Annotated in this window: 44 protein-coding genes (1 of these 44 running past the window's edge); 20 read left to right on the forward strand and 24 right to left on the reverse strand. The window is 30.3% G+C overall.

All coding sequences use genetic code 11. The features are described 5' to 3' along the window. Positions 1-438: 438 nt before the first annotated feature. The gene (locus Q0T35_RS06985) at positions 439-834 is read right to left on the reverse strand and encodes a hypothetical protein (RefSeq protein ID WP_293918691.1); all 396 of its coding nucleotides are present in this window, start codon (positions 832-834) and stop codon (positions 439-441) included. An 816-nt stretch (positions 835-1,650) separates the two neighbouring features. Here Q0T35_RS06985 and Q0T35_RS06990 point away from each other — a divergent pair. The 3 genes from Q0T35_RS06990 to rny all read left to right on the forward strand — a co-directional run bounded on the left by Q0T35_RS06990 (position 1,651) and on the right by rny (position 4,081). After that, positions 1,651-1,944 (forward strand): hypothetical protein, encoded by a 294-nt coding sequence (locus tag Q0T35_RS06990; RefSeq protein WP_293918693.1) that lies wholly within the window; start codon positions 1,651-1,653, stop codon positions 1,942-1,944. A gap of 6 nt (positions 1,945-1,950) precedes the next feature. Further along, positions 1,951-2,220: a cell division protein ZapA gene (locus Q0T35_RS06995; protein ID WP_293918695.1), complete on the forward strand. Its 270-nt coding sequence runs from the start codon at positions 1,951-1,953 to the stop codon at positions 2,218-2,220. A 289-nt stretch (positions 2,221-2,509) separates the two neighbouring features. Beyond that, a complete protein-coding gene (rny, locus tag Q0T35_RS07000) occupies positions 2,510-4,081 on the forward strand; it encodes a ribonuclease Y (RefSeq protein ID WP_293918697.1) in 1,572 nt (523 codons plus the stop codon). A gap of 95 nt (positions 4,082-4,176) precedes the next feature. Here rny and pdxA read toward each other — a convergent pair whose 3' ends face one another. After that, positions 4,177-5,274 (reverse strand): 4-hydroxythreonine-4-phosphate dehydrogenase PdxA, encoded by a 1,098-nt coding sequence (gene pdxA / locus Q0T35_RS07005; protein ID WP_295841497.1) that lies wholly within the window; start codon positions 5,272-5,274, stop codon positions 4,177-4,179. A gap of 226 nt (positions 5,275-5,500) precedes the next feature. Between pdxA and Q0T35_RS07010 the strand changes: the two genes are divergently transcribed. Then, positions 5,501-6,085: a riboflavin synthase gene (locus Q0T35_RS07010; RefSeq protein WP_293918700.1), complete on the forward strand. Its 585-nt coding sequence runs from the start codon at positions 5,501-5,503 to the stop codon at positions 6,083-6,085. 66 nt (positions 6,086-6,151) lie between these two features. Here the strand turns inward: Q0T35_RS07010 and Q0T35_RS07015 are convergent, their stop codons facing one another. The 4 genes from Q0T35_RS07015 to Q0T35_RS07030 form a co-directional block, all read right to left on the reverse strand. Then, a complete protein-coding gene (locus Q0T35_RS07015) occupies positions 6,152-8,017 on the reverse strand; it encodes a TolC family protein (RefSeq protein ID WP_295841498.1) in 1,866 nt (621 codons plus the stop codon). 444 nt (positions 8,018-8,461) lie between these two features. Then, complete coding sequence (gene clpB, locus Q0T35_RS07020; RefSeq protein ID WP_293918703.1) at positions 8,462-11,089, reverse strand: ATP-dependent chaperone ClpB; 2,628 nt, start codon at positions 11,087-11,089, stop codon at positions 8,462-8,464. A gap of 334 nt (positions 11,090-11,423) precedes the next feature. Continuing rightward, the gene (locus Q0T35_RS07025; RefSeq protein WP_295841499.1) at positions 11,424-12,113 is read right to left on the reverse strand and encodes a LexA family transcriptional regulator; all 690 of its coding nucleotides are present in this window, start codon (positions 12,111-12,113) and stop codon (positions 11,424-11,426) included. 174 nt (positions 12,114-12,287) lie between these two features. After that, positions 12,288-12,980: a helix-turn-helix domain-containing protein gene (locus Q0T35_RS07030; RefSeq protein ID WP_295841500.1), complete on the reverse strand. Its 693-nt coding sequence runs from the start codon at positions 12,978-12,980 to the stop codon at positions 12,288-12,290. 109 nt (positions 12,981-13,089) lie between these two features. Here Q0T35_RS07030 and Q0T35_RS07035 point away from each other — a divergent pair, with 109 nt between their 5' ends. From Q0T35_RS07035 to Q0T35_RS07050, 4 genes are all read left to right on the forward strand, one after another. Further along, positions 13,090-13,284, forward strand: a complete 195-nt coding sequence (locus Q0T35_RS07035) for a hypothetical protein (RefSeq protein WP_295841501.1) — start codon at positions 13,090-13,092, stop codon at positions 13,282-13,284. 770 nt (positions 13,285-14,054) lie between these two features. Then, the gene (locus Q0T35_RS07040) at positions 14,055-14,930 is read left to right on the forward strand and encodes a hypothetical protein (RefSeq protein ID WP_295841502.1); all 876 of its coding nucleotides are present in this window, start codon (positions 14,055-14,057) and stop codon (positions 14,928-14,930) included. Positions 14,931-14,972: 42 nt separating this feature from the next. After that, on the forward strand, positions 14,973-15,767 hold the full coding sequence (locus Q0T35_RS07045) for a hypothetical protein (protein ID WP_295841503.1): 795 nt from the start codon (positions 14,973-14,975) through the stop codon (positions 15,765-15,767). Between the two features lie 39 nt (positions 15,768-15,806). Next, positions 15,807-16,835, forward strand: coding sequence for a hypothetical protein (locus tag Q0T35_RS07050; RefSeq protein ID WP_295841504.1), 1,029 nt, complete (start codon positions 15,807-15,809; stop codon positions 16,833-16,835). A gap of 75 nt (positions 16,836-16,910) precedes the next feature. Here the strand turns inward: Q0T35_RS07050 and Q0T35_RS07055 are convergent, their stop codons facing one another. The 4 genes from Q0T35_RS07055 to Q0T35_RS07070 form a co-directional block, all read right to left on the reverse strand. Continuing rightward, positions 16,911-18,713, reverse strand: a complete 1,803-nt coding sequence (locus Q0T35_RS07055; RefSeq protein ID WP_295841505.1) for a hypothetical protein — start codon at positions 18,711-18,713, stop codon at positions 16,911-16,913. Positions 18,714-19,322: 609 nt separating this feature from the next. Continuing rightward, positions 19,323-21,728, reverse strand: coding sequence for an endopeptidase La (gene lon, locus Q0T35_RS07060; protein WP_295812110.1), 2,406 nt, complete (start codon positions 21,726-21,728; stop codon positions 19,323-19,325). Between the two features lie 199 nt (positions 21,729-21,927). After that, positions 21,928-22,281 carry a T9SS type A sorting domain-containing protein gene (locus Q0T35_RS07065; RefSeq protein WP_293917801.1) on the reverse strand — a complete coding sequence of 118 codons (354 nt, stop codon included), beginning with the start codon at positions 22,279-22,281 and terminating at the stop codon, positions 21,928-21,930. Between the two features lie 218 nt (positions 22,282-22,499). Continuing rightward, on the reverse strand, positions 22,500-23,171 hold the full coding sequence (locus Q0T35_RS07070) for a hypothetical protein (RefSeq protein ID WP_293917803.1): 672 nt from the start codon (positions 23,169-23,171) through the stop codon (positions 22,500-22,502). 46 nt (positions 23,172-23,217) lie between these two features. On the opposite strand from Q0T35_RS07070, the gene Q0T35_RS07075 reads away from it, so the two are divergent. Beyond that, positions 23,218-23,661 (forward strand): 6-carboxytetrahydropterin synthase, encoded by a 444-nt coding sequence (locus tag Q0T35_RS07075; protein ID WP_295841506.1) that lies wholly within the window; start codon positions 23,218-23,220, stop codon positions 23,659-23,661. After that, positions 23,640-24,440, forward strand: coding sequence for a UDP-2,3-diacylglucosamine diphosphatase (locus tag Q0T35_RS07080; protein WP_293917807.1), 801 nt, complete (start codon positions 23,640-23,642; stop codon positions 24,438-24,440). The genes Q0T35_RS07075 and Q0T35_RS07080 overlap by 22 nt, the downstream gene beginning before the upstream one ends. A 10-nt stretch (positions 24,441-24,450) precedes the next feature. Here Q0T35_RS07080 and Q0T35_RS07085 read toward each other — a convergent pair whose 3' ends face one another. From Q0T35_RS07085 to lepA, 4 genes are all read right to left on the reverse strand, one after another. Then, positions 24,451-24,966, reverse strand: coding sequence for an acyl-CoA thioesterase (locus Q0T35_RS07085; RefSeq protein ID WP_295841508.1), 516 nt, complete (start codon positions 24,964-24,966; stop codon positions 24,451-24,453). Between the two features lie 16 nt (positions 24,967-24,982). Continuing rightward, a complete protein-coding gene (locus Q0T35_RS07090) occupies positions 24,983-25,378 on the reverse strand; it encodes a hypothetical protein (protein WP_293917811.1) in 396 nt (131 codons plus the stop codon). A gap of 852 nt (positions 25,379-26,230) precedes the next feature. After that, complete coding sequence (locus tag Q0T35_RS07095; RefSeq protein WP_293917813.1) at positions 26,231-26,860, reverse strand: Crp/Fnr family transcriptional regulator; 630 nt, start codon at positions 26,858-26,860, stop codon at positions 26,231-26,233. Positions 26,861-27,554: 694 nt separating this feature from the next. Next, positions 27,555-29,348 (reverse strand): translation elongation factor 4, encoded by a 1,794-nt coding sequence (gene lepA, locus Q0T35_RS07100; RefSeq protein ID WP_293917815.1) that lies wholly within the window; start codon positions 29,346-29,348, stop codon positions 27,555-27,557. Between the two features lie 185 nt (positions 29,349-29,533). Between lepA and Q0T35_RS07105 the strand changes: the two genes are divergently transcribed. Next, the gene (locus Q0T35_RS07105; protein ID WP_295841511.1) at positions 29,534-30,808 is read left to right on the forward strand and encodes a putative sulfate exporter family transporter; all 1,275 of its coding nucleotides are present in this window, start codon (positions 29,534-29,536) and stop codon (positions 30,806-30,808) included. Between the two features lie 126 nt (positions 30,809-30,934). Here the strand turns inward: Q0T35_RS07105 and Q0T35_RS07110 are convergent, their stop codons facing one another. The 5 genes from Q0T35_RS07110 to Q0T35_RS07130 form a co-directional block, all read right to left on the reverse strand. Further along, positions 30,935-31,579 carry a carbonic anhydrase gene (locus tag Q0T35_RS07110; protein WP_295841513.1) on the reverse strand — a complete coding sequence of 215 codons (645 nt, stop codon included), beginning with the start codon at positions 31,577-31,579 and terminating at the stop codon, positions 30,935-30,937. Positions 31,580-31,633: 54 nt separating this feature from the next. Next, positions 31,634-32,047 carry a DoxX family protein gene (locus Q0T35_RS07115; RefSeq protein ID WP_293917821.1) on the reverse strand — a complete coding sequence of 138 codons (414 nt, stop codon included), beginning with the start codon at positions 32,045-32,047 and terminating at the stop codon, positions 31,634-31,636. A 380-nt stretch (positions 32,048-32,427) separates the two neighbouring features. After that, entirely contained in the window at positions 32,428-35,604 is a 3,177-nt protein-coding gene (gene carB / locus Q0T35_RS07120) for a carbamoyl-phosphate synthase large subunit (RefSeq protein ID WP_295841515.1), read from the reverse strand. Positions 35,605-35,733: 129 nt separating this feature from the next. Continuing rightward, positions 35,734-36,807 carry a carbamoyl phosphate synthase small subunit gene (locus tag Q0T35_RS07125; RefSeq protein WP_295841517.1) on the reverse strand — a complete coding sequence of 358 codons (1,074 nt, stop codon included), beginning with the start codon at positions 36,805-36,807 and terminating at the stop codon, positions 35,734-35,736. Between the two features lie 33 nt (positions 36,808-36,840). Further along, positions 36,841-37,716: an aspartate carbamoyltransferase catalytic subunit gene (locus tag Q0T35_RS07130; protein WP_293917824.1), complete on the reverse strand. Its 876-nt coding sequence runs from the start codon at positions 37,714-37,716 to the stop codon at positions 36,841-36,843. Positions 37,717-38,639: 923 nt separating this feature from the next. On the opposite strand from Q0T35_RS07130, the gene Q0T35_RS07135 reads away from it, so the two are divergent. The 3 genes from Q0T35_RS07135 (at position 38,640) to Q0T35_RS07145 (ending at position 47,502) form a co-directional block, all read left to right on the forward strand. Beyond that, the gene (locus Q0T35_RS07135) at positions 38,640-44,462 is read left to right on the forward strand and encodes a hypothetical protein (RefSeq protein WP_295841520.1); all 5,823 of its coding nucleotides are present in this window, start codon (positions 38,640-38,642) and stop codon (positions 44,460-44,462) included. 22 nt (positions 44,463-44,484) lie between these two features. After that, positions 44,485-44,982 carry a hypothetical protein gene (locus Q0T35_RS07140; RefSeq protein WP_293916728.1) on the forward strand — a complete coding sequence of 166 codons (498 nt, stop codon included), beginning with the start codon at positions 44,485-44,487 and terminating at the stop codon, positions 44,980-44,982. A 459-nt stretch (positions 44,983-45,441) separates the two neighbouring features. Further along, complete coding sequence (locus tag Q0T35_RS07145) at positions 45,442-47,502, forward strand: sulfatase-like hydrolase/transferase (RefSeq protein WP_295841523.1); 2,061 nt, start codon at positions 45,442-45,444, stop codon at positions 47,500-47,502. Positions 47,503-47,512: 10 nt separating this feature from the next. On the opposite strand, the gene Q0T35_RS07150 is transcribed toward Q0T35_RS07145, so the two are convergent. After that, on the reverse strand, positions 47,513-48,208 hold the full coding sequence (locus Q0T35_RS07150) for a 3'-5' exonuclease (protein ID WP_295841524.1): 696 nt from the start codon (positions 48,206-48,208) through the stop codon (positions 47,513-47,515). 79 nt (positions 48,209-48,287) lie between these two features. On the opposite strand from Q0T35_RS07150, the gene Q0T35_RS07155 reads away from it, so the two are divergent. From Q0T35_RS07155 to pyk, 6 genes are all read left to right on the forward strand, one after another. Then, positions 48,288-49,076: an HAD-IIB family hydrolase gene (locus tag Q0T35_RS07155; protein WP_295841528.1), complete on the forward strand. Its 789-nt coding sequence runs from the start codon at positions 48,288-48,290 to the stop codon at positions 49,074-49,076. 223 nt (positions 49,077-49,299) lie between these two features. After that, the gene (locus Q0T35_RS07160; RefSeq protein WP_055424989.1) at positions 49,300-49,539 is read left to right on the forward strand and encodes an acyl carrier protein; all 240 of its coding nucleotides are present in this window, start codon (positions 49,300-49,302) and stop codon (positions 49,537-49,539) included. Between the two features lie 21 nt (positions 49,540-49,560). Further along, on the forward strand, positions 49,561-50,811 hold the full coding sequence (gene fabF, locus Q0T35_RS07165) for a beta-ketoacyl-ACP synthase II (protein WP_295841530.1): 1,251 nt from the start codon (positions 49,561-49,563) through the stop codon (positions 50,809-50,811). Between the two features lie 21 nt (positions 50,812-50,832). Continuing rightward, on the forward strand, positions 50,833-51,585 hold the full coding sequence (gene rnc, locus Q0T35_RS07170) for a ribonuclease III (RefSeq protein WP_293916743.1): 753 nt from the start codon (positions 50,833-50,835) through the stop codon (positions 51,583-51,585). A 5-nt stretch (positions 51,586-51,590) separates the two neighbouring features. Continuing rightward, a complete protein-coding gene (locus Q0T35_RS11160; protein WP_366519836.1) occupies positions 51,591-52,067 on the forward strand; it encodes an IPExxxVDY family protein in 477 nt (158 codons plus the stop codon). Next, on the forward strand, positions 52,067-53,494 hold the full coding sequence (gene pyk, locus Q0T35_RS07175; RefSeq protein WP_293916745.1) for a pyruvate kinase: 1,428 nt from the start codon (positions 52,067-52,069) through the stop codon (positions 53,492-53,494). The genes Q0T35_RS11160 and pyk overlap by 1 nt, the downstream gene beginning before the upstream one ends. Before the next feature lie 69 nt (positions 53,495-53,563). Here the strand turns inward: pyk and Q0T35_RS07180 are convergent, their stop codons facing one another. The 4 genes in view from Q0T35_RS07180 to Q0T35_RS07195 are tightly spaced (at most 28 nt apart) and all read right to left on the reverse strand, a layout consistent with a single transcriptional unit that may run on beyond the window. Further along, positions 53,564-55,132, reverse strand: coding sequence for a hypothetical protein (locus Q0T35_RS07180; protein WP_295841532.1), 1,569 nt, complete (start codon positions 55,130-55,132; stop codon positions 53,564-53,566). 28 nt (positions 55,133-55,160) lie between these two features. Continuing rightward, complete coding sequence (locus Q0T35_RS07185; RefSeq protein ID WP_295841533.1) at positions 55,161-56,348, reverse strand: nucleotide disphospho-sugar-binding domain-containing protein; 1,188 nt, start codon at positions 56,346-56,348, stop codon at positions 55,161-55,163. Positions 56,349-56,352: 4 nt separating this feature from the next. Beyond that, a complete protein-coding gene (locus Q0T35_RS07190; protein ID WP_295841537.1) occupies positions 56,353-57,540 on the reverse strand; it encodes a nucleotide disphospho-sugar-binding domain-containing protein in 1,188 nt (395 codons plus the stop codon). A 20-nt stretch (positions 57,541-57,560) separates the two neighbouring features. Continuing rightward, on the reverse strand, positions 57,561-57,671 hold the end of the coding sequence (locus Q0T35_RS07195) for an alpha/beta hydrolase (protein ID WP_295841540.1). The gene runs 651 nt beyond the window's last position; 111 of the gene's 762 nt are visible here — the last part of the coding sequence; its start codon lies beyond the right edge, outside the window; its stop codon occupies positions 57,561-57,563.

Genomic DNA, 57,671 nt, shown 5'->3' on the forward strand with positions numbered 1-57,671 from the left:
AGCTCTGTAAAATCATAGTTGAAAGCAGAACTATTGATGTAAACCGGGCTTGGTTGGTTTTTAATTTAATCATGGTAAGACTAATTTTCTAGTTAGTAGTTATATTTTATTTTTTCGTTAGCTCTTCTTATGTCTAAATTTCTTTTAACATTTTCCTATCCTAGGATATACTATATTTAGTATCGCATTCAATGTTTAGTACCAATAATTATTCGAAAAGGTTTTTCTTATTGATATGTGTCCGAAAATGAGGGATTTATTGATCCATAATTTTGTATAGTATGAACACTTAGATGAGTCTTTTTTGTAATTTAATTCTATAGTCATATAATAAAGATCGATGTGTAATTTGGTTAGTATTGGTTTATTTGGGCTTTTTAAATGCCAACTTTGTAATTTACTTAGGAGGAAAAATATTTTCTCATTATAATTGAATTGTTAATTATAAATGCTTATAGTTTTATACAAACCTTTTTTAGAAATATAACATATAGTATAAGGCTTAAATTCAGCAAAATAATTTTGTGTGTCTTGATCTTTTAACAAATTATTGATATATACTGGAAATTTATTTATAGCATTAAGATCTTTATTATCATTAATAATCGGATATTTAAGTTTATTAGAAACATTTATTTTATTTCCAACATATATTTTGGGGCAAATGTGATCCAAAATATACATTTTCTTCTTGTAGCATCGATATGTATAGTTATAAATATTAGATATAAAGGAAATAGTTTGATTAATGACTAATTCATTTTGATTAATAGTTTTAATAGTCATAAAATCATAGGGTAGTGGGGCAAAAGTTCTAACATTTATATTATTCATGACTTTTAAGTTTTCAGATTTCCGCTACATCTGTTTTAGTACAATATTAATATTCTAATTAATAATTGATAAGGATCAAGTACGGTAGGTAATCGCTACTAAGTCAAAATTAATTAATAGAAGATAGTAGTAACTTTATATAAAAGCAGTAGCGCACCATGTAACTTGCTTAATTTAAATTAACACTATAATATTTTTTATAAACAGTAAAATACAAGTATATAAAGACAATAAAAAGTAGATTTTATTCATAAGTAGATAAGTGTTTTTATTATATAGCAAATCTAATGAAATATATGATATAATTCCAAATTAATTATATCATTAAAATATAATATAAAAATAATTTATTTTTTTGTATTATTTGCGTTTTTATTATGCTTATATAAATAATATATTTCTTAATGATTTGTTTGTTAATATAAATTATTTAATAAATATGTAGTATTATAATTGTTTTATAGATTTAACAAATTAATTATTAATATAAAATATGTGTATAGATTTATGGTTATTTTTTGATTAATTGTTGATATTAAATTTTGATTTTAAAAAATTATTTTGAATAAAAATATAATTCAAAATATAATTTAATTGAAAAAGATTGTTAGCAATTATTCATGCTAATAATATTTATTCTAAAAAATTTTAAATGCAGGGTAATTAGTAAATTTTATTAGTATGAAGCTCTAAAATTTTTAGTTTACAAAGGACCTATTTTTAGTGGGTAAACTATTGTTAGTTAGGTATTAATTTTTTAAAAAAGAATTTCATATATTTGCAAGAGAGTTAGAATTGTAAATTTTTCGTTCTAATATGGAAGAGATTATTCAGGGAATTAATGAATTGGAACATAAACTTCTTGAATTAAGAAAGGAAAATGAAGTATTGAAAAAGAAAAATGAATACTTAGAAAATTCTCTTTTCAAAAATGAAGATAAATTTATTCAGAAAGAAAAACAATATATAGAACTTGAAGAACAAAATAGAAGATTGAAAGTTATAAATGCGATTTCGGGTAGTGGTGAATATAAAAAGTTGATGAAATTGCAAATGAATAGATTGATTAAAGAAATAGATGCATGTATTTCGGAATTGCAGAATTCATAAATAAAAATGTCTCAAAAAGTAAATATACGAATAGCGGGAAGAAATTACCCCTTAGTAGTCAAAAGTGAAGAAGAAGAGGTTTTACGAATTGCTGCAAAAAAGATAGAAAAATACATAATTACTTTTGAAAAAAACTATAACATATCTGAAAAGCAAGATGCTTTGGCTATGGCTGCCCTACAACTTGCTTCAGAATTAGAAAATATTTTAAGAGAAAGATCCAAAGAACAAAATGAAATTTTGCTTAAAATAAAAAAAATTAATAACTTGTTATAGAGAAGTAAAGCATTTCTAGATAGATCTTAAAAAAATTAGTAAGTTAAATGTAGAACAAAAATATGACCTACATTGATTCTAACTCAATTTAGTAAACTCAACACAAATTGATTAACTGAGTGATTGTTTTTTTAATGGCGGGCTGCCTCTCATTTTTCAAGATGATTTGATAGTAATGTCAACAGCAGATTACAGAGAAAAAACATAGCTTGAATCCTGTTTATTGGAGTTTACTTAAATAAAAGTTCAATAGAATTAATGTAGGTTTTTTTATATATAAATTAATTGTATGAGTGTAACGATAATATTTGAGTTAATCGCGATCCTTTTTATAGGGGGATGTATAGGATATTTCTTATCGAAAAGTTCTCTAAATAAATATAGAGAAAATAAATTAAAAGAGGCGGATGATAAAGCTGCTGCAATTTTAAAAGAAGGTGAGCTTAAAGCCGAAAATATAAAGCAGGAAAAAATGCTTCAAGCAAAAGAAAAATTCTTAGAATTAAAATTACAGCATGAAGAGCAAATTAATCAGAGAGAAAAGAAAATGCTTGAAGTTGAAAAAAGAGTTAAGGATAAGGAGACCAAGCTTAATGATGAATTGCATCAAAATAATAACCAAAAAAAGCAATTGGAACAAGCTATAAATGAAAACTTAGTAAAAGCTGAAAATTTAGCAAAAAAACAGGCCGAATTAAATCAGATGCACCAGCAGCAGGTTGAAATTTTGGAAAAGATTTCCGGGTATTCTGCTGAAGATGCAAAAGCTGAATTAATGGAGGCTTTGAAACAGGAAGCAAGGTCACGAGCCCAAGCTCAAATTCAGGCAATAGTTGAAGAAGCGCAACTCAATGCAAAGGCTGAGGCTAAGAAAATTATCGTACAAACGATTCAAAGAGTAGGTACGGAGCAAGCAATTGAAAATTCAGTTTCTGTTTTTAATATTGAATCCGATGAAATAAAAGGAAGAATTATAGGAAGAGAAGGTCGTAACATACGAGCATTGGAGGCAGTAACCGGGGTTGAAATTATTGTTGATGATACACCCGAAGCAATCTTACTTTCTTGTTTCGATCCGGTTAGGAGAGAGGTTGCAAGATTATCCTTACATAGGTTGGTAACAGATGGAAGAATTCATCCTGCACGAATTGAAGAAATTGTAGCTAAAACACAACAACAAATAGAAGAAGAAATCATTGAAATCGGTAAAAAAACTATTATCGATTTAGGAATTCATGGGTTACATCCTGAATTAGTAAAAATGGTCGGAAGGATGAAATACCGTTCTTCTTACGGACAAAATCTTTTACAACATTCGAGAGAGGTTGCAAATATAGCAGGAATTTTAGCCTCAGAATTAGGATTAAATCCCAAAATCGCAAAACGTGCTGGATTATTACATGATATAGGAAAAGTTCCTGAGGAAGAATCTGAACATCCGCATGCAATTTTAGGAATGCAATGGGCAGAGAAATATGGAGAAAATCAAACGGTGGTTAATGCCATTGGAGCCCATCATGATGAGATTGAAATGAAAAGTTTAATTGCACCTATAATTCAGGTCGCAGACGCAATAAGTGGAGCAAGGCCGGGAGCAAGAAGACAAGTAGTTGAATCTTATATCCAACGGTTGAGAGATTTAGAAAATGTAGCACTAAGTTTTGATGGAGTTAATACGGCTTATGCTATACAAGCAGGTAGAGAACTTAGAGTTATGGTGCAAAGTGAAAAAATAGATGATCAAAAAGCATCGCAACTTTCCTTTGAAATAAGTGAAAAGATTCAGAATGAATTAACCTATCCGGGACAAGTAAAAGTTACAGTAATACGTGAGACGAGAGCTGTTAATATAGCTAGATAGAAAGAATTATAAAAAAAACTTTAAAAGAAATTTTAAAGTTTTTTTTATTTGTGCGAATCTTAATCTAATGGATTAAAAATAACGTTCTATATTTATTAGAGTTCTCCTTCTTCTGGTAGGTCTTCGTCAACCGAAATATCAATACCTTCAATCTTTGCTTTTTGTAGCATATTAGATTTGAGATCAATGTATTCATTTCTTGTTTTATAAATCTTTATGGCATCAAATATTGCTTGCTCAAAAGATTTAGGATCGGCAATCCCTTGTCCTGCTATAGAATAAGCTGTGCCATGGTTGGGTTCAGTGTGAATAACCGACAGTCCACCGGTGTAATTAACTCCATATTCATAGGAGAGGGTTTTAAACGGTATAAGTCCTTGATCATGATACATGGCTAAAATTGCATCAAAAGAAGAATATATAGTAGGAGTAAAGAAGCTATCTGCAGAGTACGGACCGAAAGCAAGAATTCCTCTATCAAAAGATTCTTTAATTGCCGGTTCAATATAGCTTAGTTCTTCATTGCCTAAAAGCCCATGATCTCCCGCATGAGGATTTAATCCTAAAACAGCAATTTTAGGTCTTTCTATACAAAAATCCTGAATTAAAGTAGTATGTAAAGCTTTAATTTGTTTTTTTATTAACTCTTTACTCAACATCTCAGGAACTTTTGATATGGGCAAATTAAATGTTGCAAAAGCAATTTTTAAATCATTATTTTTAAGGAGCAAAAGAGATTTTTCTCCTAATTGATTTTCTAGAAAATCTGTGTGACCAAAGTAATTAAATCCTTGGGTTTGCATGGCTTCTCTATTAATAGGGGCAGTTACTAAAACATCTATAGTGTCTTGTTTTAAAGCATTTAAAGCGGCTAATAAAGAGGCTTTTGCTATTTTAGTACTTTCATTTGTAGGTGAGCCGAACTGAACAGATATATTATCTTTCCAAAGATTGACAACATTAATTTTTCCGGGTATAGCTTCTTCGGGTTTAAAAATTCCTTGGAAATAAATGGAATTTAATCCAAATATATTTTTCTGATGTGATATTAATTTAGTTGAAGCAAAAATAATGGGAGTAAAAAAATCTAATATTTCTTTATTCTGAAGTGTTTTAAGTATTACTTCGATACCTATTCCATTAGGATCTCCAATACTTATTCCTACTTTTAACTTATTATTTTTAACGCTCATATATAAACGGTGAAATTATTATAACAAATGTAGAAAAAATTATATATTTAATTTATAGGTATGTAAGAAAATAGAAATATTACTATATGAAATAAAGATATTTTGTTATATTGAGTAGTGAATTTTATAATGAATCATATTGAGTTGTAGTCTTTTCGAATCATTTATAAAAGAGTTCCTTATAAAGAAGATTTAAAATATTACTTTTGAATAAAAAATAAAAAATATGTTTACAGGTATTGTGGAAGAAACGGGAAAGATTGTTAATCTGGAAAAAAAAGGAGAAAATCTTTCCTTATCTATATTCGCATCATTTATTGATGAATTGAAGATAGATCAAAGTATAGCGCATAATGGAGCATGTCTTACCGTTGTGGATATAAATCCGAATTTCTATACGGTTACTGCTATTGCAGAGACTTTAAAAAAAACAAATTTTTCAGAACTTAAAACCGGAGATATAATTAATCTTGAAAGATGTGTCAAAGTTTCAGATCGATTGGATGGACATATCGTTCAGGGACATATTGATCAAGTTGGAGAATTGAAATCAATTGAAAATCAAGAAGGAAGTTTTTTACTTACCTTTACTTATAATGGTGAAAATATAACTGTAGAAAAAGGTTCTATTACGGTTAACGGAATTAGTTTGACGGTAGTGGATAGTAAAGAAAATGAATTTTCAGTAGCTATTATACCTTATACTTGGGAGAATACCAATTTGAAGTTTTTAAAAGTAGGGGACAAAATAAATTTAGAGTTTGATATTATAGGGAAATACATACAAAAATTGTATGGTAAGTGTATTTAAATGTTTATGGTTAAAATAAAAAACCTTTAACAACAAGGTTAAAGGTTTTTTTATTTCATATGTAAATTATATTCCTTTGCTCAGTTTAGCTCTTCTTTCCTTGATTAAAGCTTCTCTTTCTGTATCATTTTGGAATTGAGGTTTGGCGCCTTGACTATATTTTAATCTTCTTTCTTTAATTAAGGCTTCACGTTTAGCATCTGCTTCACTTTTTGATACTGGCTGTGCCGGTGATGCAGGAGTTGTCGTGATAGCTGTATTATTTTTATTACTAGAAGGAATAGCTTTTATTTCTTTAGATTTATTCTTAGCGTTAGCAGAAGAAATAGTCTTATCAGTGGTCTCTTTTACTTCATTTTTAATCGTATTTGTTTCTTTAGATTTAGTATCCGCAGCTTTTTCTACTTTTTTATTAGTTGGTTTTATTGGGGTAGAGCTATTTTTGTTATTATTTTTTTCAGGGATACTAATAGCAGGTTTAAGTGTTTCAGGTTTTTTTATTTCTACTTCAGTAGTTGTAAGATCATTGATAGCCTGAACAGCTTTTTTGCTAGGAGTTAAATTATTATAATTTTCATTTTCATTAGATGATATTTCTAATGGTTTTCCAATATAGAAATCTAGAATTTTTAATCTGAATAGGAATGAATACTTAGCTTGAAGCATTTGAGATAATGCATTATAATAATTATTTCTTGCAGTATTTAAATCGTATATATTAATTTTTCCGGCTGCGAAGCTTTTTTGTGCAAATTCGTAAGAGAGTTCAGTAGAAGAAACCAGTTCCTTAGCTGAATTAAAGGTTTGGAAAGCTGAATTTACGTCAAAATAAGAAGTTTGTATATTCTGCTTTAAATTTAATTTTTCCTGATCAAGTTGATTTTCTTGTATAAGCTGATTAATTCTGGATTGCTGAACTTTAATCTTATTAGTTCCCTTACTAAATATTGGAATATTTAATCCCACAGATAGCATTTGTGAGTGATTATCGTACCATTGATCATCTAGGGATTTACTGGATCTATCAAAATAATCTTGATAAAATGTGCTCACTTTATATCCACCTGTTATAGAAGGGTAAAATTCGGTTTTTGCAATGTCTATATCTTTCTTTGCTGATTCAACAGCTATTTCAGCAGATTTTATAACCGGTTGATTGTTAAATGCATAATTTATTACATCATCCATATTAATGAGAGGCATACCTATATCATCAGATACTTTAACATCTTCAATTTGAAAATCTCTATAATCTTTTTGAAGCAACATAGCTAAGACCATAAGTGATCGGTCTACCTCTATCTTGGCATTTTCATAGGTTTGCTTAGCATTAGCCAAATTTGATCTTGATTCATACAAAGTGCTTAAAGGAATGCTACCGGCTTTAAATAACTTTTCATTCCTGTCTTTGTCTTGTTTTTGAGTGTCCATTGAATTGGCTTGAACCCCCAAAAGCTCTTTATTAAGCAATACAGTTAAATAATTTCCTACTAGCTGTAAAGAAATATCGTTTTTAATTTTTTCTGTAGTATAGTGATTTTGTTGTACTAAAAATGAATTTTTCTCTTCAGTTAATCGTAATCGTCTATTATTATAAAGTAATATGGATGATTCTAATGCAAGATTGTTTTGGTATCCTTCTGTATATTTATAATAGGAGTCGATATTGAAATCCATACCATCTTGATGTACTTTCTGTGTAGCTAAAGGTCCAAAGGTTATCCCATTAGTTATGGTTCCTTTAAGATCTGGAAGCTTTTCTTTCTTGGCAATTTTTAAATTACTTTCTTGAACTTGTTCATTTAGTTTTGATGCAAGCACTTGCAAATTGTTTTCCCTAGCATAAGATAAACAATCATTAAAAGACCATACTTTTTGCGCTGAGACAAATCCAACTATGAAAAAAGCGATTATACTATTGTTTATTTTCATTCTTATTTAAATGAATTTTCAATCTTATAAGTAGAATGATTATATATTTTGTTACAAATTTAAGTTAAAACATTTTTTATAATATTTCTTTTAATTTACAATGGTATGTAATAATATAATTTTATATAAATAATCCTAATGTATTCTTATGACCATAAGATAAATATGTTGTGATTTTAATATAACTTGGATGCATTATTTAAATTTTAAAATTTATTTTTTAACCTTGATTTCTCAATTTAAAAAAAAGCGACTACATTTTTGTATATGAAATTCAATAAATACAATTGATAACAGTTTTTCAATACTTTAATTATTCTTAATGCAATGCTATATAAATTTGATGAAAATGAATAAAAGCTTTATTTATACCTAGAATATAGAAATAAATAAGGGCATGTGAAAAACATACCCTAATATAAAATATCAACAAATGGTTATCTTTTAATTTTCTCTCCTAAAAACAAGACCGGTTTCTGGAAAATAATCTGCAATGATAGAATCGTTTTCGTTTATTTTACCCCCAAGGATTTCTTTTGATAATTGATTTAAGATTTCATGCTGAATTAAACGTTTCAGTGGTCTGGCTCCAAAGCTGGGATCGTATCCTTTACTCATAATATAATCTTTAGCTTCATCAGTCATGCTCATGTGAATTCCCTTCTTGTCCAATATTTTGTTGAGTGAATCTAATTGTATATCTATGATATTTCGAATTTCATTTTTATTCAAAGGTTTAAATACGATAGTTTCGTCAATTCGGTTTAAAAATTCAGGGCGCAAAGTTTTTCGCAACAATTCTAATACTTGTTGCTTGGTCAATTCCAAAATTTCTTTATAATTATCACCTTCTAATTTTTCAAACTTTTCTTGAATTAAATGAGAACCTAAATTAGAGGTCATCACAATAATGGAGTTTTTAAAATTAACCGTTCTTCCTTTATTGTCGGTAAGTCTTCCATCATCTAATACTTGTAATAAAATATTAAATACATCGGGATGCGCTTTTTCAATTTCATCCAGTAAGATCACTGAATATGGTCTTCTTCTTACAGCTTCGGTTAATTGTCCACCTTCGTCATATCCCACATATCCCGGAGGGGCCCCCACTAATCTGCTCACAGAATGTTTTTCCTGGTATTCACTCATGTCTATTCGGGTCATAGAATTTTCATCATCAAATAAAAATTCAGCCAAGGCTTTTGCCAATTCGGTTTTACCTACTCCCGTTGTTCCTAAAAATAGAAAAGATCCAATGGGTTTTCTTTCATCATTCAAACCGGCTCTGTTTCTACGAATTGCATCTGCTACAGCTTCAATAGCCTCTTCTTGTCCAACTACTCTTTTATGAAGTACCGATTCCAGATTTAATAATTTTTCACGTTCACTTTGTACAAGCCTAGTAACCGGAATTCCAGTCCATTTTGCTACAACATCAGCAATGTCTTCAGAATTTACTTCTTCCTTTATCAATCTTGGTCGGTCATCGGATAATTCTTCTTCAGCTTTAGCTAATGCTGCTTCTTGTTCCTTTATTTTTCCATATCGAAGCTCGGCTACTTTTCCATAATCTCCCGAACGTTCCGCTCTTTCAGCCTCAAGTTTAAATTCTTCAATATTTTTACGAATTTCCTGTACTTTATCCGCTCTTTCTTTTTCAGACTTCCAAGAAGCACTCAATTCATTTCTTTTTTCATTAAGCTGGGATAATTCTTCCTTAACATTTTCTAACCTTTTTTCATTAGCTTGTTTAATGCTCTCATTTGAAGTAGGGCTTTCGGCTTCCCTTTTTACTGCTTCCAATTCAATTTCCAGTTGCATTTTTCTACGATCGAGCACATCCAGCTCTTCAGGCTTGGAATTCATCTCCATACGAAGTTTAGCAGAAGCTTCATCCATTAAGTCAATAGCTTTGTCGGGTAAAAAACGATCTGAAATATAACGATTGGAAAGTTCTACAGCAGCAATCACGGCTTCATCCTTAATACGTACCTTATGGTGTGCTTCATATTTTTCTCGGATACCTCGTAAAATGGCTATAGCATCGTCTACATCAGGTTCTTCGACCATTACTTTTTGGAAACGCCTTTCCAAGGCCTTATCTTTCTCAAAATATTTTTGATATTCGTTTAAAGTAGTAGCTCCTATAGAACGAAGTTCACCTCGTGCTAATGCAGGTTTTAAAATGTTGGCAGCATCCATGGCTCCCTCACCACCTCCGGCGCCCACCAATGTATGGATTTCATCTATAAAAAGAATGATAGTCCCATTAGAAGCTGTCACTTCTTTGACTACAGCTTTTAAACGTTCTTCGAATTCTCCTTTGTATTTAGCTCCGGCAATCAATGCTCCCATATCCAAAGAGAAAATAGTTTTATCCTTTAAATTTTCAGGAACATCTCCATTAATAATACGGTGAGCGATACCTTCGGCAATGGCCGTTTTCCCAACGCCGGGTTCACCAATCAATATTGGATTATTTTTAGTTCTACGAGAAAGAATTTGTAAAACTCTTCTTATTTCATCGTCTCTACCAATGACAGGATCAAGTTTACCCTCTTGTGCTAATTCATTAAGGTTTCTGGCATATTTGTTTAATGAATTGTATGTATCTTCAGCCGATTGAGAGGTAACTCTTTCTCCTTTTCTAATTTCTTCAATGGCTTTTAGAACTCCTTCTTTAGTTACCCCTTGTTTTTTTAATAATTGTGAGGTTTTATCATTTACAGAAAGTAGTCCTAAAAAAATATGTTCCAAACTTATAAACTCATCTTTCATCTTGGTAGCTTCCAATTGGGCCTCATTTAAAGCCTTATTTGAGTTTTGTGAAAGATAGAGCTGTCCTCCACTAACCTTAGGTAAAGAATTGAGTATTGATTGAAGTTCGGAATTTATATATGCTAAATTTGAATTCTGTTTTTTTAAAATGAAAGTTATCACGCTTGCCTCACTTTCCAATAAAGCTTTAAGCAAATGTGCAGGCTCTATAGCCTGGTTTTCTAAACCTTGGGCAATAACTTGAGATTCTTGCAAGGCTTGTTGTGATTTGATGGTTAATTTATTAAAATCCATAATTTTTTAATCTCTTACGTTTTTAACCTTAGCAAAATATAAACCAAATTGAGTAATAAGATATTCATGCAGTTAATTGATCAAAATGTAAGTAAAAAATACTCAAATAATGACAAAATGTCTTATTTTTAGTGATTTAAATTGAAATAAAAGACATAATGTCTTTGTTTTTTAGTATAAAGCTTTTTTAGAAGTATTATTATATTTAGATGATATATTTAAAATAATATAATTGAAAGTAATCCGGTTACATTTTCTCCGTAAAGTGATCAAAATTTTTTCATATTAAGCTGTAATAGTTTATAAAGAAAATAGTTTATAGTTTTCTCAACCATTAATGATATCTAATACTCGCTCGTATCATACCAAGAGCATTTACCTTATTTATAGCAACATCTTTAGGTTCGTATATAGGGTTAGAGCTCACAAGCTTAATGTATCCTTTACCTAAATTGGACTTTTGAATGTGTCTTATAAAAGTATGATTGGAATCTTCGCTTAATGCAACCTCTATAACATATAATTCTCCCCAAAACAAATTATCTACAGATACATTTTTAAAAATAATTATATCTCCGTTTTTCAATAAAGGGAGCATAGATTCTCCATTTATATAAATTGCTCCATCACAGTCAGATAGGTTAGGTATTTTTAAGAAGTTTGAGATAATTGTGTTTGCTGATTTTTTTAGGATTATATTTTTAAAACCACCATTAGAATCTAGATTGTATAGGGGTATATTAAAATTATTTCTTTCTTGTAATTTAAGCAATGGATCTTCCAGGATAGAAATGGGGGAGTCTTTATCTAAAGCAGATGATTTCAACATTTGGCCTTCTCCTGTTAATAGCCATTCTAAGTTTATTTCGGGACATTTTGTATGAAGTAGTAAAGAGTCGTAAGTATTTCTTTTTTTCCAATTAGAGAACGTTTGAGGAGAAATTCCAAGATATCTGGCCAAATCAGAATCTTTTTTAAATCCATAAAATAGTTTAATCTTGCTCAAAATTGTTGATTTTTTCATGGCTTGTTAGTTATAAATAAAAGATCAAATAAAATTTATATAAATACTTCGTTTATATATTAGGCTAATTTTTAGGCAAATATATCAAAAAAATATCATTTTGTCACAACAAGCGTACATGTTTTAATAAAAAAGCATAAGTTGTAGAGTCTTTAAAAGAAAAAATATAAACTTTTAAAATTTTCGTATGCTTGCGCGGATAAAGGCAATAGCGTTTATTTTTGAAATAGGAACATCCTGAGGAGAATGATTAGGGTTTACTCCGGTAAGTGTAACAAATTTTTCTCCTTTAGCAGATTTTTGAATATATTTTATTAGAATATAAAATGAGTGATCGTCCATACTAAATTCAATTAAGTAAAGTTCTCCCCATATTATATCATTAAATGAAATAGTCTTAAAAATGATAATATCTCCGCTTTTAATAATAGGTGCCATAGAATTACCCTTAACATAAGTAGCTCCATCGCAATCAGCTAAATCTGGAATTTTAATAAAATCAATAATAAATTTTTGATCTAGGCTTCTAGTTAAAATATTTTTTAGATTTCCGATATTATCTAAATTATACAAAGGCAAGTAATTCTTTTTACCTTTTTGAAAGCTATACTTAGATTCCTCGGTTATAGGTAGATTACTATTTGCCTCATTAGCAATATCTTTTTTTAACATAGGGCCAGCTCCGTTTAATAACCATTCGTAGTTAAAAACTTCACATTTTATATATATGAGCTTAATATTGTATGAATTTCGCATTTTCCAATTATATAATATTTGGGAAGATACTCCTAAATGCTTAGCCAATTGAGAATCTTTAGTAAATCCGTAATATTTTTTAATCTCGTTTAGAATGGTAACGGTATTCATGTTTAATATAAAAAAATATACATTTAGTGTAAAATAATTTTAAAATAAACAAAATGTATATATATTTGCTTTCAGATAAAACAAAGATATCAAAAAATATAGTATTGTTATGACATCAGAACAAATAAAAAGAAAAATAGAAGTTGGGGATTATGTTTTGGCATCTAAGTTATTGAATATAACTCCTGAAAATGTACGAGCACGTTTCTCTCGAGAGAAAGTAGATGTTCTAAAAGCATTAGAAGCTATTATTAATAATAGGGAAAAGTTTATAAAAAAATATCAAAAGAAAATTTCGGGTTGATAAAAGAATGTGTATCAATACATATTTTCAAGTAAAAGGAGAAAATTGTTCTTATAAAATTATATTTAAAACTAATTTCTATTTAATAGTTGAAGCTCTAATAAATGTAAACAGTCTGCCAACTGTTTATTTATCAATATAAAAAATACTTACTGGGATATTTTAGGATCATAGCTGTAATAAGCATTTTAGAAAAAATAATATTCAAATAATTTATTTTTTGACGTACAACGTATCAATTGAATCCATAAAAGTTATATAAATTATCGGAAGTATTTATAAGGGATGAAAAATTTTATAATCAATAAGAGATTTAGTGTGGAGAGTTTAAAAAAAATAATAAATATTTACATAAAAATTAAATGCAATTATCTAGTTATGGAAAAATAATAAAAAAAGTAATGTATAATATATATAAAATACTCATTAATTTATTCCTTAAAAACAATATAATAAGTAATTTGTGTATTGATAGCTCTTGTTTGTAGTTTTTGTATAATAAATTGAGGTTAAATATATCAAATTTTATATAATAATCTTATATAAACTTTTCGATTATATATATTTTTTGTTTATCTTTACCGTCATAAAAGTTAGTGTTTAAGTGTTTTAAATTTTAAAAATTAAGTGTTCATCTATTTTTTTATGCCTTACAGGTACTTAATTTTTATAATGAAATAAAAAAAATGGTCATTAAAAAAAAGAATTGATTTTCTAATATTAAAAATAGAAGATCAAGTAAGTGTTAATATGTTAATTAATAATTCATTATGAAAAAGAAAGTTTTATTATGTTCATTACTCGGGGTAATTTCCGTTTGTTCTTTCTCTCAAACCCAAAGAGTGGGGATAAACACCGAAGCACCTCAAGGGGTTTTCCATATCGATGGGAAATACAATAATGCTGAAGACGATTTTGTAATTGATGGAAATGGAAACGTGGGTATTGGTACCCGTACTCCCCAATCAAAATTGGAAATTATAGGTATGCGTGGAAAAGGGCTACGGGTTATTCCTAAAGGAACTATTCAAAAGGGAAAGATTATAGGATCTGATAAAGAAGGAAATTTTGTAATTTCTGATCGTCTAATGCCAGAAATAAAAGAAGGTGAAATAGTACAAATACATGTTAGGCTTGACGACACCTCAACAAAGGGAGGGCCGAATTTAGCAAGTAGGGAACCCGTTATTCCCGGTGATCCTAGATTACCCGTCGGAAAATCCCCGGCAGTTAAGATTTCAACCAAGCCGGTAGTACTTACGGAAGGTACCTGGTTGGTTCAGCTTAAGTATGCCACTCGAACTACAGCAGGAACCGGATCTAATTTTAGAGAAGGTTGCGGTAAAGATCATGGATGGGATCAATATATATGGACCCTTTTATATAATAGTAATGAATCTGATTATAAAAAAGCGGTATTAACTTTGGTTGGAACTGCCCCGGAACGTTCCGGAGCCTGTGCTAGCACACCTCAGCTAACTCATATCGTTAAAGTAGAAAAGGATCAAACTATGATTATTGATGCTTATGCCAGTACCAGTATATATCATAATACGGTAGTATTTGTAGACGGAGATTATGATGAATTTGCCACAGGTAAACCTTATTTTAGGGCTATACGAATAGATAAAGTCGACAAAAAGTAATTTTGTTTTTATTATACTATAATAAACCATTATATAAAAATCATGAAAAAAATAATTATATCTATGTCCCTTTGGGGGGGAGCGATTGGCGTTGTTTTCTCACAAGTTGGTATTAATACCGATCATCCAAAAGGTATTTTTCATATAGATGCAAAAAAAAATAATGGAAATACTGATGTTCCAATAAATACAACAGATGATGTGGTATTTAACTCTGTAAGAAATGGCTGGATATTATTGAAATCATATCAAGCACATTTAGGGGTTGGGAAAATTAAGCCTGAAGCAGGTTTAGATATTAATGGGACCATGCGTTTAGAAAATGGGGCTGAAGGCAACAATAAAATACTAGTTAGCAAAGATAATCTGGGAAATGCTACTTGGGTAGCCCCTTTAAGTCCTATAATAAGTGTTGGTAAAATAAACGATAATAAGCGTTTGCCTACAGATGAAACTCCAGGAGATTTAACTGAAGAACCTTTGAAACTTACCCAGGGGAAATGGTTGGTTCTATCCAAATTTGTGGTAAGAAATACTATATATCCGTCGGGCAATCCGAAACCGAAACCCCGAAATAATGTTTGGATTTATTTAAAAAATATGGGTAAGACAGATCCAACGGAATTTAGTACAGTATTAGGAGTACCGGTAGAACAAGACGGATATTATATTGGCACTCCGCAACTGGCTGCTATAGTGAATGTTCCTAAGGGAGAGGAACACGTGTTTAGAATATTTGGTAGTACCAGTAATACACAATTTGGATATACTACTACCAGTGAATTTCAAGGGTCTTATTTTTATGCTGTTCGGTTAGATGTAGATATTTTAGACTAGAAGATCAAATTAATACATTGTGAATTTTAAATATATTATATGAAAAAATTATTTTTATTATATGCAATACTAGCAGGAGGGGTAAGCAATTATTTATTTGCCCAAATTCCATCTGTAGGAATAAATACAACTTCACCGCAAGGACCTTTTCATGTGGATGCCAAAGGAAATACTGATGGAACTTCTAATACATCGGATGATGTGATTGTAACAAAAGAGGGTAATTTGGGGATAGGGACACTTACTCCTACTGCCAAAGTACATGTTAAAACAGATGGCACCACAAACGGATTACGGTTGAGCGATCAATCGGAAAGAAAAGCTAGCATGCTAATGTTTCAGGATAATAAAGGTACAGTTAACTGGGTACCTAAACCGTTTAGCTTAGTAGAGGCACCACTTAATGAGCATTTAGATATGGATCATCCGTTAAGTAATAATCCAAGTAAGCTTGTTACTAGAAATTCAAATGATCATAGAGAAATTACATTTACAGGACGAGGGCTAAAACTGACTCCCGGTATATGGATGATTATGGCAAAATACTTGGTTGTTAATCCGGGAAACGACGGAGGTTTTTTGTATTGGACATATCTGCATGATTTAGATGATCTTGATGGCTTACCGGTAGATGATGATCATCTTAAAGATAAAAGATCTGGATGTATGAACCGTGATGCTGATCCTTATGATAATTGTAAAGATAAAAATGGATTTCCCGGTAAATATAATAGAAATTGGTATTTGGCAAGTGATAACTTAAAAGGGCAGGTATCTAAAAAGGCAATGTGTGTAGTTGGTATCTATCCGGAAGCTAAAAATTTTCAATTTACAACCCCGTATGTAAATTATATAGCTGTTATAAAATCAGACGGTAAAAATCCGGGAGATCCGGGATATGAACATGAAATTGCTCTAACATTTAGTACAAGTCTTCCTGCAGTTGTGCCTAATTCGTTTATCCGTAATACGTTACGTACTGATACCCATATAATGCATCCAACACAAAAAGACGTAGAAATACCAATAGGAACGTATTTTTTTGCAGTTCGTTTAGATATAAATTAAAGCTTATAACTTTCTAAATATATTATATACTAGTACTTACGTGATACCTGACAGTTATGTTAGGTATTTTTCTTTTTAATCAATACCTGTAATTCCCATTTTCTTCATTAAAAAGGTAGCGTTCATATTTTTAGCCATCCCCTCTTTAATTTTATAATCGAAAAAAAGTTCATCATTAATAATTTCTGCTTCAAAACTGTAGTTTTTAACATTTTTAGGGTAGTTTTGCTCTAATGTTCCTAACACCAGATCATGGGTAGCTATAATTCCATTACCATTTAAGGATATAAGCTGTTTCATAAGCGCTAGCGATCCTTTTTGTTTATCTTCGGAATTGGTGCCTTTAAGAATTTCATCTAAAATTATAAATAAATGTTCTCCTGAATGTAAACGGTCAATAATCATTTTCAATCGTTTTAATTCGGAAAAGAAATATGATTCGTGATCCGCTAAAGAATCAGTAGTTCTTAAGTTGGTAACCAGATTTCCTGGAAAAACTTCTAAGGAATGTGCATATACAGGTGCACCTATACAGGCCAGTACGTGATTAACTCCAATGGTTCTTAAAAATGTACTTTTTCCGGCCATATTTGCTCCGGTAATTACTAAAAAATACTTTTCTCTAGCGATAGTAACGTCATTGGTTACACAAAGAGAGCGATCTAGCAAGGGATGCCCTAATTCTTTTCCCTCAAAAATAAAATGCTTTGTATTTATTTTCGGATAACAATAGTCGGGGTGTGTATAAGCAAAGGTAGAGAGAGAGTTCCAAGCATCGAAATGTGCGAGTGTATCAAACCAATAAGGAAGGTGTGTACGATAAGTTTCTGTCCATCGTTCTATTTTAATGGCATAACGCACACCCCAACATAGCACAGGGTTAAAAAGTAAAACCATTGGATAAGCCATTCCCATGTTTAATTGAGAACAATAACGGTTTAGCTTATTAATAGCTGCTGAAGCGGCAGTATTCTTTTTAAGAGCTTCCTGATAATTTTTCAGTAAATTGCTCTCAAAATTTTGTTTTTCAATAGCTTTAAATAAGGAACTATAGGTAGATAATTTGTCTGATTTTTTGCTAACTGTATCCACAATTTGCGTCACATGTTTTTGCGAAAAAGCATTGATAGAAAAGGTTAATACCCATAAAGGGATAAAATATAAAGTAGAGGCTAGTTGGAAAGCACAAAGTATAGATAAACCTATATAAAATGCTGGGATAAGGTAAATCATTATTTCCCAAAATCTTTGTTTATATAATAAATATTTATCATTAAACATAGTGTTTACATTAAACCGACCTTCATCTGTATTTCTATTTAGAGAACCTAATACTCTGAAATGATTTATCCATTCTTGTTTTGCGGCTAATTCACGAATGCTTTCCTGATTTTCTAAAATAGTGCTTTTATCTAAATATGGAGAAAGAAACAGGTGAGCAAGATATTCTTTTCCGAATGAAGTAATACTACGATTTATAGACTGGAAAAGAGATCGATCTCCAAAAAGATCAAGGTCATAGCTAAAACTATGTTCCGTTTGTATATATTCAGGCGCTCCATCGAAAGGGGTAAAATCATAATGTAATGCTTTATATTCGTCATTAGCGATTTTAATTAAAGTAAGAGAATATTTTTTTTTATAAAACAGTTTGTTGTGGAATTTTAAAAGTAAAATAAAAGCAAGCAGAGAAATTAAAATAATTGTGCCTACGTGTATTCTATTATTCCAGTTAAGATAGCAAAGTATAATACTGAATAGTACCACTAATAGCCGAAGTATTGCCACAATGAAAATTTTCTTTTTCAGAGGGTGTAATTTCTTTTTTTCTTTATCAATAATATTTTGATAAAAATTTTGTACCGCTTGCATATTCATAATTTCAAAGGTAAACAAAATAAAAATGAATTTTTTCAATAAATCATTCGTATATAAACTTTAAACTATTTTTTATCTTGTTATGGGATGGTAGTGTTCTTTTTTAAAAAAGATAAGGCGTTTGCCTCCTTTATTACTTCTGGGAAATAATCAAAAATCTAATAGATAAAATATATGAAATTATTCTGAAACCTTGTTATTCATAGCCCAATCTATTTTTCGCGATATAAAATTTAATTTTTCATAAATAAAAATTTTTAAGAGTATTTGTAAATACTATAACATAATAAATTTATGCTATTTGTTATAATCTAATTACAAAGTAATTGAGATATCATTTAAAAAAAGGTCATATATATTCGCAATGAAATTATATAGTATAAAATTTCTATTTATTACAGATTTTATCGATAAGATTACCTACTACTCTTTAATTTGTCTATTAATGTTTTAGTAATTAAAGAGAATTAAAATACTATCTTTTATGATTAGGTTTTTTATTACGAAGCTATAAAGATATAAGACAGTTATAATAACAGTACATCGGCAGGGTAAAATAAAAAGCCTGATTATATTATAATCAGGCTTATATATGTGTTTTGAATCTATTTAGATTGCAAGTTCTATCACTTCAGACATTTGAGTGACATAATGAATTCGTAATCCCTTAATATAATCAGGATTTATTTTTTCAATATCTTTTCTGTTTTCTTCGCATAAAATTACATCAGTTATTCCTGCGCGTTTAGCGGCTAATATTTTTTCTTTAATACCACCTACAGGAAGAACTTTACCTCGTAAAGTAATTTCTCCGGTCATGGCCCATTTAGATTTTACTTTTTTCCCGGTAAATGAAGAAACAAGGGAAGTAAGCATCGCTATACCAGCAGAAGGTCCGTCTTTCGGAGTAGCTCCTTCGGGAACATGAATGTGAATATTGCTTTCCTCAATTTTTTGAGGATCAATATTGAAATTTTTATAATTGGATTTTATATATTCTAACGCAATGGTCGCCGATTCTTTCATTACAGTCCCCAAATTTCCGGTCATAGATAAATTTCCTTTTCCTTTGGAAAGGATACTTTCAATAAATAAGATATCTCCTCCCACTTGTGTCCAGGCAAGTCCCGTAACTACACCCGGAACTTTATTGGTTTCTGAAGTTTCAGGCAACATAGGGGGACCTAGAATTTCAATAATTTTATCTTTACTTAATTTTTTATCATACTCATTATTTCGAGCAATTTGCAATGCTATATTTCTTACTATTTTAGAGATTTTTCTCTCCAATCCTCTAACTCCTGATTCTCGAGTATAGGCTTGAATAATAAATTCCAATTCTTTTTTACTTATAGATATATCTTTTTTATTCAGCCCGTGTTCAGTAATTTGTTTAGGTAAAAGATACTTATAAGCTATTTCTACTTTTTCTTCAATGGTATATCCCGATATATCTATAATTTCCATTCGGTCCAATAATGCAGGCTGAATGGTTCCCAAATTATTGGCAGTGGCAATGAATAATACTTTAGATAAGTCATAATCAACATCAAGGAAATTATCGTGGAACGTACTGTTTTGTTCCGGATCCAGCACCTCAAGTAAGGCTGAAGAAGGATCACCATGTCCGCTCGAACTGATTTTATCAATCTCATCCAATACTACTACCGGATTCGAAGTTCCTACTTTTTTTATGGATTGAATGATTCTTCCCGGCATAGCCCCAATATAGGTTTTTCTATGTCCTCTTATTTCCGATTCATCATGTAATCCACCCAGTGATATTCGTATGTATTTTCTACCTAAAGCAGAGGCTATAGATTTACCTAAAGAAGTTTTTCCAACTCCGGGAGGGCCGTATAGGCAAATAATAGGGGATTTCATGTCTCCCTTAAGTTTTAAAACAGCAAGATATTCAAGAATACGTTCTTTTACATCTTCTAGCCCAAAATGATCTTTATTTAGTACCTTCTCGGCATGATTGATATCAAAATTATCTTTAGAATATTTTTCCCAAGGCAAATCCAACATTAATTCCAGATAATTCCTCTGAACTCCGTAATCCGGGGTTTGAGGATTCATTCGAACTAATCGGTTAAGTTCTTTTTCAAAATGTTCATGTATAGATTTGCTCCATTTTTTCTTAGAAGCTTTATCTTTCATCTCCTGAACTTCTGCTTCATAGGATACTCCTCCCAGCTCTTCCTGAATGGTTTTCATTTGCTGATGAAGGAAATACTCGCGTTGTTGTTTGCTCAGGTCACTATTTACTTTATCTTGTATGGAATTTTTTAAACTTATTTTCTGAAGCTCGAAGTTTAAATATTTTAATGTTTTGGAAGCCCTATCCAATAAACTGTTAATTTCTAATAATTCTTGCTTTTTGATTAAAGGTAAGTCAAGATTTGAAGCAACAAAATTAACTAGTAATGAACTTCCTTCAATATTTTTAATAGCAAAGGATGCATCTGAAGGAATGGCTGGATTTTCATTGATTATTTTAATTGCCGTTTCACGAAGACTTTCCAATAATACATTAAAATGTTCTTTATTTTTAGTTGAAATTTTTCTTTTATCTTCCAGCAAAGTAACTTCTGCCTTTAAATAAGGTTCTTCTTCAAGTATAGAATTTATAGAAAATTTACGTATTCCTTGTAAAATAACCATGGAGCTTCCATCCGGCATTTTAAGTAATTTTAAAATTTTACCTATAGTCCCAACGGAATACATATCTTCAAGGGTGGGATTGTCTACGTTCACATCTTTTTGCGTGATTACTGCTATAATTTTGTCGCTTTGCTGAGCATCTTGCAGTAAATTGATGGATTTATTTCTACCTGCTGTAATTGGAATAACTACTCCTGGAAATAATACTACATTTTTAACGGGAAGTAGAGGTAGTACCGCAGGAAAAGTTTCATTCATCATTTTATCTTCTTCATCCTGACTTAATAAAGGAATAAACTCACTATCATTTTGCATAACTTGATCTAATGACAATATGTCGAACTTCATAATGTTTCGTATTAAAGATTTAGTGACAAACTTTCAGGTATATAGGATACGGATTGTTACTTTTTGTAAATCCTATTAGATTATAATGCTGATTATTAAAGAGAAATGTGCAATCTCTAAAGTTTGTCCATGTTCTAAGGTCAATTAATATGCCAAATAAATACAGGTATCTATGACAAAAATAGAACCTAAGATTATATTATAGTTTAATAAGAGTGAGTATCTCTCTGCTTCCATCGGAATAGGATACTTTTACAAAATATCGTCCGGTAGGTAGTTTAGAAATGTTAATTTCTTGATTTTGATTATTATCTAATATGTCTTTATCGATCAGATTAGTACCAACCATGGATAAAACAGATATATTAAGAATTCTTGATGAACTGGAATTCTTAACAAGTATAAAATTTACTGCAGGATTAGGATATAATTTTGATTTTGTATAAGGTTGGTCTTGATAGGAAATGTCCATTAAAAAACTTACTGGTATATCTTTTGCGGTAACCAAGTTCATTGAAAGTAGCAATGTAATAAATAATAAAAATTTCTTCATAAGCATTTTATCTTTAAAATTTATAAAATTTACTTGATAAATAATAGTTTTATAGTCTACGGTAATTAATGTATAAAATTATAATTATTTTTTTTTATTTACAACTTTTTAACAAAATATTTTTATCTTTATTTTAAAATAAGGATAATTTTAATCTTTATTTATCTTTAGAGTATACTTAATTTGTATATTTATTAAGATATAATTTATTTTAATTATTATGAAGCAATGGCTAAAGTAAATATACTGACTTGAGAATTTTGTATTTTCAATAATTCATGGGCGCAGGATATTAAAGTTGCGCCGGTTGTTAAAACATCATCGACTAATAAATAATGACTGGAACTTTGATTGGTTCTTATAAAGGCCTTTTTCATCCTGTTCATACGCTCATCCTTGTTAGATTCTATTTGCGATTCCATATGAATTACTCTTTCTAGTAAATGTTCGTCAAAATTGCAATTCATTAATGAGGCTAATCTTTTACAGCAAAGTATGATTTGATTATAATTTCTTTGTTTCAATCTTTTATAATGAATAGGTACCGGAATAATGGTATTTACTTCTTTTAAATAAGGGTTATCTTGGTTTTGCCTATACCAAATTTCAGCTAACCAAGAACCTATTTCAGGCTTATTTTTATATTTTAAATGGTGAATTAATTTCTGTGTAATATTTTTTTTTGAAAAAAATAGCAATGAGGAAGCAAATTCAATTTTTACAGATTCACTTATTTTATCATATATAGAATTATCTCGGATAAATGGCATATGAGTGAAAGGTAAGTTGGCTTTACAGTTTTCACATAAATAAGATTGGGTTGAAGAAATAATTATTTCACAGCCGATACACCTCATAGGGAACAGGGTAGAGAGTATTTCTTGCCACATGAGATTTTTCAATTATCTTTGCCTAAGATAATCAAAATTTTTAATTGTGATAAGGCTTACTAAAATTTTTACATTTGAAACGGCACATGCTTTATGGGGGTACGATGGTAAATGTAAGAATATTCACGGACATTCTTATAAACTCTATGTAACCGTTAAAGGGATACCTTCCAACGATGTAAATAATGTTAAGAATGGAATGGTTATGGATTTTGGAGATTTAAAGTCTATCATCAAAAGATTAATAATAGATCCTTTGGATCATGCCATTATTTTAAATGCCCTTACAGAACATAAAAAATTAGGAGAACAATTGATAAAAGAAGGGCATAAGGTTATCTTTACAAACTACCAGCCTACTTGTGAAAATATGCTGATGGACTTTGCTGAAAAGATTCAATCGGAACTTCCTGCGGCTATTATACTAGCAAAGCTTACATTATATGAAACAGAAACTTCTTATGGTGAATGGATAAGGGAGGATCAATAAAAATAAATCTGGATAAAGGTAAAAAAGTTTATTTTGCCTCTGATCAACATTTGGGAGCTCCAGATGAAGTTTCTTCCAGAAAAAGAGAAAAAATTTTTGTAGATTTTTTAGATCAAATAAAAAATGATGTACAAGTACTTTTCTTGTTAGGAGATTTATTTGATTTCTGGCATGAATATAAAACGGTTGTTCCTAAAGGGTTTGTACGTATTTTAGGGAAATTGGCAGAACTTTCAGATTCCGGAGTCGTTATTTATTTTTTTACCGGCAATCATGATTTATGGATGAGAGATTACCTCCAAAAAGAACTGTCTATAACTGTTTTTACAGAAGAACAAAACTTCATAATTAATGATAAAAGTTTCTTTATTGCACATGGGGATGGATTAGGACCCGGAGATCATGGATATAAAAGAATGAAAAAACTTTTTACTAATCCTTTCGCTCGATGGTTTTTTCGATGGTTACATCCTGATATTGGTGTAGCTTTAGGAAATTATTTGTCAAGAAAAAATAAATTAATCAGTGGAGAAGAAGATATCAAGTTTTTAGGAGAAGATAAAGAGTGGTTAATTGTTTTTTCTAAAGAAAAATTAACCAATACGCATTATGACTATTTTGTTTATGGACATCGTCATTTACCCATGGATTTATCTATTGGTAAAGATAAAGAAAGTCATTACATAAATTTGGGAGATTGGATCTCCTATTATACTTATGCTGTATTTAACGGTGAAGATTTACTTTTACAAAAGTACACTGATAAAAATTTGAACTAGCTTATATATTTTAGTTTCCTTCCAATAGCTTTTTTAACTCGATAGCTTCTGAAGGAGTAATTCTCCCGGATAAGAGCAATGATAATTCGCGACGATGGATCGCTCCCGTATATCTAGTTTTTTCTTCCTCGGTTTCAGGAACTAAGTCCGGAATTTTTTTTGGTTTCATGGTTTCATCTAATGCGACAAAAGTGTAAATTCCCTCATTGGTTTTTATTTTTCTGTGATTTATAACATCATCAATCCATATATCTACAATAACTTCCATGGAGGAGCCGAAAGCTCTTGATACTTTGGCTATTGCTTCCACTGTACTGCCTAAAGGTATTGGCAAGGAAAATGAAACGTGATTTACAGAAGCTGTAACTACCTTAGCTTCTGCATGTCTTTGTGCGGCAATAGCACAAGCCCGGTCCATTAATGAAAGTAAATCTCCTCCAAACATATTGTTATACGCATTGGTTTCATTTGTAAGAACAATGGTAGTCATAATAGTTTTTGACTCGGAAGGAGTTTTGGCTTTCATATAGTTTGATGTTTAATTATAAAGTAGGTAAACCAAAATTTTTATAGGTAGCAAAACTGTCTACATTTTGAAAATTAATTTTTTCTTTTACTGAGGTAAAAGTTCCTAAGTTTTCGACTGTTAAGTTTTGATTGGTTTTTAATGAGTTTTTCCACTCAGATATAATTTGATAAACTGATTCTTTGGCTTTTTCTACATCAATAGATTCTAAGTCTGCAATTAGATTAGCCAGATTATCATCATTTAAATTATGCTGTTGATTAAAATTAAGAGAATAGGAGGGAGGAAGGATTTGATTGGTTTCTTCATCTTTCTTTACGGAAACAAGCTTTAATTCAAATTTTCCAAAAGAAGGTAAAGTTACCTGGCCGGCTTCATCCAATAATAGTATGATATATTTTACTAAATTCATAGGGTAAATTTATAAATAAATACATTAATTCTTCCCATAACTTTAGTGAATAGGTTTTAAAATTTGTATAAATTTATATACTAGTATAAAAAATATAAAGGAAAAATAACTATAAATTTTGTAAAATTATTTAAATAAACACCTCATATTTATTTTGATATTCATTTGTAAATTTAATTAAATTCAAAATAGTTTCTTTTTTTCTCAAACAATTTCCAATGTGAAAAAATAATGTCACCATACATAAAGAATTGCACAATAAGAAAGATAAATGGAAACAAGAGACTGCCTCTATAGAAACCATATAAGAGAACTAATAGATTCCGAAAATAATCAACTTTTAACTAATCAATATCGTCACAAAAATAAGAACTATAAAACTGACTGGTAATAACCATTGATTCTAATATTGGTTAATTGCTAACATTTCATTAACATCAAATTGCTTGAAATCTCTATTAAGCCACTTCCTAATAATTATCCATACATATTCACTGTAACCACCTCAGGAAGAGATTTGTGGAGGTTTAACAATCTTTTTTTTATGGTATTAACTAAAGTTAGAGGCAACGTTATCCATAGAATTCATATTGCAGGCAAAAGTAATTCCATTAAAATCTCTAATTGGGAGTATAAAAGGGGAAGATTAATATCTTTAATCAATTCATTTGTTGGATGAAGTGATAATTTGTATTCTTTATAGTCAAAAAATACATTCGGCAGATTATTCACTTTTTCATAGGTTTAAAAACCAATATTTTTATAAAAGACTAATGATTTTTAATATCTATAACCCCAAGATAAACTAGATTGATTCTATGGATTGCTTAATAATAAAATTAGTTGTGCCTGTTAATGGTAATATTTATTTTCAGGAAATTTACTGCTTTCTAAACAAATTTGCCTTTCTTTCAGTTTCTTTTTCATAGCGCTAAAAAATTCAGGAGTTATACCAATGTAAGACGCAATATGTTTTTGCGAAATAGAATCTTTTAATTCCGGAAATCTTTTACAAAAATTTATATACCTTTCTTCTGCGGATAGACTTAGAATTTCATATAGACGATTACGTAAGAATATAACGGAACGAATTAAACTCTCATTATAATACAGTTCTAATTTTGGAAACCTTTTGACGGATTCTTCTTTTGCAGTATTTGATAAGATAAGTATTTCAGAATCAAGATCGGCTGCAATATTAAATTTTGCAAGTTGTTTATATAAAATACTTTCATTATCAGCAATCCACCAACCTTTGGAAGAGAATTGTAATACTTGTTCCAATCCTTTTTTATCATTAATATAACTACGTAAGCAGCCTGAAAGTACATAATAATAGTTATCTTGCACTTCATCTTGCTGTAAAAGAAATTCCCTTTTATTGAGCTTTCTGAATTTTAGAATAGATTTTAAATAATCTTTTTCCTCTTTAGAAATAGTAACTACTTCATTTATTTCTTCAAAAACTTTTTCAAAAATCATAGTATAAATAAGTTTTTTAATTTTTACATAAAAAATTTTATAATACACATAATATATTATAATAACAGAACCTGTTATCTTTTGAGAATTTATTATAATATTAATGTTTCTTAAAAAGAGAAATTAAACACAAGTGTTAAATCTTTATAAAAACTATACTCTAAAGTCTTTAAGAATTCAAACCTTAATTCTCTTATTGTTATATGTAGTATATAATTGAAAATGGTTACGAAAAATTAATTATAAAAATTTTTTTTCGTAAAAAATATAAACACATTGTTTATATTTTAAAAATTTCCGCTTATTAAAAACTCGTAATATTAATTTTTTTATTTGATTAGCTACTCAACAAATCAAACGAAAATAGATATTAGGTTAGAATAAACAATAATATATTATAAATTAAATTTATTGATTAGATGGTAATGAATTATTAAAAAAAATAATTATATCATTGTAAACTATATACAAATTAATGGTTTACATAGCTTAAATAATTGGATATCATAAGTATAAAGCAATATGATGTTTACTATATTTAAATTTTTAATGAAATAAAATATAATATAATAAGTAACCTTATAGATTATATTATATAACTATTGAATTTAATTACAATCTATTTCCTTACTATTTTTAGTAAAACCTTCACATTTTCCGATTGATTGATGTAAGAAGGAAAAAATATAGTTTATTAATCTAATTTTAATACGGCAAGGAATGCTGATTGAGGTACTTCCACACGTCCAATTTGTCGCATTCTTTTCTTACCTTGTTTTTGCTTTTCCAATAATTTTCTTTTACGAGAAATGTCTCCACCATAACATTTGGCAGTAACATCTTTACGCAATGCTTTAATGGTTTCGCGCGCAATAATTTTGGATCCGATGGCAGCTTGAAGAGGAATGTCAAATTGTTGTCTTGGAATTAATTCTTTTAATTTTTCACACATCTTTTTACCTATGTTATAAGCATTATCATGATGAATAAGAGCAGATAATGCGTCAACATGTTCTCCATTAATAAGTATATCTACTTTTACCAATTTAGATACTTTCATCCCTGAAGGAGAATAATCAAAAGATGCATATCCTTTAGAAATCGTTTTCAATCGGTCATAAAAATCGAAAACTACTTCAGCTAGAGGCATCTCAAATAATAGCTCAACTCGATCAGTAGTTAAATAGGATTGATTAGTTAATTCTCCTCTTTTTTCAATACAAAGATTCATTACCGCACCGATAAAGTCTGTTTTAGTAATAATGGAAGCTCTGATATATGGCTCTTCAACCCGATTTAGGGTAGTAGCTTCAGGTAGCTCTGATGGATTATGTACAGCTATTGCTTTCTCAGGATCTTTGTTAAGATAGGCATTATAAGAAACATTGGGAACGGTTGTAACTACAGTCATTCTAAACTCTCTTTCCAAACGTTCTTGTATAATTTCCATGTGTAGCATACCTAAAAATCCACAACGAAAGCCAAATCCTAAAGCAGCGGAAGATTCCGGTTCAAAAACAAGGGAAGCATCATTTAACTGAAGTTTTTCAAGTGCAGAGCGTAACAATTCATATTCCTCTGTATCAACGGGATAAATTCCGGCAAATACCATAGGTTTTACTTCTTCAAAACCGGCAATAGCTTCTAATGCAGGATTTTCAAAAGAAGTGATAGTATCTCCTACCTTAACTTCACGGGCTTCCTTTATACCGCTAATAATGTATCCTACGTCCCCACATTGAATGCTATCTTTAGGTAGTTGATTCAATTTTAGAGTACCTATTTCATCAGCATCGTAACTTTTTTCGGTAGCCATGAATTTTACTTTCTGACCCTTTTTTATACTACCATTCACTACTTTAAAATAAGCCTCTATACCTCGGAAAGGATTAAAAACAGAATCAAATATTAAGGCTTGTAAAGGGGCATCAGGATTTCCGGATGGAGCCGGGATTCTTTTTACAATTTGCTCAAGTAATTCTTCAACTCCTTCTCCCGTTTTACCACTTGCTCGAAGTACATCTTCCGGTTTGCAACCTAAAAGGTTAACTATTTCATCCGTAACCTCTTCAGGGTTTGCAGCCGGTAAATCAATTTTATTTAGTACCGGTATAATTTCCAGATCATGTTCTAAAGCCAAATATAAATTAGAAATAGTTTGAGCTTGGATGCTTTGCGCTGCATCTACAATTAGAAGAGCACCTTCACAGGCTGCTATAGAACGTGATACTTCATAAGAAAAATCAACATGTCCCGGAGTATCGATCAAATTTAGTACATATTTTTCTCCTTCATATTCATACTCCATCTGAATTGCATGACTTTTTATGGTAATACCTCGTTCCCGTTCAAGGTCCATATCGTCCAACGTTTGCTCCTGCAATTCTCGGTCTGAAATAGTTTTTGTTTGTTGTAAAAGCCTGTCTGCTAACGTACTTTTGCCGTGATCTATATGGGCTATAATGCAAAAATTTCTTATGTTCTTCATATTATCTACAATAATGCAAAAATACATTTTTTATAAACAATAAAAGTATGTATTTAGCATAAACTCATCTTCCAGGTAAAAATCATTATTTTAAATCCTATTAATTCGATAGGAATTATTACATTTGCGATGTTTTTAAATAAAATAAGATTGAAAAACTTTTTAAAGAACATTAAAAATTGAAAATGAAAAAATTAAAATTAACAGAAGATTGGACTGCCACGATCATTGGTGGATTTGTCATCTTATTAGGTATTATTTTATATGCTTCCCTAGGTTATACAGTAAGTTGGCCTACGTTCAAGTGGAGTACGGGTAATGAGTTGTTATCCAATGTATTAACTATCAAAAATTTCATTAACATTTTTATTGTTTTTATTGTTTCTTATGATTTATTACTTATAGCAGATGTGCTACAGGGAAAACCAATGAGTTCAGCGAAAGGCTTTCCATTGCTATTTGTTCTTACTATAATTGCAATGATAATCGGAGGAAATTCGATTATGAATTATTGGGGACTGGAAACCGTTATATTTTGTTTGCTTATAGGATTGGTCATAAATAATTTTTTCGGTACACCTCAATGGATAAAAGGTTGCTTATCTTCAGAAATGTATGTTAAAATTGGATTAATTTTTCTTGGGTCAACAATCATATTCCAAGATATAATGCAAGCAGGAGCATTAGGATTAATACAGTCAGTAGTAGTAGTATTTTCGGTTTGGTATTTTTCATTCTGGCTTTGTAAAAAATTCAACATAGATAAAGAAATGTCTATGATGCTTTCCAGTGCCGTGTCAATTTGTGGAGTTTCTGCGGCCATAGCTACGGCTGGAGCAATTAAAGGAGATTCAAAAAAATTATCTTATGTAGTGTCTCTAGTTTTAGTAGTTGCAGTTCCTATGATTATAATTATGCCTGCATTGGCAAAATTTTTAGGATTAGGAGAGGTTATGGCAGGAGCTTGGATAGGAGGAACCATAGACACAACCGGAGCAGTAGCAGCAACCGGGGCAGTTTACGGGGAAGAAGCTTTAAAAATAAGTACCATTGTAAAATTTTCACAGAATGTTTTATTAGGTATTGCTGCATTCTTAATCGCAGTTTACTGGAGTTATACTAAAAAAGATGGAAATGAATTTGCAGATAAACCTAGCTTAAAGGTAATTTGGGATAGATTTCCTAAGTTCGTTATAGGTTTTATTATGGCATCTTTATTATTTTCTTTTGTAATTCCAACTGATCAATATAAACCTGTTATAAATGAATTAAAGAAATTCCAGGGACTATGGTTTGCGTTAGGGTTCACCTCTATAGGATTGGAAACTAATTTTAGAACATTAATTAATAAAGAAAACAGAAAAGCTACCATGGTATTTTTAGGAGCTCAAACCTTTAATGTAGTATTTACATTAATTATTGCTTATTTAGTCTTTGGTATAGAATGGTCTAAGATATAAAATACAAATACTTTATTATTTTTATTTTGGGAGAGTTTAGTTTTTGCTAAACTCTCCCATTATTTTAATATAATCTTATTAAATCGATAAACGATGTGAGTAACAATTTTTTTCTAGTTAAAAAAATTAAAATAACCTTTTACCTTCATACAAATTGTATATTTCCATAATCTCTTTCAAAATCTTTTTAAAATTGATTTTCATATCGATTAATTTTCCTGTTCGAATATCAAATATCCAACCGTGAACCTTAAGATTATTTTCAATGATTGCTTTCTGTACAGAAGCAGTTTTTATTAAGTTAATGCATTGCTCTTCAACATTCAATTCAATAAGTCTATTATATTTTTCCTCTGAGCTTTTAATTAAATTTAATTCATCTTTATGAATTCTATAAACATCCCTTATATTACGCAACCAAGGATTTAAAAGACCTAAATCTTTAGCTTCCATGGCTTCTTTTACACCACCACAATAATAATGTCCGCATACTATAATTTGTTTAATTTTTAAATGATCAATAGCATAAGTGATGACAGATTGCACATTAAAATCTGTGCTAATAACCATATTAGCCAAATTTCTGTGAACAAATACTTCACCGGGTTTCGCTCCCAATAGCTCTTCTGTTGCGACGCGACTATCAGAGCAACCTATATATAAAATTTCGGGATTCTGTCCCTTTGACAATTTATCAAAATATTTTTTATCCGAAGAAAGCTTTTTGGCGATCCATTTATCATTGTGTGTAAATATTTTCTCAAAATTCATGTATGGATTGTATAGTAATAAAAAATAATGAACAAAAATTACTACGGAATTATTTTATATCATAATTCCGTTATTTCCTTTATATATGCTATATTTTCCTGATCCTAAAAATAATAATGCTAGGGAGGTAAGTAAATAAAATAGATTAAGCTCTACTTTAAGTCCTCCAGTTTGTGAAATTGAAAATCCTGCAAAACCATGTACCAAATAGAAAGTCATAAGCATGGTAATAATGATTAAAATTGATGATATTCTTGTGAAAATACCTAATATGATGAAAAGGGGAGCAATAACTTCTCCTACCGGAACTCCTAACCAGAGATATTCAGGCATGTTTTTGGAGGTTAACATCCCTTTTATAAAGTCATGACCATGAAGTAATTTAGATACTCCATGGAAGATCATTAATCCACCTATTGAAATACGCAATAGGAGTTTTCCAAGATCCGAATTCAATTCTTTTGCCATAATTTTTATATAAATTTATTCAAAAATAATTTTTTTATTTCATAATTTATGTATCTTTTGTTAATTAATTCATATTATTTTTATTCATATATTTAATATTTGGTTCTTTATAAGATTATGAAGAATTTATCAAGAAACTGTTTCTAAAATAAAAATCTTGTATGATATGAATTTTACATAAACTTTTGAGTCTAAGCTTGAAAAATAGAGTTAAAAATTTCAATATAGCTTTTAAAATCAAAATAATATTCTTTTTCAAATATTGCAGTTAGACCTTATCAGGTATTTTAGAAGGTCAATCTGAATTTAAGTATTTATTAAAAACAAAAAAGTCCTGTTATAACAGGACTTTTTATAATATCATTTCTTTAATTTTATACTTAAAACGGTTTAATATCGAATACGATAGATTCTAATACCTGAACCACAGCGGCAGTAGTATCTAAAGAGGTGAAGCAGGCAACACTGTTTTCAACTGCATTTCTTCGTATTAAGAATCCGTCTTCTTGCGCGGTTCCATCATTAGAAAGTGTATTAATAACAAATTGAGCTTTGCCTTGCTGCATGATTTTTACGATGTTATTGTCTTCACTTTCAATTTTGTTAATTTCAACAACCGGAATATTATAATCACGGAAATATTTGGCTGTTCCTTTAGTTGCCATAATTGTATATCCTATATCGTAAAATCTTTTCGCTAAAGGTAAAGCCTCTGCCTTATCCTTATCGGCTACTGTAAATACTGCATTTCCAAGAATCGGTATATTGATTTGCCCTGCTCGAAGAGCTTTGTAAAGAGCTCTTTCGTAAATGGTATCTTTTCCTATAACCTCCCCGGTAGATTTCATTTCAGGGCCGAGAGTTATATCTACAGAACGCAATTTGGCAAAAGAGAAAACAGGTGCTTTAATAAATATATTACGAGATTCCGAATAACAATCCATAGCATATCCTTGCTCTTTCAAAGATTTTCCCAACACTGCTTTAGTAGCAATTTTTGCGAGAGGAATACCGGTAACTTTGCTCATAAATGGAATAGTTCGGCTGGATCGAGGGTTTACTTCCAATACATATATTTTTCCACTCATTAATACAAATTGTATGTTCATTAACCCTATAATTTTAAATCCTCTGGCTAATGCTTGAGTCTGACGAATAATTTCTTCTTTTTCTTCTTTTGTTAAGGTTTGTGGGGGATATACAGCAATTGAGTCTCCGGAATGGATTCCTGCCTTCTCAATATGTTCCATGATTCCCGGAACGAAAACATTTTTTCCATCGGAAATGGCATCAACTTCTATTTCTTTTCCTACCAAATATTTATCAATTAATATCGGCTGTTTCTCATGAACATTAATGGCCTCTTTCATATATCTTTCCAGCTCTGAATCTTGATATACGATTTGCATGGCTCTTCCTCCCAATACATAAGAAGGGCGAATAACTACAGGGTATCCGATAGAATTGGCTACACGTAAAGCTTCTTCTAAAGTGAATACCGTATCGCCTTTAGGACGGGCAATATTTAATTCATTTAATTGCTCTTCAAATTTCTTGCGATCTTCAGCTCGATCAATATCTTCCAAACTAGTTCCTAGTATCTTAGCTCCGGCATCTATGGCTGCTTGAGCTAAGTTAATAGCTGTTTGTCCGCCAAATTGAACAAAAATTCCGTCCGGTTTTTCTAAATCTATGATTGAAGTAATGGACTCTCTGGTAAGCGGTTCAAAATAAAGCTTATCTGATATGCTGAAATCTGTAGATACAGTTTCCGGATTGCTGTTGATGATGATAGCTTCATATCCGGCCTCTTTAAGAGCTAATACACTATGTACGGTTGCATAGTCAAATTCAACTCCCTGTCCGATTCTTATCGGTCCGGAACCTAGTACAATAACCTTTTTCTTATCAGTACGTGCCGATTCATTTTCGGTGCCGTATGTGCTGTAGAAATAAGGTGTTGTCGAGATAAATTCTGCCGCACATGTATCTACCATCTTATATACAGGAATGATTTCATTTTCCTTTCGTATAGAATATACTTGTTTTTCATCCATATTCCATAGTCGGGCAATCTCCCAATCAGAAAATCCGTATTTCTTTGCTTCAGCCAGTATATTTACATTTTTCGGATTTTCTTTTACCTCCTTTTCGAGTTCGATGATGTGTAAAATTTTAGCGAGGAAAAAGATATCAATCTTAGTTATTTCGTGTATTTTTTGAATACTAATTCCATTTCGTAAAGCTTCAGCAATTAAAAATAAACGTTCATCATCAGCATACTTAAGTCTTTTTTCCAGAGTCGAAGCCTCAAATGGCTTCATATCTTTTTTGGATAAGTGTAAACAGCCTATTTCCAATGATTGTACGGCTTTTAATAACGCTTCTTCGATAGAAGTACCTATAGCCATAACTTCTCCGGTAGCTTTCATTTGGGTGCCCAAATGCCTGTTTGCACTTTGAAATTTATCGAAAGGCCATCTTGGAATTTTGGCTACTACATAATCTAAAGTTGGCTCAAAACAAGCATAGGTGGTATTTGTTACCGGATTTTTCATTTCGTCAAGAGTTAATCCTACGGCAATTTTAGCTGCCAATTTCGCAATCGGGTAACCGGTAGCTTTAGAAGCTAGGGCAGATGAACGGCTAACTCTAGGGTTAACTTCTATTACAATATAATCTTTGCTTAAAGGATCTAAGGCAAATTGAACATTACAGCCTCCTTCAATTTTTAAAGCGCGAATTATTTTTAAAGCAGAATTTCTAAGTAATTGATATTCTTGATCTGCTAAGGTCTGACTGGGAGCAAAAACAATGGAGTCTCCTGTATGGATACCTACCGGATCGAAATTTTCCATATTACAAACAACAATAGCATTGTCATTTGCATCTCTCATTACTTCATATTCAATTTCTTTATATCCGGCTATACTCTTTTCTATAAGGCATTGATGAACGGGGCTGTATTTCAATCCCGAATCGGTAATTTCTCTTAACTCATTTTCATTTTCAGCTATTCCCCCTCCGGTTCCACCAAGTGTAAAAGCAGGTCTTACAATGATTGGAAACCCAATTTGATTAGCAAATTCTACCGATGATTCAACATCGGTAACGATAATACTTTCCGCAATGGGCTCATTAATGTTTTCCATTAATTGCTTAAACAGATCCCTATCTTCGGCTTGTTCAATGGAAGATAATGTAGTTCCTATAATTTCAACATCATACTGAGCTAAAGTTCCGGCTTTAGCTAGTTCCACAGCAAGATTTAACCCGGTTTGCCCTCCCAAAGAAGGTAATAAAGCATCGGGTCTTTCTAAGGCAATAATTTGTTGTAGAAAATCTAAGGTTAAGGGTTCCATATATACCTTATCTGCAATTTCTTTATCAGTCATAATAGTTGCAGGATTCGAATTAACGAGGATTACCTTATATCCTTCCTCTTTAAGAGCCAGGCAAGCTTGAGTTCCGGCATAATCGAATTCGGCAGCCTGACCGATAATGATAGGTCCGGATCCTATCACAAGAATTTTATTTATATCTGTGCGTTTTGGCATTTTAATTTTTAATTTTTAATTTGAAAAAGTAACTTCAGATTACATACAATTTATGAGAATTACTTTATGCTGTTTTTTTATCTGGCGATACTTCGATGTTTATATTTTTCAGAATAAAAAAGAATTTTATTATTTAAGCTTAAATTCATCAATCATGTCCATAAAACGGTTGAATAAATATTCATTGTCATTCGGTCCTGGACTGGATTCCGGATGGTATTGAACGGTAAACGCCCAATTTTTTCTGTCTTGTAAACCTTCTATGGTGCCGTCATTTAAAGCTCGGTGAGTAACTTCTAATGAGGTGTTTTTTAATGAATCTTCGTCAACCACATATCCATGATTTTGAGAAGTTATATGAACCCTATTGGTAGATAATTCTTTTACCGGATGATTAGCACCTCTGTGTCCGAAAAGCATTTTATATGTTTTTGCACCCTGAGCCAAGGCGTATAATTGATGCCCTAGACAGATTCCGAATATAGGCACTTTCCCGCTTAATTCTTTAATAGTATTTATTGATTCTGTTAATTCTTCCGGGTTTCCGGGACCATTAGAAAGCATAATTCCATCCGGATTTAGTTCTAATATTGAATTAGTGTCTGTATTATAAGGGACTACTACAACATCGCAATTTCTTAGGCATAATTCTTTTAATATGCTTTTTTTCATTCCATAGTCAACCAATACGATTCGATTACCTTCTGCAGGGGCACTATAAGCTCTGGGGGTGGATACTTCGGGAACATGATGTGCCAGTTGATGATTTTTAAATTTTTTAATTACTTCATCAATATCTTCATTTTCATCACAAAATTTACCTTTCATGCTTCCTTTAGTCCGTATAGTTTTCACTAAGGCACGAGTATCAATACCTCTTAATCCGGGGATATTTTGTTTTTTTAGGAAGGTATCTAAATTCATTTGACTTTTCCAGTGAGATTCTGTTTTTGCATATTCGTGAACAATAATCCCTCCTACAAAAGAATTGAGAGATTCAAAATCACTAGGGTTGATACCGTAATTACCGATTAATGGGTAAGTGAAAACTATGATTTGTTTGTGAAATGAAGGGTCTGACAAGGTTTCCTGATAACCGGTCATTCCTGTGGTAAATACAACTTCACCAATTGTGAATTGATCACTGCCGAAGCCTTCACCATTAAATACTAATCCGTTTTCTAATACTAATTTTCTTTTCAAGGGTTGTTAATTTATTTTAATGGTTTGATATATTTATGAGTTAAAAACATAGTTAAGAACTGCAATCCGAGCAAATACTCCGTTAGTCATTTGTGTAAATATTCGAGACTGGGAAGCTTCAATAAGGTCTTCATCAATTTCAACATTTCTATTAATAGGGGCCGGATGCATAATGATAGCCTTCGGTTTCATTCTATCAGCTCTTTCCTTAGTTAATCCATACAATTCCAAGAAATTTTTTTCATCATATTGTTTAGAATGTCTTTCATTTTGATTTCTTAGCAGCATAACAACATCAGCATTCGAAATTGCAGTGTCTAGGGAGGTATAAGTTCCCATTGTCATACTGGAATCCCTCCAAAATTCCGGCGTAGCAAAAGTAATATTAGAACCTAGTCTTTTTAAAATTTTTGCATCAGAATGAGCTACCCGGCTATGTACGACGTCTCCTGCTATTACAACATTAAGATTTTTGAAAGTGCCAAATTCTTCATATATGGTTACTAAATCTAACAGCGATTGGGTAGGGTGGTCTCCACAACCATCTCCTGCGTTAATAATCGGTACATCTATTTTATTAATTAAACTTTCGTAAAATTTATCCTGCGCATGTCTTATTACAAAACATTCAACTCCTATAGAATGAAGAGTTTTAACCGTGTCATATAAGCTTTCTCCTTTTTTGATACTGGAAGTTTCAGCATCAAAGTAAATAATTTCCATACCTGTTTTTTTCTCAGCCATTTCAAAACTAAGCTTGGTACGTGTGCTATTCTCAAAAAATAAATTAGATATGTAGCGGTTTGATAGATTGGGATATGCTTTTTTCCTTTTGAAACTGATAGCATCATCTATCAAGTTCTTAATTAGCTCCAAATCAAAATTTTCAAGCGAAATAAAATGATTCATTTTTTGATATATTTAGTTTAATTAGCATTGCTTTCTATTTATAAAAAAAAACATCTTAAATAATAAGATGTTTTTAAATGAATATTTAAAAAAAATATTTTCAGTATCTTCTATATGAGATTTCGTTCCGAGAAATAGTAAAGGAATAAGTCCATCTAAAGGAATGAAAATTCCTTTTTTTTCTATTATCTTAGGTAATGATTGAAAATTATTCAAAAGGTTGAAAAAATATAATCTGTGTTAATTAATTGAATTAAAAATCTTACAAAGTTAAATTAAATTTTAAAATAATACAATTTTAATTACAGCCTATAGGGCTAAATGCTTATTCTATTTGAAAAAATAGATTATTTTTAATTTAATTTAATATTACTTCAAGTGAAATTACATTCATGATATATTTTTTTTAATAATTATATATAATGAACAATATTTTATTTTTTTTTCTAAATAAAATATTAAAAATAAAGTACTTACAATTTAATGCAAAATATATGCTTAAATAATTGAAAATATTATATATGTATTACTAAAGTCTTTATTAAATTTGTATGATAAAAAACCATATATTTTATATAATTAAAAATGTAGAATTATCGATATAAAGATTTATAAGTGCTAAAATGGAACCTTATTTACTCGTTAGTCTTATTGATTTTATTTAATATTTATTTAATATTTATTTTAATCAAATCTATATTAATAATATTAAAAAATATTTTATAGTAAAATAGGATTAAAGAGGAACATTAATAAGTGGTTTTATAATAAATAAAATAGGACCCACCTTCATTTATATTATTGTAAGCAATAGTATACTTCAATATCTTTTTTTGATAACTAATTATAAATTATATTTTAATATATAGCGGAAATTCTATTAAAGTGTTTAATAGAATCTAAAAAAATTAAAAATAACTTATATGAAAAAGACAAGCATTTGTGAAATAATTGTTTATTGTTCATTGCTATTTTATTTTGTAATACCCATAATGACCTTCGGTCAAAGTCCGGGGGGATATAGTGGCAAAGTAGAACTATGGTTAAAAGCTGATTATCCTGTAGCAGGAGGGTCAGGTTCATTGAAGGATAATGATCCGGTAAAATTATGGAAGGACCTATCCGGAAATGATAGGGATCATAAAGTATACGTGGAGACTAGTGGACCTTTGTATAAAAAAAGCGGAGAATTGATGAATTTTCAACCCGCTGTAACTTTTGGTCTTAAAAATAAAGATTTTTTAGTCGGTCCCAATTTAGATTTAACGACAGATAAATCTTATTATATATTTTATGTATCAACTTTGCATTCACAAACCAATAATGGTTATGTATACACTTTAAATGCCGGAAGAAACTATTCGGGATGGCATTCGGGAAATCCTTATTTCGCTACAAATACTACAAGTTATGGCTATAAAGATTCAAAAGGAAAAAAATATGGTATTGTTGGGATAATGCGTCCAAATGGACTATCTGTATCTCAGATGATGTATTTTAATTCAGTTCCCGAAAATATAGGGAGACCCATTGAAATGAATAATAACAATGGAAATAGTGTGGTAGGAGCTTTAAACTTAACGGGTAGGACTCAATTTAATGGAGACATTCAGGAAATTATAGTTTTATCAGGCCCTAAAAATACTACTCTATCAGATTTTGAATTACAAAAAATTCATTCTTATCTATCCATTAAATATGGTATTTCTTTAGAACCGGAAAAATCTAAAAAAAATTATCCGAATTATGTGAATTCTAATGGAGATATTATTTGGGATGGGACAAAATTTAAACCTTACCAAAATCATGTTTTCGGAATAGGAAGAGACGATAAGTCAGGTTTGTATCAAAAACAATCCACAAACTATGATATGTCAACCCTTACTGTTTTTGTCGGTGATGAGCTTGCAGATTTAAATGATAAAAACAGAGGAACTTTAAGTGATAATACTTTTCTAATGTTGGGAACGAATGATGCGGTAGGAATGTTTCGCTATGACTATCATAAAGGGGAAAATTTTGCTAACGGTAAATTGAATCAAGACATACATTTTAAATTAAATAAAACTTTAAAAGCGAAAGTAACCGGAACTAGTAAAATTACGGTCAATATGAAGTTGAATATGGACGCAAAATATATTTTAGTAAGTTCCGTTGAAACTTTTGCCCCGAAAAAAACACGCATTTATCCTATAAAAGATTATTTGGCTAAAAATATTGAAATTGAAAATGATGATTATGTTTCTTTTATTAGTAGTAGTCCTAATCCCGGAGGTGTAAATTTATTGACTGAGCTTTGGTTAAGAGCAGATGATGTGCCTGTTAAGCCTAATCCAGCAGACTCTGACTCAACTAATGTTGATGTATGGAAAGACGTTTCCGCATTTAAAAGAGATCATTCACAAAATAATTCTTCACCGACGCCCGTTTTGCGTACTCTGCAAAGTATGATGAATTATCATAATCATTTGGAATTTAGTTATGCAAATAATTATTATACAGCATTAGCTGCACCAAGCTTTATTGAGGATGATAAGTCTTATTATATTTTTTATGTTTCAGAGGTTAGTATAACAGGTAAAAATTTATCAGTAGTATATAACCCCCATTCGATCATAGAAAGTAATCATGGATGGTACAATAATCTTCCTGCTTTTACAAATGGAAAGACAACAACTAATTATACCTCAACCCATTCCAATCCTAAAGATAAAACCTATGGAATTATTGCCGTTGAGCGAACAAATGATAAAAATGTTGCGCAGAGAATAACATTTAATGGAAATACAGAAGTTATAAATAATGGATATGAATTAGGAACAACTAATACTACGTTAAGTCTAATAGGTACACGTAAACCTGCTGTCAATAATGATCCTTTTTCGGGAAATTTGCAAGAAATAATTGTTTTATCTGGGCCTAAAGGGCAACCAATGGATTCTAGAGATTTAGAGAAAATTAATTCCTATTTAGCAATTAAATATGGTATATCATTAGATAATACTACTCCTCCCATTTACTACGATTCATTTGGAAATAAAGTATGGGATGGAAATGCAAATTCAAATTTCAATAACGATATATTCGGTATTGCTAGAGATGATAGTTCTGAGTTATATCAAAAGCAATCTGTGAACTATGGTAGAAGTTTAATGACCGTATTTGTTGGCGATCGAATAGAAAAAAACAATAAGGACAATTCCGGATCTTTAGATAATAATAATTATTTAATGTTTGGATCCAATGGTGCATTAAGTTACTTATTAGATTATGATTATACCCAAGGTTCTCAGTTTGCTAACGATACATTACATTTGGATATTAATTTCAGAAATAAAATTGTTTTAAAAGCTCAAGCTACAGGAAGGAAAGGATTTGTGGTAAATATAAAGCCGAGCGTAACAGCTAAAGTAATTTTGGTTTCTCCTGACGAGAATTTTAATCCTTCTACAACCAGAATCTATCATGTAGTTAATAAAATTGCCAAAAATGTAGAGATTAATGATGGGGATTATATAGGATTTGCTGCATATGATAATGCACCCGGAGGAGTAATTAACGGGCTAAGGTTATGGCTTAGAGCAGATGATGAAAAAAGCGTAGAGCTTATTCCAGGTACTAAAAACGTATCAGTTTGGAGAGATCAAACCTCAAACCAAAATGATTATTATCATTCTTTAGCAGAATCTAAAAGTAATAATACACGAATACTACCTCCTGAGTACAGAGATTGTGAAGAAAAAATGAATTATTTCCCATCTCTTTTTTTTAATTATTATGGAACTAATCATTATACAGCATTAGCGATAGATAATGGTCCAATGAGTACAAATATGCCCGAGCATGCTACTTCATTTGTAGTTTATAATAGTGTTGGATATGGTAATAAAGATAGAACTTATACGCATGGTTTTGGATCAGTTGTAGTTGATAATATAAAATCAAGGCACCCGGCTGCTGGATTTGCTCCTCTTGACGGGGCAGGTAGGGTTGCTACAAATGAAGGGCTTTACGATGGTAAAGTTAAAGGCTTTTCAATAGGAGCAACTGCCTTACATATGGTAAGATTTAGTACGAGAGATAATAAAAGTCAAATTACGCCGGACGGAGATTTTGAACATGATTTTGGAGGAAAACTCGAAAAAATCACCCTTAATACTAAAACATTTGGTACTGGAGGAGAATTCTTAATGGCTAGTGGAGGAACTTTAGGTGGAGCCAGTTACTCAGGTGCCCAATTCAATGGATATATGTCTGAAGTATTTTTCTATGAAAGAAAATTAAGTGAAATAGAAAAGGAACGTATTCGAACCTATTTAGCAATGAAATATGCCATAACTTTATATAAGACAATTAATATAGGTACAAGTAAACAGGATGTGGTATCAACTGATTATATATTATCGGATAGTAAAACCATAGTATGGAATGGTTCCGACCCAGAGTATTCCTATTATCATAATAACGTGGCAGGTTTAGTGCGCGATGATAATTCTAAAATTTTCGTTAATAAAGCGCGCTCAACAGATGTGAATGCAGTAGTCACTATGCAGGCGGAAAATATTACAGCATGCGGTCAAGGAGATAATCCTGCCTTAGTAAATGATTTTAGCGGATTATTTTGGGGGAATAATAAAAAAACCGGAATAGTACAGCTAAATCAGAATTCTCAATCTATTTGTGGAGGATTAGATACTAGAATGGAGCGTGTGTGGTTAGTAGATAAAACTAATTTAGATGAACAAAAAGTTGTTATAACAGCTAATAATAATCCTAATCCTAATCCTAATTCTATTGATGATTTTCCATATAATCAGAATTTTAGAGTATTTTTATTAGTTGCCTATTCTCCCCAGGATGTAGCTAATGAAAATTGGGCTTATGCCATACCTGGCCAATGGATAAATACGAATGCAGGTCCAAAAGCTCAATTTAAATTTAAATTTACAGAGAAAAATACATATTTTACTTTTGCAGCTGTTAAAGCTGAGGGGGTATGTACTAATTGTAGTTTTGACGGTTACAAGGTCCTCAATCCGGCGGAACTATGGAGAGGTGCTGCTAATAACGGTGTATTGTCTAAAACAAAAGACTTAGGAGATAATTTTATTGCAAATATAAATATAACTGATCCGGGAAAGGTGCTTCGACATAATTCTCCAAGGCGGGTCGGAAGAGCATTGCAACTATATAGAAGAAGTTCACGTGATAAAGATACACAGCCTATCACTACTAGTATTAAATTTTCGGGAGGGGCTGCAGCAGCTACCTTTGAAATATCCGATATTGATACGCAAGCTGATGTATCTGATGAGGTTGTAGTATACGGAAAGTGTGGTGAAGGAACTGTGAAACCTAAGTTAATGTATGTGGCCCCTCAAAGAAGAAGTACATACACTATTAACGATAATGTCGCGAAAGGAAAACCTAGAGCCCCTAGGTCTTCAGGCTATACAGCAATCAGAGGACGAGTTAGAGTTGATTTTCCAATTGCTGTAGAAGAGATTGTTATCGAATATAAGGCACAATATAATAATAAAAATAATAATTTAAGAAGTCAATTAATAGGTATTGGACCTATTACACTATATTGTCCGAAACCGGTAGAGGTTAATGAAGACGGACTGGCTTTAACACTTAAAGTTCAGGATTCCTCTCTTACCTGTGAAGAAGTTCCTTTTGCATTTTCAATAATGAATACAAATTGTGAGGATAAACTGGTAAACTTAAAAGATTCACTACCATCGGGAATGCAATGGGTAGAAAACTCTTTGAATGTAACAGATGGAGAATTTACTCAATCCCCAAATGATTATGGAAACAATGAAGTACTTGACGTACCAGGAATATTAGTTCCCGGTGGTTCAACAACTATAGTTACAGCAAGAGCTAAATTTACTGAAGATAAAACCACATCATACCAAACTAGGGCTTCTATAAATTATTTAGATCGAGAAAATAGAGATAAAACATATGAAAGCTGTGATTTAGTATACGGATGTGGAAATAGTACAATAAATTCTATATCGGCTGGTTTACCGAACCCGGTTACTATAGATGAGATTAAAGTAAATAAATCTTGTATTAATGATGGTGATAAAATTTTAGTAACTATACATGTAACAAATCCTGGTGATTTATTGGATAATGTAACCTTGAATGCCGCATTTACAGAAGGTTTTGAATATATTGATCGTAGTTTTAAAACTTCATTTAAATTGACCAATGGTACTATTAACAAGGAAGTCATTCCATATTCTGAATTTGAAATCGAAAATTTTAGTTTACCACCAGGAAAGCATGAGATTAGCTTTCAAGTACAAGCACCGACCCCTATTTCCGATCAACTTAACGAGTTTGAGGTAAACATAGATATGTCAACTACAAGTGAGATAGATTGTGCCAGAATTGAAGTAAACGGAGACAATGAGGTTTTAGTTCCATTTTGTAGAGATCTTCCTTATTGTACATTAGATCCAAATACTGAAATTCCGACTGAAATATCGGAAATTGGAATAACCACCTTTGAAAAAACAATGGACAATTGGCCGCATAATACTTACAATGGGTTTATAGTGTTGGAATCTAAAAGTAAAGGATTTGTAATAACTAGAACAACTTCAAATTCAATTCCTGCTCAAGATTTGGTTGAAGGGATGATTATTTACGATACAGACGATAAATGTATTAAGTTATATAATGGAACTGATTGGAATTGTATTCAAAGAACGTGTCCTACTAATTAATCTAATTAAAGCAAAAAATAAAATGAAAAATAAACTATTGATCTTACTAGTTATATTTACTGCATTTACGTTGCATGCTCAAATTGCTATCGGTAAAATGGATGTTCAAGGAGGAGCTATCTTGGATTTTGATAGCGGAACAGAAAAGGGGATATTATTACCTATTGTCGAGGCTCTACCTGGGAACGCGGTGGACGGAACTTTATTAATGGATAAAAATGATTCTAAACTAAAAATGAAAGTAGATGGAACTTGGAGGGATTTATCCGATGCCGGAAGTGTTTCAACGGTAAATTTTAATAATTCCGACGAAAAAGGAAAAGGTATTATCATTGGTGATCAAGGATCTACAGCGGAAGGAGTTTTGGTTTTAGAAGCTTCAGATAAGGCTTTAGTTTTACCTAAAGTAAATGCTCCCCATTTAAATGTAAAAAGTCCGCATCCGGGAATGATTTGCTATGATACTTTAAATAAAATGCTTGCTGTCTTTGATGGTCTTAAATGGAATTATTGGAAATAAATTTAAGATTGGAAAAATGTAGCTAGTAAAAAACTTTAATAATTTGTTTTCAAAATATTAAGATGGATAAAAAGGGTAAATTTATTTACCCTTTTTATTTTTATATAGTCTATATTTTTTGATAAATACAAAAAATCATCAAATATTAGAATAGAATTGTGTTTCGGTAAAAATATATCCTTTCGGTTTTATCATATTGATAATTATTACTATATAAATATTCTTTTTTAGATAAAAAATGATAAACAAAAAATGGTAAACAAAAAATGATAAAAAAATTTTTTAACAATTTGTGAATTGAATAATTATCTGTATTTGATGGACTTATGGGTTATAAGAAAGGTATAATTTTGCAAAGATTTATAATATAAATATGTTAATTTGAATAATATAGAAAAAATATATACTTTTGAGTTTATTATATGATAAATAAATAAATATAAATACTAAAAATTATTAATGAGAAAATTAATAACTCCATTTATTAAAATTTCCAGTTTTTATGTTATAGTAGGTTTGATCTTAAGAATTGTCCTTTTGTTTTCACCTGTTACTGATTCAAATTTTTCATTTATTGATTATTTGAAAATATTCACGATTGGTTTAATAAATGATTTTTGTGTATCAATACTGATCTTTATTTTCCTTTGGGTTCATTTAATTTTTCTCTCAAGTACAAAATATAAATCACCGTTTAATTATATAATTTTAGGATTTTTTGTAATCGTATTAAGTTATTTGTTTTTATTTAAAACAGTTTTTGACGATTATGGTAGTATTGTACCCACCTTAATAAAAACTTTTGTATTAATAAAGGCAATTTCCTTTATCATATTGTTATTAATGCCGAACATTAGACAAACTTGGCGATATTGGGTATACTTTTTTATTTTCTTTAGTTATATCTTTTTAATCAATTATAATGTTATTAGCGAATTTCTATTCTGGAATGAGTTTGGGGTGAGGTACAATTTTATAGCGGTAGATTATCTAGTCTATACCAATGAGCTAATAGGGAATATACTAGAATCTTATCCAATTATTCCTATGTTTTCATCATTATTGTTGATTTCATTATTAATTACGATAATTTATCTTAAAAAAGCGAAAAAATATTTTACCGATTTTCCTAACTTTAAAATAAAATTAATTGGTAGTCTTTTGTATATTGCTTTGTTCGTAGGGGCCTTGTATATTTTGAAAATAACTAAAAAATATGAAAATTCAGATAATAATTTTGTAAATGAATTGCAAGCAAACGGGTTAGTTAGATTTTATAAAGCATTTGAAGATAGTTCGTTAAATTATGACCAATTCTACGCAAAATTACCGTTAAAAAAATCTTTTTCAATACTTAATAATAGCTACGACAATCATTGGACTGAAAATTATAATACAAAAATCATTAAAGATTCTCTTCCCGAACTTCGTAAAAATATAGTTCTTATAACTATGGAAAGCATGAGCGCTGACTTTTTAAGTAGTTTTGGGAATACTCATAATATAACCCCCAATTTAGATAAATTAGCTAATGAAGGCTTGTTTTTTACCAACATGTATGCCACCGGAACTAGAACTGTAAGAGGATTAGAGGCAGTGACTCTTTGTATTCCACCTTCACCCGGAGAAAGCATTATAAAAAGACATAACAATGATAATATGTTTTCTACAGGGTATTTGTTTAAAAAGAGAGGGTATGTGGTCCAATATTTTTATGGTGGTTATGGTTATTTTGACAATATGAATACTTTTTTCGAAGGAAATGGCTATAGCGTGATAGACAGAAGTTCTTTTAAGTCTGAAGAAATAAGTTTTGCTAATATATGGGGCGTTTGTGATGAAGATATGTTTAAGAAGGCAATCGAAGTTTTTGATAATAATAATAAAAATAAAGTTCCTTTTTTCGGTCATATTATGACAGTAAGCAATCATAGACCATTTACTTATCCCCCGGGAAAAATAGATATACCGAATACCAGTAAGTCTAGAGAAGGAGGTGTTAAATATACAGACTATGCAATAGGTAAATTTATCGAAGAAGCTAAAAAACATCCATGGTTTGATCAAACAGTTTTTGTATTTGTTGCTGATCATTGTGCTTCAAGTGCAGGGAAAGAAAATATTCCTTTAGATAAATATAAAATACCAGCCATAATATATTCACCGGGATTTATTAAATCTGAAAAAATTACTAAAACAGTTTCTCAGATTGATCTTATGCCTACACTTTTAGGAAAGTTACACTTTTCTTATAATTCAAGTTTTTATGGTCAAGATATATTCAATAATACCTATCAACCAAGAGCATTAATCGCAACCTACCAAAAACTAGGATATTTAAAGAATAATACATTAATTGTTTTATCACCTAATCAAAAAGTAGAACAATATAAAGTAATTAAAGGGTCGCAGCTGCTTAAAGATAAAAACATAAATCATTCCATTTTGGAAGAAGCTATAGCTAATTATCAGACCTGTTTTTATTTACTAAAAAATAATAGGTTAAAAGTAAAAAAATAAATAAATCGATTTATTCTCTTTCTAAAATAGGCTCATGCCGCATTTTACGAAATACATTAATAAGTGTAATGACATCAGTTTCACAATACGATTTTATGCGTTCTAAATTTTTCTCCTGATAATATACTTTAGAAACTTCACTTCCATCCATATCATCCTTGGGAGAAGGTAAACCGAAAATATGAGCTAATAAATCCAATGAAGTATAATGTTTATAATCTCCAAATTTCCATAAATCCATAGTATCGAGATGTGGAATTTCCCAGGGCTTTTTTCCATGCATCTTTAAAATCTTAGGAAGTTCAATTTGATGAATCATCATTCTTCTAGCCAGATAAGGAAAATCAAATTCTTTTCCATTATGGGCGCATAAAAGTAAATTAGATCTAAAATAATTAGATTTCAATAAATCAATAAATCCATTTAATATTCTTTCTTCATCATCCCCATAGAAACTTTTAATACGTATTTTTTTATCCTCAGTGATTAACCCACAAGATAAACAAATTATTTTGCCGAATTCAGAGAGAATTCCCCCTCTTTCATAATAATATTCTTCCGGAGAAACATTTTCTTTTCTTTGAAATTGTGTTTTTTTCTCCCATAAAACTTTTGTTCTTTCCGGCAATTCATTCCAGGTTTCATATTGTGGAACAGTCTCCAAATCAATGAATAAAATCTGTTTTAAAGGAATGGAAGATAACATAATTTATATTTATTAATTCAAAGATAAGTAAAACTAATAACTCAGATAATATTATGTATATTTAATAAATATTAAAAAAATGAAAAATATTTTTGTTTCAGATATTGATGGTACATTAACGAATTTCGGCAGTCCATCGTTAGATTTATATGGGATAAAAGCATTGCAAAAAGCTTCAAAGCTAGGTGAAGTAATTTTAGCTTCCGGTCGACCATATAACGGAATTATAACGATGTATTCAAATGAGGAATTTATCATTGATTATATTATAGCATTGAATGGAGGACACATTCTCTATAAAAACAAAACCATTAAAACCTATCCGATTCCCGAAGAGGTAATTAATTATTTTGTTAATAAGCAGCAACAGTATGTAAATCTATGGTTATACACAGAAGATGCCTGGTATGCTACATCTTTAGAGACGGAAGCCTATAAAAAAGAAGAAAAAGGGGTAAACTTTAAAGCCCTCTCATTAAAGGAATATAACTTCCAAAAAGTTTTAAAAATATTAATTGTAGATGATGGAGATATTAATCAATTAACAAATATTTTGAGAAATAAGCTGACAGGGGTAGAAATAACCACTTCCTCAGATTCCTACCTTGAAATATTTTCATCAAAAATAAATAAATATTTGGCTGTGAAAGAAATAACGAAAGATATTGACTGTAGAATATTTTCATTTGGAGATTCAAATAATGATGTGGAAATGATTAAAAATTCTTTTTTAGGATGTGCTGTAAATAATGCTGTATGGTCAATAAAAGAGATCGCGCAGTACATTTCAACCTATAATTTTGGAAAAGGAGTTTATGATTCTTTAACGCACATCGAAAAAGAATATTTCACCGAATATTTATTGTGATTGGTAACAATAATGTGTTAAAAATTGATGGAAAAAACATAAATAATATTAAATTTTTATGTTTATGTCTAAATGTGGGTTAATATATTGATTTTAAGTGTGATAAATTCGCAATATATTCATTGATATATGGATAGGTCTATCAAAAAGTATTAAAAAGTATAATTATAGTAAAAAAATTTTTATATTTGCCGACTGAACTATAATAAAAAAATAAAAGGTTATGTCTGACATTACATCAAGAGTAAAAGCAATCATCGTTGATAAATTAGGAGTAGATGAAAGCGAAGTTACACCAGAAGCAAGTTTTACAAACGACTTAGGGGCAGATTCATTAGACACAGTAGAATTAATTATGGAGTTTGAAAAGGAGTTTGATATTCAAATCCCTGATGATCAAGCAGAAAAAATTTCAACAGTTGGTCAAGCCATTTCTTATATTGAAGAAGTAAACAAACAATAATTTACACAAAGACATTAAAGTATGGCTTTAAAACGAGTAGTAGTAACTGGACTTGGTGCAATAACTCCAATCGGGAATAATTTTAAAGAATACTGTAAAGCTTTATTAAGCGGAGTTAGTGGAGCAAGTCCAATTACTCTATTTGACGCGACTAATTTTAAAACAAAATTTGCTTGCGAAGTAAAAAACTATAATCCGGAGGATTATTTTGAAAAAAAAGATATTCGTAAATATGATCGATGTGCCCAATTTGGGTTAATTTCCACTAGGGAGGCAGTTAGCGAAAGTAAACTACTAGAATATTCAGAATTAGACAAAAATAGAGTAGGGGTTGTTTGGGGATCCGGAATCGGTGGATTGAATACATTTGAGCAAGAAGTTTCCTCTTATGTTCAAGGAAACGGTATACCTCGATTTAATCCTTTCTTCATTCCCAAAATGATAGCAGACATGACTGCCGGTCTTATATCAATAGAATATGGATTTAGAGGGCCGAATTATGCTACCGTTTCAGCATGTGCCTCTTCCTCCAATTCAATAATAGATGCTTTAATGCTTTTAAGACTAGGAAAAGCAGATGTTATTATAACTGGAGGCTCTGAATCAGCTATAGCGGCAAGTGGTGTAGGAGGATTTAACGCCTTACACGCAATGTCAACAAGAAATGATGATCCAAAAACCGCTTCCAGACCTTTCGATAAAGATAGAGATGGCTTTGTCTTAGGAGAAGGTGCAGGAACTCTTATCTTGGAAGAATATGAGCATGCAGTTAAAAGAGGAGCTACTATTTATGCTGAAGTAGTCGGTGGAGGATTAAGCTCCGATGCCTATCATATGACTGCTCCACATCCGGAAGGATTAGGTGCGTATAATGTTATGAAAAATGCTATTGATGATGCAGGTATAGGACTTACCGATATAGATCATATTAATGTTCATGGAACCTCAACCCCATTGGGAGATTTAGCTGAAGCAAAAGCTATCCTTAAGCTATTTGGTGAGCATGCTTATAATATTCAGATCAATTCAACTAAGTCTATGACTGGGCATTTATTAGGTGCAGCAGGAGCTATTGAAGCATTAGCATGTATAGTAGCAATCAAAGAAAGTAAAGTACCACCAACTATCAATCACTTCACAGATGATGAAGACTTTGATAAAAATTTAGATTTTACTTTTAACATAGCAAAAGAAAAAGATGTTAAATATGCAATGAGTAATACTTTTGGTTTTGGAGGGCATAACGCATGTGTTATTTTAAAGAAATTTTAAAATAAGAGAAAATAAAAACGAATGAGTATTTGGAAAAAAATACTTTTATGTTCATATTTATTCAGACAAGATTCCGAAAAAAAAGAGGAAAAAAATTTTAAAAAGAAAATTGAACGCCTTATTGGATATAGACCTTCCAATATTGGAATCTTCTATGAATGTTTTACACATTCCTCAGTAAATACCAATGATAATAAGAACTTCGAAAGATTAGAATTTTTAGGAGATTCTATATTATCAAGTATTGTGTCAGACTACTTATATCATCAAGCACCTGATAAAAAAGAAGGCTATCTTACTCAGATGCGTTCTAAACTAGTTAATAGGAAATCCTTAAATATTATAGGAGCAGACTTGAAATTGACCACTTTTCTACAAAAGAGGCAGAACACTAGTTTGGGAGAAAATATAAATGGAAATTTATATGAGGCACTAATTGGTGCAATTTATATAGATAGTGGGTTTGAATTTTGCCGGAAATATATTAATGAAACACTCATTAAGCATGAAAATTTTGAGCAACTCGAAAAAAGAATTACAAGTTATAAAAGTTTGATTATAGAGTGGTCTCAAAAAAATAAGTTGGAAATAACTTTTAATACTTTTCAAGAAGAAAATGCCGAAGAGTCGTTAATATTTAATTCCATAATTCAACTTGATAATAAAGTTATTGCCAAAGGGAGAGCTACTTCTAAGAAAAAAGCTGAAGAGTGTGCCTCAAGAAGAGCCTATCATAGGCTAGACAAGCATTTTATTACTCAACAAAATAAATAAGTATATTGAAAACTTATTCTTTAGACTGGGACATAGACGATCCTATATTTAATTTTAATTTATTAGGATTTAATTCTTATATTAGCAAGGATTATGATTTTGTTTTTTATTTAAATAAAAATTGTAATTTTAATTTTAAGCGCGTTAATGACCAGCAAATAATAGAAAATGGCATTACTTATGTCTTCTCTATATTTAGATTTTTTCTCGAAAAAACCGAACAAAAAATTGAATTGATAAGTAATTTTTCCTATCCTCAAATCATAATAAATGACAATAATAGTTTTTTTGATAAGATAGAAAAGGTTAAAATTTTAATTCCTGAATATAATTATTTCAATTATTTTTTAAAATCTGATAGCTTATTAGATGATGAGTTTTACATAAATTTGGAAAATCTTAAAAAGATTTGTAAATTTAATAAAATAAATATTGATAAAATAAAAATAAAAAATTTAGAAAATTTGATATTACCTACATAATGAGTGGATTTAGAAAAAAAACGAAAATAGTAGCTACTATAGGTCCTGCTTCTGAAGATAAGGATACATTGTTAAAGATGTTTAAAGCAGGAGTAAATGTAATTAGAGTAAATTTTTCTCATGCTGAAGAAGAAGTTGTAAAAAGATGGATACGTACCGTAAGAGACCTAAATGAAGAATTTGGTTTTAGTGTAGCACTATTAGCCGATTTACAAGGACCTAAACTAAGAGTAGGTGTTGTTAAAGAAGGAACAATTGTAAATGCAGGAGACGTAATCACGTTTACAAATGAAAATATTGAAGGAGACTCTAAACAGGTTTACATGAGCTATCCTCAATTTGCAAAAGATGTAAAGGTGGGTGAAAAAATACTTTTGGATGATGGTAAATTAATTTTTGAGGTTATTGAAACTAATTTAACGGATAAAGTAATTGCAAAGGTTATACAAGGAGGACCTTTAAAATCTAAAAAGGGAGTTAATCTACCTAATACTCAAATATCTTTACCTGCATTAACTGAAAAAGATATTAAAGATGCTTTAACAGCAATCAAATACGAATTTGATTGGATCGCACTTTCTTTTGTAAGACATAAAGAAGATGTTATTGATCTACAAAATTTAATACAAAAACATTGTAATCATAAAATTCCAATTATAGCAAAAATTGAAAAACCAGAAGCTATTACTAATATAGAAGAAATAGTTCATGTTGTAGACGGTATTATGGTTGCAAGAGGAGATTTGGGAATCGAAATTCCAATGGAAAAAGTTCCTTTAATTCAAAAGAATTTAGTTAGCATATGTAAAACCCAATGTAAACCTGTAATCATTGCAACTCAGATGATGGAAAGTATGATTGATGGGTTAACTCCAACAAGAGCAGAGGTAAATGATGTGGCTAATTCTGTTTTAGATGGTGCAGATGCCGTTATGTTAAGTGGAGAGACTTCTGTTGGAAAACATCCGGTAGAAGTAATTGAGAATATGGCTAAAATTATTGTTAACGTTGAGGATGACAACCATATTCAAGTACCTTTACATTATCCTAAAAAAGATAGTGAACGATATATAACAGATATGATTTGTTATAATGCTGCCGGTATGGTTGGACAAGTAGGAGCTAAAGCTATTATTACTTTAACACAGTCAGGTTATACAGCTTTCCAAATATCATCTCATCGACCACTTGCAAATATCATTGTATTTACATCCAATAAAAGAATTATTAATATGTTGAGCCTATTATGGGGTGTAAAAGCATATTTATATGAAGGAGCTAAAAGTACAGATGAAACTGTTGTTGAAGTTAATAACAATATTAAAGAAAAAGGATACATCAAGCCTGGAGATTTTGTAATTAATCTTAATGCTATGCCATCTTTTGCAAATAGTTTGACAAATACCCTACGTCTTACTCAAATATAAATAATAAAAAGTAATAAAAAAGAGTTCAAATTTAAATTTGAACTCTTTTTTATTCATATATTTAAGTGTTTATTTTTTTTTCTTATATAAAAAATAAATATCTACAGATCTTTCATCAATACAATTAACAATAGAGTCGGTTAGGATTAATTTGTAATTTTCTAAAAGAATAGGGTTATATTTTAATTTTTCGGCTACTTCAATAGGGTTTTTGTCATCATAATAACCATTACCAGGTATATATTGTTGTATAATTACGAAATCAGTTTTTTTGTCTTTTATATATTGTAACTGTTCATCTCTCATTTGAGGATAAAATTTATATGAAAGATTTGGAGTAACAAAATATTTAATATTTGGAACAATATTACAGGTTGTAAAAAGACTATTAGCTAAACCAAACCCTAAATTTAATAGAGTTGGATTTTTTTCTTTCATAATTTCTTTTTTAAGACGCATGGTCATTAAAGCTTTACGGCCATAATTGTCATCTTTCAATATCCAAGCTTCCACACGCGTATTATCAAGGCCTGATATACCTGCAGAAGTGAAAAGGAAAAACAAAATAAAAATAATATAAGGCTTATTTGAGTAAAAATTCACATTGTTAATATATTTTTTTAAAAATAATCCCAAATATATAAATCCGACGAATCCAAATATTAGAAATGGAATAGGGTAATAATATTGAAATTTACCCATAAATATTGCAATATATAAAATGATTGCAGCTAAAAATAAGCCCCATCTTTCAAATAAATTATTGATGTACTTAAACGGGAATAAAAATATTCCCATAAATCCTAATAAAAATAAAGAAGTTGGTTCGAGAAATAGATAAAGCATTCTTCCCAATAATCTAAAAAATATTTTACTTGGCGACCCTAATTTTGCATAGGCACTATTTAATTCTATATAAATTTTGTAAGCTTCTTCTAAACAATTATGGGTATAAAGATATCCAATTACTGGGATAGCAATAACTAAAGATCCTAAAATAAATGCTATAATATTTATGTAAAAATTTTTAAATTCTTTATGATAAAGTATATTTAAAAATATGGCTAAAAGAGGAAAGAACCAAAAAGCTATAAGATTTATTTTTGTTAGCATAACAGCAGTAACCAAAATTCCGTGTATGAACATATATTTTGGCTTGTGTACAGGGTTCTCCATTTTAAAATATTTTAAATATAAGTACAAGCTTATTCCTTCCATACATAAAATGAATTCTTCTGCCGAACCACCTGCCTTCATTATTTTAACTATGCAAACAAAAAATGGTAAGGTTATAAGGAAAGAAGATACTTTATTCAAATATAATCGAGCACTTAGGTATAAAGATATTGCAAGTAAATACCAGAATATAATTTCAACTAAAAACATTCCGAAAAAATTAGTATTTGAAATGATATATCCGGTTGCATAAATAAAAAATATTAAGGGCCCTTTATGATCGAATATTTCGGTATATAAAGCTTTTCCATTTACCATGCCTTTTGCAACATTAAAATATATGTTTGGGTCTGCCCATTCATTAGTAATGTAAAGTGGAGACATCTTAGAACAAACAAACAAAGTACTTACTATGTATATAAAAAGCAAAAGGAAAATATTTTTTTCAGATGATTTTTCCATATTGTTAGAAATTTAATATTATATAGATTTATTTATTATTAGTAAGACTTTCAATTAATTCAGCAGCTTTTTTATTTCCGCCAGCCTCGATGAAGGATTGTTGAATCTCTTTTGCAGCCTTTTTGTATTTTTCATTATACAATAAGTCATCAACGGCTTGTTCAATATCCTTAGTTTTCATACGTTTGTATTTCAACCGTATACCGCAACCATATTGATCAATTAAGGTAGCAGTATGAGATTGGTCAAAAGCTATAGGAATAATGAGCATGGGAATACCGTTCATATACGTATCGCAAACAGTATTTAATCCTCCATGACCAATAACCACATCAATATGTTTAAGAAGTTTAAGCTGCGGAACGTAGCTTTGTACGATAAAGTTATCTGGCCATTTTTCTAGAATAGAAGGATCTGTTGCAGCAACAACAGTTATATTTTTATCTTTAAGAGCTTCAATCATTCGGCTGAAAAATTCTTTTCTTATATCGATTAAAACAGTACCTAAAGAAATATAAATTTTAGGATTATTGAATTTATTAAACCGATCCCAATCAAAAGGAGTATTATCCGGACGTCCAGTTAATGCACCTATGAATTTCATATACGAAGGATATTCTCCATCTTTATATCCGGCAAGTTTTTGAGAAGTATAAAACATATTAACTTCTTTAGAAGAAATTAGTTCTTCATCGCCTGATATACCTACTGAATTTTGTAAACCAATTATAGAATCGTGAACCCACTTTGTCACTTTAGGAGCAGTGCCCGGATCATGTAAGGTATTAGGTGTTACCGGAGTAATAGTAGCTAATGGAATATTTTTTACATGAGCAACAAGCGCTCCAGCAAATGTAATACAATCATTAATAATAACATCCGGTTGATAAGTATCAACTAGTTTAGCCAATTCTTCAAACATAATTTTAGCAAAAGGGATATAAGTATCTTGCAGCCCTAGTTTTAATGCTTCTAAAGCAGGTAAATTTGCGCCTTTATCTTGTAATTTAATGATATCTTGTATTACTTCTTTATTTTTTTGATAAGATTCTTTTAAAATAAAAAAACTACCACCTGACGGTATAGTTTCAGCTTTAATTTCGGTTAATCCGGCCCATGCTACTTCATGGCCTTTTTCTAATAAAGTTCTACCAATACTTAGGCTAGGATTAATATGCCCAAAAAAAGGAGGAACAACAAATAAGAATTTTGACATAATTTTAATTTTTTACTAGTGTTTGTAAATAATCTGCTCCTTTATTAACTCCTCCAGCCATTTCGAATGAACGTTGAATCATCTTTGCATTATTTTTATATAAATTATTTGTTAATATGGAATGTACTGCTTCTTTAAGATGAGAAGCTTTAAAACGATTAAAATTTAAACGAATTCCTGCACTACTATCAGTTACACAGCTCGATACAAAAGATTGATCATAGGCTATAGGAATTACTATCAATGGAATACCATAAGAAAGAGCTTCACATACTGTGTTGTTTCCTCCGTGGCAAATTACTGCTTGCATATGCTGAATTACTTCTAGTTGAGGTATCTGTTTTTGGATAATAAAATTATCAGGTATAAACTCAAATAAGTCAGGATCAGATACAACTATAACCGTAATATTTTCATCTTTTAAAGCGTCAACTACTTTACTAAAAAATTGTTGTTTCTGGGTATGATCAAAAGTTGTTCCTATACTTACTAAAATTTTAGGACGATTTTGGACCATCTTTGCTAATTTTGACCAATCAAAACCAATTCTCTGAGAGCGTGGAGCAATCACAGGCCCAATAAATTTGTAATGAGATGGTAAATCCGCTTCGCCGAAAAATTCTCTTGATGTATATACTAAAGTTAATAATTCGGAACAATCGAGACGAACATTTCCGGAAATTCCGTATTTATTTTGAAAAGCTACCACTTGTTCTCCTTCCCATTCATGAATTTTAGGAAAGGAAGGATTTACCTTAATTGAAGCAGGTGCTGTAACAGAAGTAGCATAAGGTATATTTTTTTTAAATGAAACAATTGCTCCGGAAAAAATTTGATGATCAGAAATAATCACATCTGGTTTAATTTCTTCTAATGCATTTTCAATTCCATCCATCATTAATGAATTCATGGGAGTAAGTACTTCTTCATATAAGAATTTAAGGCTATCAATCCCATATACTTTTTTTTTCTGAAGCTCTCTTGCATGATCAAAAATTTTATTTTTTCCCTCTTCATCCATATCAATAGGGAGTACAATTGCTTGACCTTTTTCCGGTAATAGATCTTTAAGATTAGGATCTAAGCTAATCCAGGAAACCTTATGATTTCTTTTTAAAAGTTCATTACCTAAGCTTAACGTTGGGTTAATATGCCCCGTAAGGGGAGGAACAATAAAAGCAAATCTTGCCATCTGGTAATTGATTTAATTTATTAAATAAAAAATTCACTTAGTTTTTCGTTAATCCATTCCGGATTTAGAATTGGTATATTATGATCACCTGTTCCTGAAAATAATGTGGAATTAGGAATATAGGATTTTAA

Origin of the sequence: uncultured Apibacter sp., from assembly GCF_946479295.1 — a bacterium.
Lineage (GTDB): Bacteria > Bacteroidota > Bacteroidia > Flavobacteriales > Weeksellaceae > Apibacter.

Excerpts from the sequence above, each read along its gene's own strand:
- Q0T35_RS06985 (WP_293918691.1), bottom strand. The coding sequence starts at position 834 with ATGAATAATATAAATGTTAGAACTTTTGCCCCACTACCCTATGATTTT.
- Q0T35_RS06990 (WP_293918693.1), top strand. The coding sequence starts at position 1,651 with ATGGAAGAGATTATTCAGGGAATTAATGAATTGGAACATAAACTTCTT.
- Q0T35_RS06995 (WP_293918695.1), top strand. The coding sequence starts at position 1,951 with ATGTCTCAAAAAGTAAATATACGAATAGCGGGAAGAAATTACCCCTTA.
- rny (WP_293918697.1), top strand. The coding sequence starts at position 2,510 with ATGAGTGTAACGATAATATTTGAGTTAATCGCGATCCTTTTTATAGGG.
- pdxA (WP_295841497.1), bottom strand. The coding sequence starts at position 5,274 with ATGAGCGTTAAAAATAATAAGTTAAAAGTAGGAATAAGTATTGGAGAT.
- Q0T35_RS07010 (WP_293918700.1), top strand. The coding sequence starts at position 5,501 with ATGTTTACAGGTATTGTGGAAGAAACGGGAAAGATTGTTAATCTGGAA.
- Q0T35_RS07015 (WP_295841498.1), bottom strand. The coding sequence starts at position 8,017 with ATGAAAATAAACAATAGTATAATCGCTTTTTTCATAGTTGGATTTGTC.
- clpB (WP_293918703.1), bottom strand. The coding sequence starts at position 11,089 with ATGGATTTTAATAAATTAACCATCAAATCACAACAAGCCTTGCAAGAA.
- Q0T35_RS07025 (WP_295841499.1), bottom strand. The coding sequence starts at position 12,113 with ATGAAAAAATCAACAATTTTGAGCAAGATTAAACTATTTTATGGATTT.
- Q0T35_RS07030 (WP_295841500.1), bottom strand. The coding sequence starts at position 12,980 with ATGAATACCGTTACCATTCTAAACGAGATTAAAAAATATTACGGATTT.
- Q0T35_RS07035 (WP_295841501.1), top strand. The coding sequence starts at position 13,090 with ATGACATCAGAACAAATAAAAAGAAAAATAGAAGTTGGGGATTATGTT.
- Q0T35_RS07040 (WP_295841502.1), top strand. The coding sequence starts at position 14,055 with ATGAAAAAGAAAGTTTTATTATGTTCATTACTCGGGGTAATTTCCGTT.
- Q0T35_RS07045 (WP_295841503.1), top strand. The coding sequence starts at position 14,973 with ATGAAAAAAATAATTATATCTATGTCCCTTTGGGGGGGAGCGATTGGC.
- Q0T35_RS07050 (WP_295841504.1), top strand. The coding sequence starts at position 15,807 with ATGAAAAAATTATTTTTATTATATGCAATACTAGCAGGAGGGGTAAGC.
- Q0T35_RS07055 (WP_295841505.1), bottom strand. The coding sequence starts at position 18,713 with ATGAATATGCAAGCGGTACAAAATTTTTATCAAAATATTATTGATAAA.
- lon (WP_295812110.1), bottom strand. The coding sequence starts at position 21,728 with ATGAAGTTCGACATATTGTCATTAGATCAAGTTATGCAAAATGATAGT.
- Q0T35_RS07065 (WP_293917801.1), bottom strand. The coding sequence starts at position 22,281 with ATGAAGAAATTTTTATTATTTATTACATTGCTACTTTCAATGAACTTG.
- Q0T35_RS07070 (WP_293917803.1), bottom strand. The coding sequence starts at position 23,171 with ATGTGGCAAGAAATACTCTCTACCCTGTTCCCTATGAGGTGTATCGGC.
- Q0T35_RS07080 (WP_293917807.1), top strand. The coding sequence starts at position 23,640 with ATGGATAAGGGAGGATCAATAAAAATAAATCTGGATAAAGGTAAAAAA.
- Q0T35_RS07085 (WP_295841508.1), bottom strand. The coding sequence starts at position 24,966 with ATGAAAGCCAAAACTCCTTCCGAGTCAAAAACTATTATGACTACCATT.
- Q0T35_RS07090 (WP_293917811.1), bottom strand. The coding sequence starts at position 25,378 with ATGAATTTAGTAAAATATATCATACTATTATTGGATGAAGCCGGCCAG.
- Q0T35_RS07095 (WP_293917813.1), bottom strand. The coding sequence starts at position 26,860 with ATGATTTTTGAAAAAGTTTTTGAAGAAATAAATGAAGTAGTTACTATT.
- lepA (WP_293917815.1), bottom strand. The coding sequence starts at position 29,348 with ATGAAGAACATAAGAAATTTTTGCATTATAGCCCATATAGATCACGGC.
- Q0T35_RS07105 (WP_295841511.1), top strand. The coding sequence starts at position 29,534 with ATGAAAAAATTAAAATTAACAGAAGATTGGACTGCCACGATCATTGGT.
- Q0T35_RS07110 (WP_295841513.1), bottom strand. The coding sequence starts at position 31,579 with ATGAATTTTGAGAAAATATTTACACACAATGATAAATGGATCGCCAAA.
- Q0T35_RS07115 (WP_293917821.1), bottom strand. The coding sequence starts at position 32,047 with ATGGCAAAAGAATTGAATTCGGATCTTGGAAAACTCCTATTGCGTATT.
- carB (WP_295841515.1), bottom strand. The coding sequence starts at position 35,604 with ATGCCAAAACGCACAGATATAAATAAAATTCTTGTGATAGGATCCGGA.
- Q0T35_RS07130 (WP_293917824.1), bottom strand. The coding sequence starts at position 37,716 with ATGAATCATTTTATTTCGCTTGAAAATTTTGATTTGGAGCTAATTAAG.
- Q0T35_RS07135 (WP_295841520.1), top strand. The coding sequence starts at position 38,640 with ATGAAAAAGACAAGCATTTGTGAAATAATTGTTTATTGTTCATTGCTA.
- Q0T35_RS07140 (WP_293916728.1), top strand. The coding sequence starts at position 44,485 with ATGAAAAATAAACTATTGATCTTACTAGTTATATTTACTGCATTTACG.
- Q0T35_RS07145 (WP_295841523.1), top strand. The coding sequence starts at position 45,442 with ATGAGAAAATTAATAACTCCATTTATTAAAATTTCCAGTTTTTATGTT.
- Q0T35_RS07150 (WP_295841524.1), bottom strand. The coding sequence starts at position 48,208 with ATGTTATCTTCCATTCCTTTAAAACAGATTTTATTCATTGATTTGGAG.
- Q0T35_RS07155 (WP_295841528.1), top strand. The coding sequence starts at position 48,288 with ATGAAAAATATTTTTGTTTCAGATATTGATGGTACATTAACGAATTTC.
- Q0T35_RS07160 (WP_055424989.1), top strand. The coding sequence starts at position 49,300 with ATGTCTGACATTACATCAAGAGTAAAAGCAATCATCGTTGATAAATTA.
- fabF (WP_295841530.1), top strand. The coding sequence starts at position 49,561 with ATGGCTTTAAAACGAGTAGTAGTAACTGGACTTGGTGCAATAACTCCA.
- rnc (WP_293916743.1), top strand. The coding sequence starts at position 50,833 with ATGAGTATTTGGAAAAAAATACTTTTATGTTCATATTTATTCAGACAA.
- pyk (WP_293916745.1), top strand. The coding sequence starts at position 52,067 with ATGAGTGGATTTAGAAAAAAAACGAAAATAGTAGCTACTATAGGTCCT.
- Q0T35_RS07180 (WP_295841532.1), bottom strand. The coding sequence starts at position 55,132 with ATGGAAAAATCATCTGAAAAAAATATTTTCCTTTTGCTTTTTATATAC.
- Q0T35_RS07185 (WP_295841533.1), bottom strand. The coding sequence starts at position 56,348 with ATGTCAAAATTCTTATTTGTTGTTCCTCCTTTTTTTGGGCATATTAAT.
- Q0T35_RS07190 (WP_295841537.1), bottom strand. The coding sequence starts at position 57,540 with ATGGCAAGATTTGCTTTTATTGTTCCTCCCCTTACGGGGCATATTAAC.